This is a genomic window from Pseudomonas sp. HY7a-MNA-CIBAN-0227 (assembly GCF_040310325.1).
Classification (GTDB): Bacteria; Pseudomonadota; Gammaproteobacteria; order Pseudomonadales; family Pseudomonadaceae; genus Aquipseudomonas.
The window spans coordinates 57,672-115,342 of sequence record NZ_JBEOPT010000016.1 but is presented as its reverse complement, the minus strand read 5'-3'; the positions used below and the strand labels follow the sequence as shown (position 1 = coordinate 115,342).

At 58.2% G+C, this 57,671-nt stretch carries 49 protein-coding genes and 2 tRNA genes (1 of these 51 only partly in view); 19 read left to right on the top strand and 32 right to left on the bottom strand.

Features of this window, described 5'->3' with window-relative positions; all coding sequences use genetic code 11:
* Positions 1–33 precede the first annotated feature (33 nt).
* From ilvN to mrcB, 5 genes are all read right to left on the bottom strand, one after another.
* Positions 34–525 (bottom strand): acetolactate synthase small subunit, encoded by a 492-nt coding sequence (ilvN, locus tag AAEZ06_RS22550; RefSeq protein ID WP_003176102.1) that lies wholly within the window; start codon positions 523–525, stop codon positions 34–36.
* Positions 526–527: 2 nt separating this feature from the next.
* Positions 528–2,252, bottom strand: a complete 1,725-nt coding sequence (locus AAEZ06_RS22545) for an acetolactate synthase 3 large subunit (RefSeq protein ID WP_149413197.1) — start codon at positions 2,250–2,252, stop codon at positions 528–530.
* 431 nt (positions 2,253–2,683) lie between these two features.
* On the bottom strand, positions 2,684–3,013 hold the full coding sequence (locus AAEZ06_RS22540) for a YqcC family protein (RefSeq protein ID WP_149413198.1): 330 nt from the start codon (positions 3,011–3,013) through the stop codon (positions 2,684–2,686).
* Positions 3,013–3,744 (bottom strand): tetratricopeptide repeat protein, encoded by a 732-nt coding sequence (locus AAEZ06_RS22535; protein ID WP_149413199.1) that lies wholly within the window; start codon positions 3,742–3,744, stop codon positions 3,013–3,015. The genes AAEZ06_RS22540 and AAEZ06_RS22535 overlap by 1 nt, the downstream gene beginning before the upstream one ends.
* Before the next feature lie 16 nt (positions 3,745–3,760).
* Positions 3,761–6,085, bottom strand: coding sequence for a penicillin-binding protein 1B (gene mrcB, locus AAEZ06_RS22530; protein ID WP_149413200.1), 2,325 nt, complete (start codon positions 6,083–6,085; stop codon positions 3,761–3,763).
* A 118-nt stretch (positions 6,086–6,203) separates the two neighbouring features.
* Here mrcB and AAEZ06_RS22525 point away from each other — a divergent pair, with 118 nt between their 5' ends.
* The 3 genes from AAEZ06_RS22525 (at position 6,204) to AAEZ06_RS22515 (ending at position 8,672) form a co-directional block, all read left to right on the top strand.
* On the top strand, positions 6,204–7,760 hold the full coding sequence (locus tag AAEZ06_RS22525; protein WP_149413201.1) for a bifunctional aminoglycoside phosphotransferase/ATP-binding protein: 1,557 nt from the start codon (positions 6,204–6,206) through the stop codon (positions 7,758–7,760).
* 91 nt (positions 7,761–7,851) lie between these two features.
* Positions 7,852–8,196, top strand: a complete 345-nt coding sequence (locus tag AAEZ06_RS22520; protein WP_149413202.1) for a pentapeptide repeat-containing protein — start codon at positions 7,852–7,854, stop codon at positions 8,194–8,196.
* Between the two features lie 203 nt (positions 8,197–8,399).
* Complete coding sequence (locus AAEZ06_RS22515) at positions 8,400–8,672, top strand: TfoX/Sxy family protein (protein WP_149413203.1); 273 nt, start codon at positions 8,400–8,402, stop codon at positions 8,670–8,672.
* Positions 8,673–8,932: 260 nt separating this feature from the next.
* On the opposite strand, the gene AAEZ06_RS22510 is transcribed toward AAEZ06_RS22515, so the two are convergent.
* The 3 genes from AAEZ06_RS22510 to AAEZ06_RS22500 are packed head-to-tail and all read right to left on the bottom strand — an operon-like array spanning position 8,933 to position 11,618.
* Positions 8,933–9,700 (bottom strand): heme ABC transporter ATP-binding protein, encoded by a 768-nt coding sequence (locus tag AAEZ06_RS22510; protein WP_149413204.1) that lies wholly within the window; start codon positions 9,698–9,700, stop codon positions 8,933–8,935.
* Entirely contained in the window at positions 9,700–10,737 is a 1,038-nt protein-coding gene (locus AAEZ06_RS22505; RefSeq protein ID WP_133103531.1) for a FecCD family ABC transporter permease, read from the bottom strand. Before AAEZ06_RS22505 ends, AAEZ06_RS22510 begins: the two co-directional genes overlap by 1 nt.
* Complete coding sequence (locus tag AAEZ06_RS22500; RefSeq protein ID WP_149413205.1) at positions 10,734–11,618, bottom strand: heme/hemin ABC transporter substrate-binding protein; 885 nt, start codon at positions 11,616–11,618, stop codon at positions 10,734–10,736. Before AAEZ06_RS22500 ends, AAEZ06_RS22505 begins: the two co-directional genes overlap by 4 nt.
* Positions 11,619–11,825: 207 nt before the next feature.
* Between AAEZ06_RS22500 and AAEZ06_RS22495 the strand changes: the two genes are divergently transcribed.
* A complete protein-coding gene (locus AAEZ06_RS22495; protein ID WP_350616310.1) occupies positions 11,826–12,143 on the top strand; it encodes a Rieske (2Fe-2S) protein in 318 nt (105 codons plus the stop codon).
* On the opposite strand, the gene sfsA is transcribed toward AAEZ06_RS22495, so the two are convergent.
* Both sfsA and AAEZ06_RS22485 read right to left on the bottom strand, forming a co-directional pair.
* Entirely contained in the window at positions 12,140–12,853 is a 714-nt protein-coding gene (gene sfsA, locus AAEZ06_RS22490) for a DNA/RNA nuclease SfsA (protein ID WP_149413207.1), read from the bottom strand. The two genes, AAEZ06_RS22495 and sfsA, sit on opposite strands and share 4 nt — an antisense overlap.
* On the bottom strand, positions 12,853–14,025 hold the full coding sequence (locus tag AAEZ06_RS22485) for a pyridoxal phosphate-dependent aminotransferase (RefSeq protein ID WP_149413208.1): 1,173 nt from the start codon (positions 14,023–14,025) through the stop codon (positions 12,853–12,855). Before AAEZ06_RS22485 ends, sfsA begins: the two co-directional genes overlap by 1 nt.
* A gap of 320 nt (positions 14,026–14,345) precedes the next feature.
* Here AAEZ06_RS22485 and dksA point away from each other — a divergent pair, with 320 nt between their 5' ends.
* The 14 genes from dksA (at position 14,346) to AAEZ06_RS22415 (ending at position 33,945) form a co-directional block, all read left to right on the top strand.
* Positions 14,346–14,780: an RNA polymerase-binding protein DksA gene (dksA, locus tag AAEZ06_RS22480; RefSeq protein ID WP_149413209.1), complete on the top strand. Its 435-nt coding sequence runs from the start codon at positions 14,346–14,348 to the stop codon at positions 14,778–14,780.
* Positions 14,781–14,864: 84 nt separating this feature from the next.
* A complete protein-coding gene (gluQRS, locus tag AAEZ06_RS22475) occupies positions 14,865–15,752 on the top strand; it encodes a tRNA glutamyl-Q(34) synthetase GluQRS (protein ID WP_350616307.1) in 888 nt (295 codons plus the stop codon).
* A gap of 113 nt (positions 15,753–15,865) precedes the next feature.
* Positions 15,866–16,042: a hypothetical protein gene (locus AAEZ06_RS22470; protein WP_003176118.1), complete on the top strand. Its 177-nt coding sequence runs from the start codon at positions 15,866–15,868 to the stop codon at positions 16,040–16,042.
* On the top strand, positions 16,026–18,980 hold the full coding sequence (locus AAEZ06_RS22465) for a sensor histidine kinase (protein ID WP_178114489.1): 2,955 nt from the start codon (positions 16,026–16,028) through the stop codon (positions 18,978–18,980). The genes AAEZ06_RS22470 and AAEZ06_RS22465 overlap by 17 nt, the downstream gene beginning before the upstream one ends.
* A 22-nt stretch (positions 18,981–19,002) precedes the next feature.
* A complete protein-coding gene (locus tag AAEZ06_RS22460) occupies positions 19,003–20,436 on the top strand; it encodes a sigma-54-dependent transcriptional regulator (RefSeq protein WP_149413212.1) in 1,434 nt (477 codons plus the stop codon).
* 724 nt (positions 20,437–21,160) lie between these two features.
* Positions 21,161–22,567 (top strand): polynucleotide adenylyltransferase PcnB, encoded by a 1,407-nt coding sequence (locus AAEZ06_RS22455; RefSeq protein WP_149413213.1) that lies wholly within the window; start codon positions 21,161–21,163, stop codon positions 22,565–22,567.
* A gap of 5 nt (positions 22,568–22,572) precedes the next feature.
* Positions 22,573–23,070: a 2-amino-4-hydroxy-6-hydroxymethyldihydropteridine diphosphokinase gene (gene folK / locus AAEZ06_RS22450; RefSeq protein WP_149413214.1), complete on the top strand. Its 498-nt coding sequence runs from the start codon at positions 22,573–22,575 to the stop codon at positions 23,068–23,070.
* Positions 23,071–23,285: 215 nt separating this feature from the next.
* A complete protein-coding gene (panB, locus tag AAEZ06_RS22445) occupies positions 23,286–24,086 on the top strand; it encodes a 3-methyl-2-oxobutanoate hydroxymethyltransferase (RefSeq protein WP_350616304.1) in 801 nt (266 codons plus the stop codon).
* Entirely contained in the window at positions 24,083–24,934 is an 852-nt protein-coding gene (panC, locus tag AAEZ06_RS22440) for a pantoate--beta-alanine ligase (RefSeq protein WP_149413216.1), read from the top strand. The genes panB and panC overlap by 4 nt, the downstream gene beginning before the upstream one ends.
* Before the next feature lie 261 nt (positions 24,935–25,195).
* Positions 25,196–26,860, top strand: a complete 1,665-nt coding sequence (gene pgi / locus AAEZ06_RS22435) for a glucose-6-phosphate isomerase (protein ID WP_149413217.1) — start codon at positions 25,196–25,198, stop codon at positions 26,858–26,860.
* A 106-nt stretch (positions 26,861–26,966) separates the two neighbouring features.
* Positions 26,967–28,904: an acetate--CoA ligase gene (acs, locus tag AAEZ06_RS22430; protein WP_350616302.1), complete on the top strand. Its 1,938-nt coding sequence runs from the start codon at positions 26,967–26,969 to the stop codon at positions 28,902–28,904.
* Positions 28,905–28,920: 16 nt separating this feature from the next.
* Positions 28,921–29,790 carry an oxygenase MpaB family protein gene (locus AAEZ06_RS22425; RefSeq protein ID WP_149413219.1) on the top strand — a complete coding sequence of 290 codons (870 nt, stop codon included), beginning with the start codon at positions 28,921–28,923 and terminating at the stop codon, positions 29,788–29,790.
* Positions 29,791–29,886: 96 nt separating this feature from the next.
* Positions 29,887–30,903, top strand: coding sequence for a class I SAM-dependent rRNA methyltransferase (locus AAEZ06_RS22420; RefSeq protein ID WP_149413220.1), 1,017 nt, complete (start codon positions 29,887–29,889; stop codon positions 30,901–30,903).
* Between the two features lie 108 nt (positions 30,904–31,011).
* The gene (locus AAEZ06_RS22415; protein ID WP_350616299.1) at positions 31,012–33,945 is read left to right on the top strand and encodes a DUF748 domain-containing protein; all 2,934 of its coding nucleotides are present in this window, start codon (positions 31,012–31,014) and stop codon (positions 33,943–33,945) included.
* A gap of 295 nt (positions 33,946–34,240) precedes the next feature.
* On the opposite strand, the gene AAEZ06_RS22410 is transcribed toward AAEZ06_RS22415, so the two are convergent.
* The 16 genes from AAEZ06_RS22410 to rlmE all read right to left on the bottom strand — a co-directional run bounded on the left by AAEZ06_RS22410 (position 34,241) and on the right by rlmE (position 50,230).
* Positions 34,241–34,588, bottom strand: a complete 348-nt coding sequence (locus tag AAEZ06_RS22410) for a BON domain-containing protein (protein ID WP_025857115.1) — start codon at positions 34,586–34,588, stop codon at positions 34,241–34,243.
* Positions 34,589–34,881: 293 nt separating this feature from the next.
* Positions 34,882–36,987: a polyribonucleotide nucleotidyltransferase gene (gene pnp / locus AAEZ06_RS22405; RefSeq protein ID WP_133103513.1), complete on the bottom strand. Its 2,106-nt coding sequence runs from the start codon at positions 36,985–36,987 to the stop codon at positions 34,882–34,884.
* A gap of 194 nt (positions 36,988–37,181) precedes the next feature.
* On the bottom strand, positions 37,182–37,451 hold the full coding sequence (rpsO, locus tag AAEZ06_RS22400) for a 30S ribosomal protein S15 (protein ID WP_003176135.1): 270 nt from the start codon (positions 37,449–37,451) through the stop codon (positions 37,182–37,184).
* 159 nt (positions 37,452–37,610) lie between these two features.
* A complete protein-coding gene (gene truB / locus AAEZ06_RS22395; RefSeq protein WP_149413222.1) occupies positions 37,611–38,528 on the bottom strand; it encodes a tRNA pseudouridine(55) synthase TruB in 918 nt (305 codons plus the stop codon).
* A 3-nt stretch (positions 38,529–38,531) separates the two neighbouring features.
* Entirely contained in the window at positions 38,532–38,933 is a 402-nt protein-coding gene (rbfA, locus tag AAEZ06_RS22390; protein ID WP_133103511.1) for a 30S ribosome-binding factor RbfA, read from the bottom strand.
* 159 nt (positions 38,934–39,092) lie between these two features.
* A complete protein-coding gene (infB, locus tag AAEZ06_RS22385; RefSeq protein WP_149413223.1) occupies positions 39,093–41,600 on the bottom strand; it encodes a translation initiation factor IF-2 in 2,508 nt (835 codons plus the stop codon).
* 27 nt (positions 41,601–41,627) lie between these two features.
* A complete protein-coding gene (nusA, locus tag AAEZ06_RS22380) occupies positions 41,628–43,109 on the bottom strand; it encodes a transcription termination factor NusA (protein WP_149413224.1) in 1,482 nt (493 codons plus the stop codon).
* A 47-nt stretch (positions 43,110–43,156) separates the two neighbouring features.
* A complete protein-coding gene (gene rimP, locus AAEZ06_RS22375; protein ID WP_133103508.1) occupies positions 43,157–43,615 on the bottom strand; it encodes a ribosome maturation factor RimP in 459 nt (152 codons plus the stop codon).
* Between the two features lie 141 nt (positions 43,616–43,756).
* Positions 43,757–43,833: transfer RNA gene (locus tag AAEZ06_RS22370), tRNA-Met, on the bottom strand.
* Between the two features lie 96 nt (positions 43,834–43,929).
* A tRNA-Leu gene (locus AAEZ06_RS22365) sits at positions 43,930–44,015 on the bottom strand.
* Between the two features lie 29 nt (positions 44,016–44,044).
* The gene (gene secG / locus AAEZ06_RS22360; protein WP_133103507.1) at positions 44,045–44,428 is read right to left on the bottom strand and encodes a preprotein translocase subunit SecG; all 384 of its coding nucleotides are present in this window, start codon (positions 44,426–44,428) and stop codon (positions 44,045–44,047) included.
* Positions 44,429–44,432: 4 nt separating this feature from the next.
* Positions 44,433–45,188, bottom strand: coding sequence for a triose-phosphate isomerase (gene tpiA / locus AAEZ06_RS22355; RefSeq protein WP_063033212.1), 756 nt, complete (start codon positions 45,186–45,188; stop codon positions 44,433–44,435).
* 66 nt (positions 45,189–45,254) lie between these two features.
* The gene (gene glmM, locus AAEZ06_RS22350; RefSeq protein WP_149413225.1) at positions 45,255–46,592 is read right to left on the bottom strand and encodes a phosphoglucosamine mutase; all 1,338 of its coding nucleotides are present in this window, start codon (positions 46,590–46,592) and stop codon (positions 45,255–45,257) included.
* A 16-nt stretch (positions 46,593–46,608) separates the two neighbouring features.
* On the bottom strand, positions 46,609–47,460 hold the full coding sequence (gene folP / locus AAEZ06_RS22345) for a dihydropteroate synthase (RefSeq protein ID WP_149413226.1): 852 nt from the start codon (positions 47,458–47,460) through the stop codon (positions 46,609–46,611).
* An 8-nt stretch (positions 47,461–47,468) separates the two neighbouring features.
* Positions 47,469–49,379 carry an ATP-dependent zinc metalloprotease FtsH gene (ftsH, locus tag AAEZ06_RS22340; RefSeq protein WP_149413227.1) on the bottom strand — a complete coding sequence of 637 codons (1,911 nt, stop codon included), beginning with the start codon at positions 49,377–49,379 and terminating at the stop codon, positions 47,469–47,471.
* A 200-nt stretch (positions 49,380–49,579) separates the two neighbouring features.
* A complete protein-coding gene (gene rlmE, locus AAEZ06_RS22335) occupies positions 49,580–50,230 on the bottom strand; it encodes a 23S rRNA (uridine(2552)-2'-O)-methyltransferase RlmE (protein WP_133103503.1) in 651 nt (216 codons plus the stop codon).
* A 104-nt stretch (positions 50,231–50,334) separates the two neighbouring features.
* Here rlmE and AAEZ06_RS22330 point away from each other — a divergent pair, with 104 nt between their 5' ends.
* Positions 50,335–50,643, top strand: a complete 309-nt coding sequence (locus AAEZ06_RS22330; protein ID WP_133103502.1) for a YhbY family RNA-binding protein — start codon at positions 50,335–50,337, stop codon at positions 50,641–50,643.
* Between the two features lie 8 nt (positions 50,644–50,651).
* Here the strand turns inward: AAEZ06_RS22330 and AAEZ06_RS22325 are convergent, their stop codons facing one another.
* The 6 genes from AAEZ06_RS22325 to dnaJ all read right to left on the bottom strand — a co-directional run.
* Positions 50,652–51,056, bottom strand: coding sequence for an MFS transporter (locus tag AAEZ06_RS22325; protein WP_350616292.1), 405 nt, complete (start codon positions 51,054–51,056; stop codon positions 50,652–50,654).
* A 28-nt stretch (positions 51,057–51,084) separates the two neighbouring features.
* Entirely contained in the window at positions 51,085–51,561 is a 477-nt protein-coding gene (gene greA / locus AAEZ06_RS22320; protein WP_149413229.1) for a transcription elongation factor GreA, read from the bottom strand.
* Positions 51,558–54,779, bottom strand: coding sequence for a carbamoyl-phosphate synthase large subunit (carB, locus tag AAEZ06_RS22315; RefSeq protein WP_350616290.1), 3,222 nt, complete (start codon positions 54,777–54,779; stop codon positions 51,558–51,560). Before carB ends, greA begins: the two co-directional genes overlap by 4 nt.
* Before the next feature lie 105 nt (positions 54,780–54,884).
* Positions 54,885–56,021 (bottom strand): glutamine-hydrolyzing carbamoyl-phosphate synthase small subunit, encoded by a 1,137-nt coding sequence (gene carA, locus AAEZ06_RS22310; protein ID WP_133103498.1) that lies wholly within the window; start codon positions 56,019–56,021, stop codon positions 54,885–54,887.
* 259 nt (positions 56,022–56,280) lie between these two features.
* Complete coding sequence (gene dapB, locus AAEZ06_RS22305) at positions 56,281–57,087, bottom strand: 4-hydroxy-tetrahydrodipicolinate reductase (protein WP_149413232.1); 807 nt, start codon at positions 57,085–57,087, stop codon at positions 56,281–56,283.
* 10 nt (positions 57,088–57,097) lie between these two features.
* Positions 57,098–57,671 carry the 3' portion of a molecular chaperone DnaJ gene (gene dnaJ / locus AAEZ06_RS22300; protein WP_350616287.1) on the bottom strand. The gene runs 551 nt beyond the window's last position, so 574 of the gene's 1,125 nt are visible here — the last part of the coding sequence; the start codon falls outside the window, past its right edge; it ends in the stop codon at positions 57,098–57,100.

Here is a 57,671-nt window from a genome sequence, read left to right as displayed (position 1 = left end):
ATCCAGGCCGTTAAGGCCATTCGCTAATTTGGGTTAGATGCTGAGTACTTTGTCGCCACGGGCGATCCCGGTGACGCCACTGCGTACAGTTTCCAGAATCGAGGCCGTCCCGATCGACTGGATGAAGCTGTCCAGCTTGTCGCTTGTACCGGTCAATTGAACGGTATAAACGCTGGCGCTCACATCGACGATCTGCCCGCGATAGATGTCGGTAGTGCGCTTGATCTCGGCACGTTGAGCGCCCGTAGCCTTAACCTTAACCAGCATCAGCTCGCGCTCGATGTGGGCACTTTCCGACAAGTCGACCAGCTTGACCACTTCGATCAGTTTGTTGAGGTTCTTGGTGATCTGCTCGATCACCTCATCATGGCCAACAGTAGTCAATGTCAGGCGCGACAGGGTTGGGTCTTCGGTCGGCGCCACAGTCAGGCTTTCGATGTTGTAGTTGCGTTGCGAAAACAGGCCGACCACACGAGACAGAGCGCCCGGTTCGTTCTCCAGAAGCAGGGAGATAATATGCCGCATGATTAGGTACGCTCCGTTTTGTTCAGCCACATGTCGCGCATAGAGCCGTCTTTGATCTGCATCGGGTAGACGTGCTCACTGGTGTCGACCTGAATATCGATGAACACCAGGCGATCCTTCAGGGCGAACGCCTCTTCCATCTTCGGCTTCAAATCCTTCAAATCGGTGATGCGCATGCCAACATGGCCATAGGCTTCAACCAGTTTGACGAAGTCAGGCAGAGACTCCATGTAGGAGTGAGAGTGACGGCTGCCGTAGCTCATGTCCTGCCACTGGCGAACCATGCCCAGCACGCCGTTGTTCAGGCAAATGATCTTCACCGGCAGGCCATATTGCAGGCATGTCGACAGCTCCTGGATGTTCATCTGGATGCTGCCCTCGCCAGTGACGCAAGCGACGTCGGCATCAGGGAAGCTCAGCTTCACACCCATGGCGGCAGGGAAACCAAAGCCCATCGTGCCCAAGCCACCAGAGTTGATCCAGCGGTTAGGCTTGTCGAATTTGTAGTACTGCGCCGCGAACATCTGGTGCTGACCTACGTCGGAGGTGACATAGGCATCGCCCTTGGTCACTTCGCACAGGGTTTCGATCACGGTTTGAGGCTTGATGATGCTGCCGTCGCCCTTGTCGTAAGGGAACAGGCCGCGGTCACCGCGCCACTCGTCGATCTGTTTCCACCAACTGGCGACGGAGTCCTTGTTCGGCGTTTCGCCGATGTCCTTGAGCGCCGCGACCATTTCGGTCAGCACGCTTTCCACAGGACCAACGATAGGCACATCAGCCTTGATGGTCTTGGAGATAGACGCCGGGTCGATGTCGATGTGGATGATCTTGGCATTCGGGCAGAACTTGCTCGCACCATTGATTACCCGGTCATCGAACCGTGCACCAACCGCAAGGATCACGTCGGCATGGTGCATGGTCAGGTTGGCGGTGTAGCTGCCGTGCATGCCGAGCATGCCGACGAACTGCCGATCCGAACCAGGGTATGAGCCCAAGCCCATCAGCGTATTGGTCACCGGCAGGTTGAGCATCTTCGCCAGTTCAGTCAGCGGTGCGGAACCGCCTCCCAGGATCACCCCTCCACCCGCGTAAAGCACCGGACGCTTGGCCGCCAGGAGCATTTCTGCCGCCTTGCGAATTTGCCCCGAGTGCCCACGAACGGCTGGGCTGTAGGAACGCAGCTTGGCTTTTTTCGGGAAGATGTATTCGAATTTTTCCGCCGGGTTGGTCATGTCTTTCGGGATATCAACCACCACGGGGCCCGGGCGACCGGATTGAGCGAGGTAGAACGCCTTTTTCATGACTTCCGGGATTTCCGAAGCATGCTTGATCATGAAGCTGTGCTTCACGATCGGCCGGGAGATACCGATCATGTCGGTTTCCTGGAATGCATCGGTACCGACCATGGTGCTCGCCACCTGGCCGGAAATGATCACCATCGGAATGGAGTCCATATAAGCAGTCGCGATGCCGGTGATGGCATTGGTCGCGCCAGGGCCAGACGTCACCAGTACCACGCCGGCTTTACCGGTGGCACGGGCATAACCGTCAGCCATATGGGTTGCGGCCTGTTCGTGACGAACCAGGATGTGGGTGACAGCCGGTTCCTTGAACAGTGCGTCGTAGACATGCAGCAGAGCACCACCTGGGTACCCGTAGATATAGTCGACGCCTTCGTCACGCAAAAAGCGGACGAGCATCTCACCGCCAGATAAAAGCTCCACGTTGTTCACCTCTAAAACGCCAGAATACCGTCTGTTAAAAACCGACGGGTCTTAATAGGTTTACTTCTCAGCAGAGCATGAGCGACGGTGGTCGCCGACTACGTCAGCACTGACTGAGCAAGTATTGGGATCGTCCCAAGTGTTGCGGGACTTTCCCACCCAGCGCGAGGTAACGCGTTGCGGGTGTAACAGGTCGGCGCGGATATACGCCTCATGATCTGCTGAGTGGATCTGCTTTTGGCAGTCCCTCTACAGCGGACTTTGGATTCTTCTGTTTCAGCCCCTTCAAGTCAAGCAATAATTGCGCTTTTTTCCAACTAAGCGCATGAGAACGCAGAAGAAAGGGGCTTGAGAAGGGATAAAACTCGCCTGAATGTCGTCAAGCGGTAGAAATATGCGCAAGGCTGCCGGAAAACCCGGCAGTCAGGCAATTAACGAGCGTCGACGATCAATTGGTCGAACTTTTTCAGCGCAGCCCGCAGGCCAAGGCTTTCTCGCGGCCGAGCGGCATAGACCATCTCGGCCATCTCCATAATTCCCGAAGCATTGGGCAGCGGCAGGTCCTGTTCAAGGATTTGCTTCATCCTTACAAGGAAAATCCATTGCAGCCACTGATGGAAATCCAGGGTATCGACCGAAAAGGGCTCAACACTGCTCAAGGCCTGCGCACTCGGAGACACCTCGTCCCACCAGTCCTGCAATCGTAACTCACGCTCGATCATCAACAACTGTTCGGCAATCGCTGGAAAACGTGCATCCATCAGAGACTGACCTTGGCCTTTTGCCGAGCCTGAGCGGCACCGGCAGCGTCACCCTGCTTCTCACGAGCCTGGGCAATCAACCCCCATAGACTTGCCTGCAGGTCAGGTCGACCGTTGGCCAACGTCAGGCCGCGGCGTGCAAACTGCTCGGCTTGCGGCGCATCGCCCTGGGCCATGCGCACTTGTGCCAAGCGATACAGCACTTGCGGTTCGCGCGGTGCCACGCGCTGGGCGCGCTCAAGACTGGAGGATGCGCCGTTCAAGTCACCACCGGCCTGCTGTTGCTGCGCGGTGGTGAGCAAAGCCAGCACCGGGCCGTCCAATTGCTCGTCGGCCGACAGGCCACCGGCATTGGCGGACGGAATCCCGCTCGGTGTCGACGGCATGTTGTAGGTGCCCTGGTTGATCGGCGCGGATTGAATCGGTGCAGAATCAACCGGCCCAGGAGTGATCGGCCCTGGTGTAAACGGCTCGGCACTGATTGGTGCCGATGTAGTCGCGCCGCCACCTGGAACCATCACTACCACGCCAGAATCTTGAGGCACCGCTTGAGTTGTCGCCTGTGTAGGGCGCGTGGTGACGGTTTGACGGAAGCCGCCATTGGCCGAGATCCGATCATTGTTTGAAACAGCTGAACCGGAATCCACCACCGGAATAGAACCGCGCTGCACACTGGCGCAACCATTGAGCAAAGCCAGAGCTGTAATAGCTGGAATCCACCACTTGTTCACTTGAAATCCTCTTTGCTTAATTCATCCAGCCCTTGACCCAATCCATGACCGAATCAGCGTCCGCGGGAACACCGCCACCGCACGCTGCGCCGGCTGGCGGTTCGCTGCCGCGAATATACGGCATCTGTACCGCACCCGGACAGTTGGCATCGGAGCCTTGACCGGTATGGGGATCGATCCAGGCCTGGACGATATTGTCGGGCTGCGGCATGTTCAGTGGTAACGGGTCAGCCTTGCGCATGAAACTGGTCCAGACCTGCAATGCACCGGTGGCACCAGTGAACGGGGTCTTGCCATTGTCATCGCGGCCCAGCCAGACCACGGCGAGCAAGTCCTGGCTGAAACCGGCGAACCAGCTGTCCCGGGAATCGTTACTGGTACCTGTCTTGCCGGCCAGGGTCAGGTTGGCAGGCAGCGAGCTGTACACCGAACGCCCTGTACCTTCACGCATTACCCGCTGCATCGCGTTCTGGACCAGATAGATGGAAGCCGGATCAAAGCGCTGCTGAATCTGGAATGGATAGCGTTTGAGCGGTTCACCTTCAGCGGTCAAGACGCTACGAATCCCGCGCATTGGCGTATTGAAACCACCGTTGGCGAGGGTCTGGTACATGGTTGCCACTTCCATCGGACTCAGGCCACCGGCACCGAGCAACATGGAAGGGAATGCCGGGAACTCCCGGCTGACACCCAGACGTGCAAGCGTCTTGAGGACGTTCGGCACACCAAGCTCAAGGCCAAGACGCGCAGTCGACAAGTTGTAGGAGTGCGCCAGGCCCTGATACAGGAACACCGTACCGTGGGAACGCCGATCATAATTCTGCGGCTTCCAGACTTGACCATCGGCGCCCTTGACCGAAAAAGCCTCGTCGGACAGCCAACTGGTCAGCGTGTACTTGCTCGGTTTTTCCAACGCGGTCAGGTATACCGCCGGCTTGATTAAAGAGCCAATCGGTCGCACAGCATCCAGCGCGCGGTTGAACCCCGCGAAACTGGCCTGGCGACTGCCGATCATGGCCTGGACCTCACCGGTTTCCGGATTGGTCACCACCATGGCCGCTTCCACCTCATCGGAGCCTTTACGCCCAGCCAGGCGCTTGAAGGTGTCGGTGACGGACGCTTCGGCCTTCATCTGCAAGATGGGGTCGAAACTGGTAAAGATCCGCAGGCCCTCTTCGGTCAAGTCTTCGTCGCGATAGTCTTCACGCAACTGGCGCTTGACCAGATCGATGAAGCCTGGGAACGAGCTGTCCGCCAGCTTGCCGCGAGTGGTCACACCCAGTGGCATTTTCTTTGCGGCAGCGACCTGCTCGGCTGTGGCGACGCCTTGCTGCTCAAGCACGTCGAGTACCAGATTGCGCCGTTCCATTGCCCGCTCAGGATTGCGGCGCGGGTTGTAATAGGATGGTCCCTTGACCATGCCCACCAGCAAAGCAACTTGATGCAACTTCAGCTCGGACAACGGTTGACCAAAGAAGAACTGGCTGGCCAGACCGAAGCCATGCACGGCACGCTGCCCATCCTGTCCGACAAACACTTCATTGAGGTACGCCTCCAGAATCTCGCGCTTGTCGTAATGCAACTCAAGCAGCATCGCCATCATGGCTTCAGTGAGCTTACGGCTCAGGCTGCGCTCGCTGGTCAGGTAGAAGTTCTTGACCAATTGTTGCGTCAGGGTGCTGCCGCCCTGGGTCATCTTGCCGCCCGAGGTATTGACCCATATGGCACGGGCAATCGACTTGGGCGAAACACCCCAGTGACTGTAAAAGTCCCGGTCTTCCACGGCGACCAGGGTTTCCAGCAGATAAGGAGGCACCTGGTCAATCTTGATGAGGATGCGATCTTCAAGGTTTTTCGGGTAAATCCCACCAATCAGCAACGGCTCCAGGCGCACCACCGGCAGCTTTGCGCCACTGAGGGCCGAAAGCTGCGCGACGTAGTCGCCCGAGAAACGCACACGAACCGGCTGCGCCTTTTCAAGGCCTTCATAGAATTGGAAGCCACGGGTGTTCAAGTCCACGGTATTGCCGCTGACCGCCGCCGCACCAGGACCATTGGCCACGCTTTCGCGCCGATAGCCCAGGGCATCGAGTTCGGTGAGGAAATCGTCCTTGCTAAGCTTCTGGCCGGTGAACAATTCCAGCGGGCGCGCGTAGACCTTCGCGGGAATGGTCCAGCGCTTGCCAGAGAACTTCTCCTGAACCACTGCATCAAGGTAGACCGCGAAGCCTGCAATCACTACAAGACCGACCAGGCCGAGCTTGATGGCCCAGCCCAGCCAGGGGCGCAGGCCGCTGGAAGGAGGTTTTTTACGGGAACGGGGAGATCGGGTACGAGTCATGGCGGCGGATTATACGCACTTTATTGATGATCAACATGAGCCGGGCAGCGGTTTGCACGACCGGCTTGAGCAGCCATAATGCCCCCCATTAATTTTTCCAGACTCTGAAGGATCGCCCGTGAGCCAGTCCCTGATTGCTGCCCTGCAAAACCCGGCCCTGTTTCCACATCCGGTAGACGAGTTTCAAGTCATCGAAACCCATATTTCCTGGGTCCTGCTCACCGGCCCCTACGCCTATAAAATGAAAAAACCGGTGAATTTCGGCTTTCTCGACTTCACCCAGTTGGACGCTCGCGGCCACTTCTGCAACGAAGAACTGCGCCTCAACCAGCGCCTGACGAAAGATTTGTATCTTGAAGTTTTGCCAATCACCGGCAGCATTGAGGCACCACAACTCAACGGTGAAGGCCCGGTCATCGAATATGTTCTGAAGATGCGCCAGTTCCCGCAAAGCCAGTTGCTCAGCACCCTGCAAGCCAACGGCGAATTGACCACCGCGCACATCGACGAGATGGCCGAGCAAATCGCGCACTTCCATCTGAATGCACCCAAGGTTCCACAGGCTCATTCGGCCGGCACACCGCAAGACGTAATGGCGCCTGTGCGGCAGAACTTCGAACAAATCCGCCCGTTCCTGAGCGACAAGGCCGACCTGCTGCAACTCGAAGCCCTTCAAGCCTGGGCCGAAAGCAGCTTCGAGCGCCTCAAGCCGCTGTTCGAACAACGCAAGCTCGATGGCTTCATTCGTGAATGCCACGGTGATATTCACCTGGGCAACGTGACCATGATTGACGGTCATGTGGTGATCTTCGATTGCATCGAATTCAATGAGCCGTTTCGCTTCACAGACGTTTATGCCGACACTGGCTTCCTGGCCATGGATCTCGAAGACCGTGGTCTAAAATCCCTGGCCCGGCGATTTATCAGCCAATACCTGGAATTGACCGGCGACTATCAAGGCCTGGAACTGCTGAACTTCTATAAAGCCTACCGCGCCCTGGTCCGAGCCAAGATTGCCCTGTTCAGCATGCCGGCCGAAGCCGACCCGGTGCAGCGTGCGACCACACTGCGCCAGTACCGCAACTACGCGAACCTGGCAGAAAGCTACAGCACCATCCCATCGCGTTTCCTGGCGATTACCCACGGCGTATCGGCCACCGGCAAAAGCCATGTAGCGATGCGCCTGGTGGAAGCGCTGGGTGCCGTTCGCCTGCGCTCGGACGTAGAGCGCAAGCGCCTGTTTGGCGAGCAAAAGGTCGAAAACACACCACAAGCCGGAATTTACGCAGCAGACGCCAGCGCCGCCACCTACGCGCAACTCAACACCATCGCCGACACAGTGCTGCGCGCCGGTTTTCCGGTGGTGCTGGATGCCACCTACCTCAAGCGTGATCAGCGTGATGCTGCCGCCAAAGTCGCCGAGGCCACCGGTGCGCCGTTCCTGATCCTCGACTGCAACGCACCGCAAGCCGTTATCGCCAATTGGCTGGCAAAGCGCCAGGCAGACAAGAACGACCCGTCCGATGCCACGTTGACCATCATCGAAGAGCAGCAGGCCTCCCGTGACCCGCTCAGCGCCGAGGAAGTGCTGCTGAGCAAGCGGGTCGAGACCAATGAAAGCGGGACACTGGACGCGCTGGTGGCGCATATTCGTCAGCGTCTGCCGGGACTGTAAGAAAAATTTCTTGGTCGTGCAGCCTCATCGGCTAACGACCGAGCAACAGTGGCACTATAATGGCGTCATAAATCCAACAGGAGACGCCGTTGTGAGCCAGCCGAAGCTTCTTGATTCCCCGCTTTACGCACTGCTGCATAAAGATGATATCCATGGCTTCAACCAGGAACGCCCGAAGGACGGCACCGTCGACATGCGCGGCGGCGACTTTCGTGGGCTGGACCTACGCCACCTGAACGCCGAGGGTGTCGATTTTACCGACGCCTATTTCCGCTCCGCCGATTTGCGCGGCCTGGACTTGCGCGGTTGCTCACTGGAGGGCGCGAGCCTCGCCCATGCGCAGATCTCGGGCACTTACTTCCCACCGGAACTGACTGCTGACGAGATACTCATGTCAGTCAATTTCGGCACTCGCCTGCGCTACCGCATCAAGTAATGCAGTTACATCGCCGCTCAGTTACGCGCAACGCGGGCCGGGCTCTCTTCGTCTGCCTGCCGTCAAATTTCCAGCGTCAGCCTTAGAAGCTTTTGCGTCGTTTCCGAGCAAAGAACTACGTTTTTCCTACTGAGCGCTACACTCCTTTCAGGCTGCCTGGTCACGATACCCACCGCACCATTCGGCCATCGCAAGGAGGCTTGATGAATGATGAGCTGCAACACCTGAAAAACCTTGGCAAAACGTCGGCGCAGTGGCTGCATGCGGTGGGCATCCACAGTGCTTCGGACCTGCGTCGCCTGGGGGCGGTAGACGCTTACCGGGCGGTACGAACCCGAGGCTTCCGGGCGTCCAAAGTGCTGCTGTATGCCATCGAAGGGGCGCTGATGGATGTGCACTGGAACGATATTCCGGCAGAGCGCAAAGAAGCCTTGAATCGTCAACTGGAAGCTCTTTTGACACGGCACAAAAACTGAGACGACCAACTGACCTAATGTTTCCGGGGATTCCAAACAAGTATTTGAGAAAAATGGAAAGGACAGCAAAAACAAATATTGACTCTCAAATGAGAATCGTTATGATTATCGCAACTGGTCGCGAGATCAGCCGATAACTGAAAGACCATTGGTTCGGACTCTCAGATTATCTCCTCATCAGGCTAATCACGGTTATTTGACCCGGCTCTTGCCGGGTCTTTTTTTGCCTCGAAAAAATCATCCTGAACCGCACTGCCGCTTCAGCGGGCAATGATCAACGGATGCCCGCGCTCGGGATGCGGCTGCACCAATACATCAAGACCAAACACCGCTTTCAGAGGCTCTGGACGCAAGACCTGCGCCGGAGAATCGAGGGCATGCGGACGCCCCTCTTCCAGCAGCAATATGCGGTCACAGTAGCGGGCAGCCAGGTTCAGATCGTGCAGGATCACCAGCACCGCCGCGCCGCGGTCAGCGAAAGTGCGAATCGCTTGCAAGGTAGTGTGCTGGTGCAACGGATCGAGCATCGACGTCGGCTCATCCAGTAACAAGGTCTGCCCTGCCTCGCCAGGCCACAGTTGCGCGAGCACCCGCGCCAGGTGAACACGCTGACGCTCACCGCCGGACAGGGCCAGATAACTGCGACCACTCAAGTGGCCGATATCAGCAGCATGCAAGGCGGCGCTAATAATTTCATCGTCACGCACCCGACCGGTTTGATGAGGTAGACGGCCCATGCCGACGACTTCCTCGACACGAAAAGCAAAGTCCAAAGTAGACGTCTGGGGCAATACCGCCAGACGCTGAGCCCGCTGCGCCCCGCTCCACTCCTTCAATTCGAGCTGATCCAGCCATACCTGACCCTTATCGGGCTGCAACTCGCCACACAGCGCCCCAAGCAAGGTGCTTTTGCCCGCGCCATTGGGACCTAGCACGCCGAGTACTTCCCCCGGCCTCAGATCCAGGGTCACGTCGGCCAGCACGGTTTTCCTGCCGCGACGGATCTGCAGGTTGTCCACTCGCAGCATCAGGCGCGTCCTCGCAACAACAGATAAAGAAAAAACGGGGCGCCGATAAAGGCGGTAACAATACCGATGGGTAACTCCGCCGGCGCCAGGGCCAGGCGAGCCACCAGATCAGCGAACAACAGCAGGCTCGCGCCCGCCAGCACCGACGCAGGCAGCAACACGCGATGATCCGGACCCGCCAGCAGGCGCACCAGATGCGGCACCACCAGGCCGACAAAGCCGATCATCCCCGCCGCCGCCACCGCAGCACCTACCCCAAGCGCCGTGCAAAACACCAATTCACGCTTAAGGCCCTCGACATCAACTCCCAGGTGATTGGCTTCCGATTCGCCCAGCAACAGAGCATTCAGCGCCTTGGCCCGGCGGGGCAGCCACAGCGCCACACCCGCACTGACCAACAACAACGGCCACAACCGCGAATAGCTGGCACCGTTAAGGCTACCCAGGTTCCAGAAAGTGAGGGTGCGCAGCGTGGCGTCATCTGCCAGGTAGGTAAACAGGCCGACTGCCGAGCCGGCCAGCGCCGTCAGCGCGATACCGGCCAGCAACATCGTTGCAACGTTGGTCTGGCCATTGCGCCGTCCCAGGCGATAGACCAGTGCAGTCACCCCCAGGCCGCCGAGAAACGCGCACAGCGACAGCAAGTACGGCCCCAGGGCATCGGGCAAACCACCAAAGATCGAACCGCCGACAATTGCAACCGCGGCCCCCAGCGCCGCGCCACTGGAAACCCCCACCAAGCCAGGATCAGCCAACGGGTTGCGAAACAGCCCCTGCATGGCAACGCCCGACAGCGCCAGCACGCCGCCAACCGCCAGCCCCAGCAAGGTGCGCGGCAAGCGGATCTGGCCAAGAATCAACTCCGCCTGCTCCAGGCCCTGCGCCTCAATCGGCACGCCAAGCAAGCGCAATGCCGCCCGCAACGTATCGAGCAACGGCAAGCTGACAGGCCCCAGGGCTAATGACAGCCAGATCGCCAGGACACACAGCAGGCTCAAGCCAATGAACAGCGTCCGCGGTTTAACCAGAGTGGTCATGGGGCGGTTTTAACCTGAGACGGGTAGAAACCGGCGGACAGTTGCACCAAACTTTTTGGCAGACGTGGGCCCAGCCCCCCCACCAGTAAAGTAGGGTCCAGCTCAAAGACCCGACCAGCCTTGGCTGCCGGCGTGGCCGCGAGAATCGGGTTTTCCTTGAACAGCGCCGCGCGCGCTGCGTCACCACTCAGGGCACGATCCGAGAACACCAGCACCTCGGGACTCATGCCCGCCAAGGACTCGACGGAAAACGGTTTGTAGCCACTGTGGGTGGCCAGGTTACGACCACCCGCTTGTTGCAGCACCCAGTCGGCGGCCGTGTCTTTACCTGCAATCAACGGTTTGCCACCAGCATGCCCCAACACCAGCAGGACGCCTGGCGCTTTTTGCGTGGCCTGAGCGTGAGCCACCCAGCCTTTTTGCTGCTCAAGCTGCTTTTTATAGACGCCAAACAACTCTGACGCCTTGGCATCGCTACCCAGCAGCTTGCCCAAATGCTGCAAATTGCCCTCAAGCGTCGGCAGGTCGGGCTGAGCCGAAAACATCTCCACCTGCACGCCAGCACTGCGAATCTGCGCCAGCACCGGTGGCGGGCCCATTTCTTCAGTACCGACCAGGATTTGCGGACGCAGACTAAGAATGCCCTCGGCCGATAACTGACGCTGGTAACCGATGCTCGGCAGCGCCTTGAGGGATTCAGGATGCTGGCTGGTGGTATCGACCCCCACCAACTTCGATTCGCCGCCCAGAGCCGTCACCCACTCCGATAACGCACCGCCGGCACTGACCCAGCGTTGCGGCAGTTCAGAGGCTTGGGCTTGAGCCCCATGGTTGACCAGCAGTCCGACAACAATCGCAATAGCGCTGGCACTCAGACGCATAAAAGGGTTTCCTTCAAAGGGGTGGACCGACTGAACCACTCAGTCATGTGACAGATCAAGGCTGCCTGGCATCGTACTGAGCACGCAGCTAGCTAACGGGCGAAGCTGGCATTTGATAATTGTTTGCATTTAAACGTCAAGCGCCGGACACACGGGCAAAACCCGGATCGTCCTGCAGCCCTTTACCCGCACCACCTGAGAGTAAATATGAAGTTTCTTTGCCCTTCACACATCCTTACTGAAGCCAGCAGCCGCGGCTTCGATATCGATGGCCACAAGCTATTCGCCGTGCGCAGGGAAGGCATCGCCTACTTCTATGTCAATCGCTGCCCCCATCGCGGTGTGCCGCTAGAATGGCAGCCTGACCATTTTCTCGATCAAAGCGCCAGCCTGATTCAATGCGCGACCCACAGTGCGCTGTTTCTGATCGAGACCGGCGAATGCATCGCCGGCCCCTGCGCGGGTCAAAGCCTAACCGCCCTGCACGGCCGCGAAGACGAACAAGGGTTGTGGGTGCAACTCTAGTCGCTGAGCAGCACGTCCAATCGGCGGTCAATGCAGACTTCCTGCGAGCTAACCCGCACCCCGTACGCCAGGATTTCAACCCCAGCGGCCTTGGCCTCGCGCAACCCGGCAGCGTAACCCGCGTCAATTTCTTCGGCGGGCCGCACCCCGTCGATACCGGACAGGTTGACGCAATACAACTGCACCGCCCGTACGCCGTCACGGGCCAAATGCGCCAGCTCGCGCAGGTGCTTGGCCCCTCGCTGGGTCACCGCATCAGGAAACGCCGCGACTGACGTTCCGTCAAAGCCCAAAGTGACACTTTTGACTTCGACATACGCCGCACCCGTGGGGTAATCCAGGCGAAAGTCGATGCGACTGTTTTCCTGACCGTAGGCCACTTCGCGCTTCAAGCCGGTAAAGCCATTGAGCTCGGTAATGACCCCTGCCCGCAACGCCTCCTCCACCAGTTGATTGGCGCGAGCCGTGTTGACACAGGCCAGGCGCCCCTGTGGTGTTTTGCTGATTTCCCAAGTGCCTGGCAGCTTGCGCTTAGGGTCGTTGGACCGGCTGAACCAGACCTGACCGCCTTCAACCATGCAATTGAACATCGAGCCTGTGTTTGGGCAGTGAATGGTCAACAACTCGCCGGTAACGGTTTCGATATCGGCGAGAAAACGTTTGTATCGGCGAATCAGCCGACCCTCTTCGAGGGGAGGATTAAAGCGCATCAGCCTTGCCAGCTCCGTAAGCCACGGGCAATCCGTTCTACAGCTTCCTGTAGCCGATCGAGGTTTTGCGTGTAGGCAAACCGTACATGGTGACCGGCCTGGTAACGGCCAAAATCCAGGCCTGGAGTAAAGGCCACATATTCGGTTTCCAGGAAATGCCGGCAAAACGCGAAGGCATCGCCGCCAAATGCGCTGATATCGGCGTACAAGTAAAAGGCACCTTCGGGCTCGACAGCGATACCAAAACCCAGCTCCCGCAACGCCGGCAGAAGAAAGTCACGGCGACGGCCAAACTCAATACGGCGCTCTTCAAGAATACTCAGTGTTTCCTCGGTGAAGCAGGCCAAGGCCGCGTACTGGGACATGCTCGGCGCGCTGATGTAGAGGTTCTGCGCCAGCTTTTCCAGTTCACCGACCGCCGCGGGCGGCGCCACCAGCCAGCCCAGGCGCCAGCCGGTCATTCCGAAATACTTTGAAAAACTATTTAGAACAAAGGCTTCATCATCGACTTCCAGCACGCTGGCGGCATCAGTGCCATAGGTCAGCCCGTGATAAATCTCATCCACCACCAAGTGCCCGTTGCGCGCCTTGATCGCGTTCGACAGCCCGGCCAGTTCGTCGCGCGTCAGGATCGTCCCGGTGGGGTTAGCTGGCGAGGCAACCAGTGCGCCGACGCTGTCCTGATCCCAGTGGCGAGCCACCAGATCAGCGGTCAGTTGATAGCGCACCTCCGGCCCGACCGGGACCAGTTGCGCCGCGCCTTCCACCAGACGCAAAAAGTGCCGGTTGCACGGGTAGCCTGGGTCCGCCAGCAGCCAGTGTTTACCGGGGTCCACCAGCAGGCTGCTGGCCAATAACAGGGCTCCCGAGCCACCCGGGGTGATCAGAATTCGCTCGGGATCGACATTCAGGCCGTAACGCTGCTGATAAAAACCGCTGATGGCTTCGCGCAGCTCAGGCAAACCGCGAGCTGCGGTGTAGCGCGTCTTGCCATTGGCCAGGGCGGCCTGCCCTGCCTTGATGATGGGCTGCGCCGTGGTGAAGTCCGGCTCACCGATTTCCAGATGAATCACATCGTGACCGCCAGCCTGCAACTCATTGGCCCGCGCCAGTAACGCCATGACGTGGAAAGGTTCGATAGCGCGACTGCGGGCACTGTAGGGCTGAGCCATTAGCCTTCCTTAACTGTGAATGCAAACCCCGATTCTACCCAACCGGCGACGCAAAACCTGCTCTATTACCCTGATGTCCGCGCCAGACGGTACGGCAACCGCCTGCAAAACGACTAAAATCCATATTCAAGACGGTACAAGCCCGCCCTGCTGCGGCTTTCGGTGCTTTGTGGCCAGCATGGGACGTCGCCTCGACAACAGGGAGTGGCGCACCTCGAAGCTATCTGGTAAGTTCGCCCGCTTGCAGCCGCAGGGCCGGCAGGTGTCGGCGACGTTGCAATCCTGCGCAATGGATTAGAAGAGTGAGAGGCGGCCCATTCATGCCCACCCAAGAAAAGCAACAGAGCATCAGCGGCTTCGAACCCTACGTACCATCGAAGGGCGAGGAGTACATGGGCGAGCCCATGCGTAAGCACTTCACCAAGATTCTGCAAAAGTGGAAACAGGACTTGATGCAGGAGGTCGACCGCACGGTTGACCATATGAAAGACGAAGCGGCCAACTTCCCCGACCCGGCAGATCGTGCCAGCCAGGAAGAAGAGTTCAGCCTTGAACTGCGCGCCCGTGATCGCGAGCGCAAGCTGATCAAGAAAATTGACAAGACCTTGCAATTGATCGAAGACGAAGACTACGGCTGGTGCGAATCCTGCGGCGTAGAGATTGGTATCAAGCGTCTGGAAGCGCGTCCTACTGCCGACATGTGCGTGGACTGCAAGACCTTGGCAGAAATCAAGGAAAAACAGGTCGGCAAGTAAACACTGTCGGACTGAACGAATGGGGCGTGCAAACGCCCCATTTTTGTATCTGCCGTTTACGGCTTTTCCAGTAACATCCACCCCATGACAGCCTCCTCCTATATCGGGCGCTTCGCCCCCACCCCCAGCGGTCACCTGCACTTCGGTTCGCTGGTCGCAGCCCTTGCTTCCTACCTAGACGCCCGCGCAAACAAGGGCCTATGGCTGATGCGCATGGAAGACCTCGACCCGCCTAGGGAAGAGCCCGGCGCCCAAGCAGCCATCCTCACTGCCCTGGAACGCTATGGCTTCGAGTGGGACGGCGAGTTGGTCCAACAAAGCGCACGGCATGATGCCTACGCCGAAGTCGTCAATCGCCTGTTCAACCACGGCCTGGCGTACGCTTGCACCTGCTCGCGCAAACAACTGGAACCTTACAACGGCATTTATCCGGGGCTGTGTCGCAATGCCGGCCATGGCCAGCAAGACGCCGCTATCCGCCTGCGGGTACCGGAGCTGGAATACCACTTTACCGACCGCGTACAAGGCAAATTCCGACAGCACTTGGGCCGGGATGTAGGTGATTTCATCATCCGCCGCCGAGACGGCCTTTATGCTTACCAATTGGCCGTGGTCCTCGACGATGCCTGGCAGGGTGTCACCGATATCGTGCGGGGCGCCGACTTGCTCGACTCCACACCACGCCAGTTGTATCTGCAGGAGCTGCTCGGCTTGCCGCAACCGCGTTACCTGCATGTGCCGCTGATCACCCAGCCCGACGGCAACAAACTGGGCAAATCCTACCGCTCACCGCCCTTGACTAGCGACCAGGCCACGCCTTTGCTGCTCAGAGCGTTGCGCGCCCTTGGCCAACAACCGGGTAATGAACTGGATCACGCCAGCCCACGGGAACTGCTGGATTGGGGCATCCGTCACTGGGACGCCAACCAAATCCCGCGCACACTCACCTTGGCGCAAGCGCAATTACGTTAAGGGCGCTTGCAGCTTGGCGCCCATCCGTTACCATCGCCGCAGTTTTATTTGTATAGGCGCTCGCACCTACAAAAAAGCCGCTACTTCAACGAGTTTTTCAATCAGAGGCCAGTATGTATATCTATCGATTGGTCCTCCTGCTGGTCGTCGGGATCTATCTGTTTTCCCCCGCCATCATGGATTGGTGGATCGACGCCACGGGTGCCTGGTACCGGCCCTATCTGCTTTGGCTGATCCTGATCGTTGTGACTTTCATCCTGCAGAGCCAAAAAGATGCCGATGAGCTTTAGCCTGACCCAGATGCTGCTGATCAGCGCCGCCTACCTGGCCGCGCTGTTCGGGGTAGCCTGGATCAGTGAGCGCGGAATGATTCCGCGGGCGATCATTCGCCATCCGTTGACCTACACCTTGTCGCTGGGCGTGTATGCCAGTGCCTGGGCGTTTTATGGCACGGTGGGCCTGGCCTATCAGTATGGATATGGCTTTCTTTCCAGCTACCTCGGAGTGTCGGGCGCGTTTTTGCTGGCGCCGGTGCTGCTGTACCCGATTCTAAAAATTACCCGCACCTATCAGCTGTCGTCCCTGGCCGACCTGTTTGCCTTCCGCTTTCGCAGCACCTGGGCCGGGGCGCTGACCACGATTTTCATGCTGATCGGCGTATTGCCGTTGCTGGCGCTACAAATCCAGGCGGTGGCCGATTCGATTGGCATCCTCACCCGAGAACCCGTGCAACACCGGGTCGCCCTGAGTTTCTGCGCGCTGATCACCCTGTTCACAATTTTTTTCGGTTCACGGCATATTGCCACCCGCGAAAAACACGAAGGCCTGGTGTTTGCGATTGCCTTTGAGTCAGTGATCAAGCTGATCGCCATTGGCGGCGTCGGGCTCTATGCGCTGTACGGCGTATTCGACGGCCCACAACAGTTGGAAATGTGGCTACTGCAAAATCAGACCGCCCTCGCCGCCTTGCACACTCCGCTGCAAGAAGGCCCGTGGCGCACCTTGCTGCTGGTGTTCTTTGCCTCGGCCATCGTCATGCCCCACATGTACCACATGACGTTTACCGAAAACCTCAACCCGCGCTCATTGGTAAGTGCGAGTTGGGGCTTGCCGCTGTTCCTTTTGCTGATGAGCCTGGCGGTGCCGCTGATCCTGTGGGCCGGCCTGAAGCTGGGCGCCACCACCAACCCGGAATACTTCACTCTGGGCATTGGTATCGCGGCCAACAGCAAGTCCTTGGCGCTGCTGGCCTACGTCGGCGGCTTATCCGCCGCCAGCGGGCTGATCATCGTCACCACCCTGGCGCTATCGGGCATGGCGCTCAATCACCTGGTGCTGCCGCTGTACCAGCCACCCGCTGAAGGCAACATCTACCGCTGGCTGAAGTGGACCCGCCGGGCACTGATCGTCGCGATCATCATGGCCGGTTATGGTTTCTATCTGCTGCTGGGCGCCGAGCAGGACCTAGCCAACCTGGGCATCGTCGCCTTCGTTGCCACTTTGCAGTTTTTGCCAGGCGTGCTGTCGGTGCTGTACTGGCCGACCGCCAATCGTCGCGGTTTTATCGCCGGGCTCCTGGCGGGGATGCTGGTGTGGCTGGTGACCATGCTGCTGCCGCTGGTGGGCAATCTGCAAGGCTTCTACATTCCGTTGCTGAACATGATCTACGTGCTGGACGACACCAGTTGGCACATGGCAGCCATTGCCTCGCTGGCGGCCAACGTACTGATGTTCACTCTGATATCGCTATTCACCAACGCCAGCCCCGAAGAAACCAGCGCTGCCGAAGCCTGTGCGGTAGATAACGTGCGTCGCCCGCAACGCCGGGAACTGCATGCCGCCTCGCCCCAGGAATTCGCCACGCAACTGGCCAAGCCCCTGGGCGCCAAGGCCGCGCAAAAGGAAGTCGAACAGGCCCTGCGCGATCTCTACTTGCCCTTCGACGAGCGCCGGCCGTATGCGCTACGCCGCCTGCGTGACCGCATCGAAGCCAACCTCTCCGGCTTGATGGGCCCCAGCGTGTCCCAGGACATGGTCGAGACGTTCCTGCCCTACAAGGCAGGCGGCGAAAACTACGTCACCGAAGACATCCACTTCATCGAGAGCCGGCTGGAGGACTACCACTCGCGCCTCACCGGCCTTGCCGCCGAACTCGATGCCTTGCGTCGTTACCACCGCCAAACCTTGCAGGAACTGCCCATGGGCGTCTGCTCCCTGGCCAAGGATCAAGAAATCCTGATGTGGAACAAGGCCATGGAAGAACTCACCGGTATCGCTGCCCAGCGTGTGGTGGGCTCGCGCCTGAACACCATTGGCGATCCGTGGAAAGAATTACTTCAAGGCTTCATTAACCTGCCGGATGAGCACTTGCACAAACAGCACCTGGCCCTCGACGGCCAGACCCGCTGGCTCAACCTGCACAAAGCGGCAATCGACGAGCCCCTGGCGCCTGGCAACAGCGGTTTGGTGCTGCTGGTGGAAGACCTCACCGAAACCCAGATGCTGGAAGACAAACTGGTGCACTCCGAACGCCTGGCCAGCATCGGGCGCCTGGCGGCCGGCGTAGCCCATGAAATCGGCAATCCGATCACCGGTATCGCCTGCCTTGCGCAAAACCTGCGGGAAGAGCGCGAAGAAGACAGCGAAATCACCGAAATCAGCGGGCAAATCCTCGAGCAAACCAAACGTGTCTCGCGCATCGTGCAATCGCTGATGAGCTTTGCCCACGCGGGCGGTCATCAGAATCGCGATGAAGCCGTGTGCCTGGCCGAAGTCGCCCAAGATGCCATTGGGCTGCTGGCCTTGAACCGGCGCAATTTCGAAGTACAGTTCTTTAACCTGTGCGACCCGGAACATTGGGTCGATGGTGACCCGCAACGCTTGGCCCAGGTGCTAATCAACCTGCTGTCCAACGCCCGCGACGCATCGCCGGCCGGCAGCGCGGTACGGGTCAAGAGCGAGGTTTTCGAGCACACCGTCGACCTGATCGTCGAGGACGAAGGCAGCGGCATTCCACAGAACATCATGGACCGATTGTTCGAACCCTTCTTCACTACCAAGGATCCGGGTGAAGGTACCGGTCTGGGCCTTGCACTGGTCTATTCCATCGTTGAAGAGCATTATGGACAAATCACCATCGACAGCCCGGCTGACACCGAAAGCCAACGCGGCACCCGTATTCGGGTGACCTTGCCGCGTCATGTCGAAGCGACGTCCGCTGTGAACTGAGACCGTCGAGAGAACTGAATCAATGCCGCACATTTTGATCGTCGAAGACGAAACCATTATCCGCTCTGCCTTGCGTCGCTTGCTTGAACGTAATCAGTACCAGGTCAGCGAAGCCGGCTCGGTGCAGGAAGCCCAAGAGCGTTTCAGCATTCCCACGTTCGACCTGATCGTCAGTGACCTGCGCCTGCCTGGCGCGCCTGGCACCGAACTGATCAAGCTCGGCCAAGGTACCCCGGTACTGATCATGACCAGCTACGCCAGCCTGCGCTCAGCGGTGGACTCGATGAAGATGGGCGCGGTGGACTACATCGCCAAGCCTTTCGATCACGACGAAATGCTCCAGGCCGTGGCCCGTATTCTGCGTGACCGACAGTCAGTCAGCAGCACTCCAGCCGAGCGCCCAGCGGGCAAGGCCGTCAACGGCGCCGACAAGCCGGGGGTCGACAACAGTAATGGCGAGATCGGCATTATCGGTTCCTGCCCGCCAATGCAGGACCTGTACAGCAAGATCCGCAAAGTAGCGCCCACCGACTCCAATGTCCTGATCCAGGGCGAGTCCGGCACCGGTAAAGAGCTAGTGGCCCGCGCCCTGCACAACCTGTCCAAGCGCGCCAAGGCACCGATGATCTCTGTGAACTGTGCAGCGATTCCTGAATCCCTGATCGAGTCCGAACTGTTCGGCCACGAAAAAGGCGCCTTTACCGGTGCCAGTGCCGGTCGTGCCGGCCTGGTCGAAGCTGCGGATGGCGGCACGTTGTTCCTCGACGAGATCGGTGAACTGCCTCTGGAAGCCCAGGCACGTCTGCTGCGGGTGCTGCAGGAAGGCGAGATTCGTCGGGTCGGTTCGGTGCAGTCGCAGAAGGTCGATGTACGCCTGATCGCGGCCACTCACCGGGACCTGAAAGGCCTGGCGAAAATCGGACAGTTCCGTGAAGACCTTTACTATCGCCTGCATGTGATCGCGCTCAAGTTGCCAGCCCTGCGCGAGCGTGGTGCCGACGTCAATGAGATTGCAGATGCATTTCTGATACGCCAGAGCGCACGGGTTAACCGCACCGACCTGAAGTTCGCCGCCGATGCCGAGCAAGCGATCAGGCATTACTCCTGGCCCGGTAACGTGCGAGAACTGGAAAACGCGGTGGAACGTGCAGTGATCCTGTCGGAGAGCCCGGAAATTTCCGCCGAACTGCTGGGTATCGATATCGAGTTGAGCGATCTGCACGATGACGACTTCATCGGCCTGGCCCCGCAACAGGGCGGCAGTAACACTAGCCATGAGCCAACGGAAGATTTGTCACTGGAAGATTACTTCCAGCACTTTGTCCTTGAGCATCAGGACCATATGACCGAGACCGAGTTGGCCCGCAAGCTGGGTGTAAGCCGCAAATGCCTGTGGGAACGGCGCCAGCGCCTGGGTATTCCACGGCGCAAGACCGGGGTTGCCAGCGAAAGCTGATGCAGCGTCACACCAGGTAACACCCTAAAATGTGAAAAAACTGTTACCTCAGATATTTCACGTAACAAAAGCCGGGGCTTACGGTAACGAAGTCCCGGCTTTTTTTTGCCTGCCAAAAATCCGAAAGCGCCTTTAACCCCTATTTTGCTGGCCCGCGCAAAAGTTGGCACGCACCCTGCTATATGTTTAGTACAAGAACAATAACAAGCAATGCAAAAGACAATAAAAATAAGACGAATCGACTCACGCACAATAAAAACAACACGGCGGAGGCGCAGCTAACTGATTCTTTTGGAGAGGCGTTGCATTTGGGGCTTGCCCCGCAACCAGGCCGAGAACAACAAAAACTGCCCTAAGGCAGAGCCTGAACTGGTTGGATCATTGATCATCGCAACACAGCGACCAAAGCAATCCGTTTGCTCTTGACTCCCGATTGGGAGTGTCATGAAGGTAAAGCTTTATGGCGAGGGCGATCAATAAAAACAAGAAGCCCGAAATCAATAATAAAAATAGAGTACGCAACTACTTTCTCGGGGAGCTTCGGCTCCCCTTGTAGTTTCTACAATTTGGCTTGCGCGATTGACCGGTATCACCACTCTTTTAAGCTTCTGGCTCAAGGCTTGCAGCTTGTTCCTACACCATCCCCTGACTAAATGCTAGAATCCCCGCCCATCATGCGGTCATTCTTCGTTATGGCCGAACATTCCTTCAAACAGTGCATCCCATGCTGAAGAAGTTGTTCCAGTCATTCCGTTCTCCCTTGCGTCGTACGCAACATAAACGCAGCACGCCTGAAGTGCTCAACAGCAGCCAACATTCGCTGCAACGCGCCCAGTTCAGCCGTTATGCGGTGAACATCGTCGAACGCTTGCAGAACGCAGGCTACCAGGCTTACCTGGTGGGCGGTTGCGTGCGCGACATGTTGCTCAACATCACGCCCAAGGATTTCGACGTCGCCACCAGTGCCACGCCGGAGCAAGTGCGTGCCGAGTTTCGCAATGCGCGAATCATCGGTCGGCGCTTCAAGTTGGTGCATATCCACTTTGGTCGTGAAATCATTGAAGTGGCGACCTTCCGCGCCAATCACCCGCAAAATGATGAAGAGGAAGACAGCAACCAGTCTTCCCGCAACGAAAGCGGGCGCATCCTGCGAGACAATGTCTACGGCACCCTGGAAGAGGACGCGCAACGCCGCGACTTCACCATCAATGCCCTTTACTACGATCCGGTCAGCGAGCGCATCCTCGATTACGCCAATGGCGTACACGATATCCGCAACAACCTGCTGCGCCTGATCGGCGATCCGACGCAACGCTACCAGGAAGACCCGGTGCGGATGCTGCGGGCAGTGCGCTTTGCTGCCAAGCTGAACTTTGGCATCGAGAAGCACACGGCCACGCCGATTCGAGAACTGGCGCCAATGCTGCGGGAAATCCCTTCGGCACGCCTGTTCGAAGAGGTACTCAAGCTGTTCCTCTCCGGCTACGCCGCCGACACCTTCGAAATGCTCGTGGACCTGCAGTTGTTCGACCCGCTGTTCCCAGCCAGCGCCGAAGCACTGGAGCACAACCCGACCTACACCCACACGCTGATCAGCGAAGCATTGATCAACACCGACCTGCGTATCAAACAGAACAAACCGGTAACCCCGGCCTTCCTGTTTGCCGCCCTCCTGTGGCCAGCGCTGCCAGCGCGGGTGGTGCGCTTGCAGAACCGCGGCATGCCGCCGATTCCGGCCATACAGGAAGCGGCTCACGAACTGATCGCCGAACAGTGCCAACGCATCGCAATCCCCAAGCGCTTCACCATGCCGATCCGCGAGATCTGGGACATGCAAGAGCGCCTGCCACGGCGCAGCGGCAAACGCGCCGACCTGCTGCTCGACAATCCGCGCTTCCGTGCTGGTTACGACTTCCTGCTGCTGCGTGAAAGCGCTGGCGAGCAGACCGACGGCTTGGGGGAATGGTGGACCAACTATCAGGATGCCAACGACAGCGAACGTCGCGAGATGATTCGTGAGCTCAGCAGCAAGGGCGACGGCACCGGCGATGCACCGAAAAAGCGCCGTCGCAGCAGCGGTAGCAAGCGTAAACGCAGTGCTGCCGACACCCCGAGCGCGTCTGGCGAGTAAGTCCGATGAAGCGCGTCTACATCGCAATGGGCAGCAACCTGTCAGCCCCCGAAGAGCAATTGCACAATGCCGTCCAGGCATTGGCGCAATTGCCAAACACCACGCTGGCGGGCGTCTCCGCCTTTTATCAAAGTGATTCGTTACTCCCAGGCCAACCGCGTTATACCAACGCGGTCGCGGCCCTGGACAGCACCCTCGCGCCCATCGAACTGCTCGATGCGTTGCAAGCAATTGAAAACGACCAAGGCCGTGAGCGTCTTGAGCGCTGGGGCCCGCGGACCCTGGACCTGGACATATTGCTGTTCGGCGATTGGCTGATTGATGAGCCGCGCCTCAAGGTGCCGCACTATCAGATGCATTTGCGAGCGTTCGTGCTTTACCCGTTGGCCGAACTGGCGCCAGCCAGCCTGCAATTGGCCGATGGCCGCACCCTCAGCGACCTGCTCGCCGCCTGCCCGTTCGTTGGTCTGGAGCGCCTCACTCCTGCTGAATCGCATCAGTAACAGCGGTAACACCCCGATCGTAACAATGCGGTAACACATCCAATTGACTTCCAGAGTCCTCCTCACGACTATAGGCGTCCCGCTGCCGCCAACCCGGCGCTAAAGGGCGCAATCCAGGCCTTATAAGCACTGTTTTTTAAGAAAGTGCGCCTGTATAAACGAAGACTCACGCGCGTTACTCGCTGTTTCCAAGCGCCTGAACGAGGACCCTTTTCATGCCAGACATTACCCTGACCACCTTGCAGAGCCTCAAACTCAAGGGTGAAAAAATCACCATGCTGACCTGCTATGACGCCACCTTCGCCCAGGCTTGCTGCCAGGCCGGAGTCGAGGTGTTACTGGTGGGTGACTCCCTGGGCATGGTCCTACAAGGGAATGACAGCACGCTGCCCGTCACCACCGCCGAGATCGCGTACCACGTCGCCAGCGTCAAACGCGGCAACGACGGGGCCATGATCATCGCCGACCTGCCGTTCATGGCCTACGCCACGCTTGAGCAAACCTTCAGCAACAGTGCCCAACTGATGCAGGCCGGTGCGCACATGGTCAAAGTGGAAGGTGCCGCCTGGCTCGCCGAGTCGATCCGCCTGCTGGCAGAGCGTGGCGTGCCGGTGTGCGCACATATGGGCCTGACGCCGCAGTCGGTCAACATCCTTGGCGGTTACAAGGTCCAGGGCCGCAATGAAGCCCAGGCGCGCCAGATGCGGGCCGATGCCATCGCTTTGGAACAGGCTGGCGCCGCCATGATCGTGCTGGAATGCGTACCCAGTGAATTGGCCGCAGAAATCACCCAGGCGGTAAAAATCCCGGTAATCGGCATTGGTGCAGGCGCCGCCACCGACGGCCAAGTTCTGGTCCTGCATGACATGCTCGGGCTGGCCCTCACCGGTCGCGCGCCGAAGTTTGTGAAAAACTTCATGGCCGGCCAAGACAGCATCCAGGCCGCCTTGAGCGCCTACGTCACCGAAGTCAAAGCCGTCACCTTCCCAGGCACCGAACACGGGTTTTCTGCATGAACACCGTCAAGACCGTGCGCGAACTGCGTGCCGCCGTCGCCCACGCCCGCAACGCGGGCAAACGTATCGGCTTCGTGCCTACCATGGGTAACCTGCACAGCGGCCATGCAACGCTGGTCAGCAAGGCATCCCAGCAAGCGGACTTCGTGGTGGCGAGCATTTTCGTCAACCCACTGCAATTTGGCGCAGGCGAAGACCTGGACAAATACCCGCGCACCCTGGCGGCGGATCAGGAAAAACTCCTGCAGGCCGGTTGCAACCTGCTGTTTGCACCCACCGTTGAGGAAATGTATCCCGGCGGCACGACCGGCCAGACGCGCGTCAGTGTTGCGCACCTGTCCGAAGGCCTGTGTGGCGCCAGCCGTCCAGGGCACTTCGAAGGCGTGGCAACAGTGGTCAGCAAGCTGTTCAACATGGTCCAGCCTGACCTGGCGATATTTGGCCAGAAGGACTATCAGCAACTGGCGGTCATTCGCGCCATGGTGCATGACCTGAACATGCCGATCCAGATCATCGGCGAACCCACCGTCCGCGCGGACGACGGGCTCGCGCTGTCCTCGCGTAACGGTTATCTCACCGAAGAACAACGGGCAATCGCCCCGGTGCTCTACCGCAGCCTCGGCCAGATCGCCACGGCCATTAAAAGCGGTGAGCGTGACTTCGCCAAGTTGCGCGCCGAGCAGATGCAGCAGATTGAAGCCGCCGGCTTGCGCATGGACTACCTGGAGGTTCGCCAGGGCCAGCACCTGCGCCCGGCAACCGCCGAAGATCGGGATGTGGTGATTCTGGTGGCAGCCTATCTGGGTGCTACCCGGCTCATCGACAACCTGCATCTGAACCTGAACTGACCGACCCGCCGCTTTGCACCCAAAAGCAGCCCGCCTGTTGCACTGCCTGATGCGCCGGTATAAAAAAGTACCGGTCACAGCGCAGACAAAGCCAAGACAGAATGAGTCGCTAGGTTTACTGTAATCGCCCTGCGTTATTGGTTGGCGTTGACGCAGTAGACCGTAACCCATCGTTTTATACTTCCACGGCATAAAACTGGACGTTCCGGGCTTTCAAATGTCCTAAAGGCAGTCCCAGCAATAAAAAGGAAACCCGCAGCGATGGCGTACTACCGCACTCCCCATGACGTTACCGCTCTGCCCGCCTGGCAAGCGCTCAATCAACACCGCCAAGCCATGCAGGATTTCAGCATGCGCGAAGCCTTTAATGCCGATCCACAGCGCTTTACCCAATTTACCTTGAGTAACTGCGGACTTTTCCTCGATTACTCAAAAAACCTGATTACCAGCCAAACCCGCGACCTGCTGGTGGAGCTGGCCAAGGAAGTCGACCTTCAGGGCGCGATCAAGGCGCTGTTCAACGGCGAGCCGGTCAATTCCTCCGAAGATCGCCCAGCGCTGCACACTGCACTACGCCGCCCGGTTGGCGACAAGTTGTCGGTCAACGGCGTGAACATCATGCCCGACGTGCATAAAGTGCTGAACCAGATCACTGACTTGGTGGGCCGAATCCACGACGGCCTGTGGCGCGGTTACACCGAGAAGCCAATCACCGACGTGGTCAACATCGGCATCGGTGGCTCGTTCCTCGGCCCGGAGCTGGTATCCGAAGCGCTGTTGTCCTACGCCCATAAAGGTGTGCGCTGCCATTACCTGGCGAATATCGACGGCAGTGAGTTCCACGAGCTGACCATGAAGCTGCGCGCCGAGACCACGCTGTTTATCGTCTCGTCGAAGTCCTTCAACACTCTGGAAACCCTGAAAAACGCCCAGGCCGCTCGCGCCTGGTACCTGGCCCAGGGTGGTTCGGAAGCTGAGTTGTATCGCCACTTCATCGCCGTATCGAGCAACAACGCGGCGGCCGTGGCCTTCGGTATCCGCGAAGAAAACATCTTCCCGATGTGGGACTGGGTCGGCGGCCGTTACTCGCTGTGGTCGGCCATTGGTTTGCCTATCGCCCTGGCCATCGGCATGTCCAACTTCAAGGAACTGCTGTCCGGTGCCTACACCATGGACCAGCACTTCCAGACCGCACCATTCGAGCAGAACATGCCGGTGCTGCTGGGTCTGCTCGGCGTGTGGTATGGCAACTTCTGGGGCGCGCAAAGCCACGCGATCCTGCCGTACGACCACTACCTGCGTAACATCACCAAGCACTTGCAACAGCTGGACATGGAATCCAACGGCAAGAGCGTGCGCCAAGATGGCACGCCGGTTTCCACCGATACCGGCCCGGTCATCTGGGGTGGCGTAGGTTGCAACGGCCAGCACGCCTACCACCAGTTGCTGCACCAAGGCACCCAATTGATCCCGGCCGACTTTATCGTGCCGATTGTCAGCTTCAACCCGGTCTCCGATCACCACCAGTGGCTATACGCTAACTGCCTGTCCCAGAGCCAGGCACTGATGCTCGGCAAGACTCGCAGCGAAGCCGAAGCAGAGCTGCGTGACAAGGGCATGGCCGAAGACGAGGTGCAGAAACTGGCACCGCACAAGGTTATTCCCGGCAACCGTCCAAGTAACACCTTGGTGGTGGAACGCATCAGCCCTCGTCGCCTGGGCGCGCTGGTGGCCATGTATGAGCACAAAGTGTTCGTGCAGAGCGTCATCTGGGGTATCAACGCCTTCGACCAATGGGGCGTGGAGCTGGGCAAGGAACTGGGTAAGGGCGTCTACAACCGCCTGACCGGCAGCGAAGAAGAACCGGCCGATGATGCCTCGACCCAAGGGTTGATCAACTACTTCCGCGGTCGCCACCGCGGTTGATGTGAGCCTCAAGAGGCCAACGTCCGTTTGGATGTTGGCCTTGAACCCTCCCTCCACAGGGTGCATCTTTATCTCTTGTCGCAAATAACAAGAATAAGGATCCCTCATGTTCGATATCAGCACGTTCCCCAACGCCGATGCCGTCCGCCGAGCTGCGCAACTCAGTCAAGAGGACTATCAGCGCCTCTACCGCCAATCCATCGAGCAACCCGACACCTTCTGGGCTGAACAGGCCAAGCGCTTTCTCGACTGGATCACACCCTGGCAAAGCGTCCAGCAATCGGACATCAACACCGGCGCCGCCCGCTGGTTTGCCGGTGGTCAACTGAACGTCAGTTACAACTGCATCGACCGTCACCTTGCGCAACGCTCCAATCAGCCGGCCTTCATCTGGGAGGGCGATGATCCTACAAAATCCTCCAAAATCACCTACCGCCAACTTCATCAAAACGTTTGCCGCCTGGCCAACGTCCTGAAAAACCGCGGCGTGAAGAAAGGCGATCGTGTGTGTATCTACATGCCGATGATCCCCGAAGCGGCCTACGCCATGCTGGCCTGTACGCGCATCGGTGCCGTGCACTCGGTGGTGTTTGGTGGTTTTTCCCCGGACGCCCTGCGCGACCGTATTCTCGACGCAGACTGCCGCACCGTGATCACTGCCGATGAAGGCGTACGGAGCGGTAAACCCGTGCCGCTGAAACAGAATGTCGACAAGGCTCTGGCCAGTTGCCCCAACGTCAGCACGGTGCTGGTGATTGAGCGTACCGGCGCGGCAGTCAATTGGGTGGAGGGCCGCGACCTCAAGTATCAACAGGCATTGGACGCCGTGAGCGCCGACTGCCCACCCGAACCCATGGACGCCGAGGACCCGCTGTTTATCCTCTACACCTCCGGCAGCACCGGCAAACCCAAGGGCGTATTGCACACCACCGGCGGCTACTTGTTGCAAGCGGCGATGACCTTCAAATACGTGCTCGATTACCGCGACGGCGAGGTGTTCTGGTGTACCGCCGATGTCGGCTGGGTCACTGGCCACAGCTACATCGTCTATGGGCCGCTGGCCAATGGCGCGACCTCGTTAATGTTCGAGGGCGTGCCAAGTTATCCGGACAGCTCGCGCTTCTGGCAAGTGATCGACAAACACCAGGTCAATATCTTCTACACCGCTCCCACCGCATTGCGCGCCCTGATGCGCGAAGGCCACGGCCCACTGGAAAATACCTCCCGCGCCAGCCTTCGGTTGTTGGGCAGTGTCGGCGAGCCGATCAACCCGGAAGCCTGGGACTGGTACTTTAATGCGGTCGGCGAACAACGTTGCCCGATTGTCGATACCTGGTGGCAGACTGAAACCGGCGGCATCATGCTCAGCCCACTGGTCAGCGCCCAACGCATCAAGCCGGGGTGTGCGACCCAGCCGATGTTCGGCGTGCTACCGGTGCTACTCGACGAGCAAGGCAAGGAAATCAGCGGTGCTGGCAGCGGCATTCTCGCAATCAAGTCCAGTTGGCCAGGGCAGATCCGCAGCATCTATGGCGATCCGCAACGGATGATCGACACCTACTTCAAGCCCTATCCCGGTTACTACTTCACCGGCGACGGTGCGCGACGGGACGAGGACGGTGACTATTGGATCACCGGGCGCATTGATGACGTGATCAACGTATCGGGCCACCGCATCGGTACTGCTGAGGTCGAAAGCGCCCTGGTGCTGCATGACAAGGTGGCCGAGGCAGCGGTGGTAGGTTATCCCCATGACCTCAAGGGCCAGGGCATTTATGCGTTTGTCACGCCGATGAATGGCGTCGAGCCCAGCGACGAACTGAAAAAGTATTTGCTGGAACTGGTCAGTAAAGAGATCGGCAGCTTTGCCAAGCCCGAGTTGATCCAATGGGCGCCGGCCTTGCCGAAAACCCGCTCCGGCAAGATCATGCGGCGCATTCTGCGCAAGATCGCCTGCAACGAACTGGACAGCCTCGGGGATACCTCGACCCTGGCCGATCCCAGCGTGGTCGAGGGTCTGATCGACAAACGCCTGAACCGATAGGAAAACCCGAGTCGCCATGGAATTTCTGCGTAGCCGCATCGAAACCCAACTGATGAGTCTGACGGGGCTGTCCCTGGGCAATCTGGACCTAGAAAACCCCAAGGGCGATCCAGGCCTGTTCGGTCCGGGCTCGGTGAGCTGGCAGGTCCATGGTGACTTCAGCAGTATGTTGATCGGCGGCATCAGCGCCTTGATGCTGCAGGCGTTGCACCCCCTGGCGCTGGCCGGGGTTTGGGACCATTCGAATTTTCGCGAAGACATGCTCGGGCGTTTGCGGCGCACCTCGCAGTTCATTTCCGGCACCACGTTCGGTTCCCGTCGCGACGCCGAGTGGCTGATCGAAAAGGTGCGCACCATCCACCTGCAAGTGGTCGGGCATGCGCCTGATGGCCGACCCTATGCCGCCAGCGACCCGGAGTTACTGACCTGGGTGCATGTGGCTGAAGTCAGCAACTTCCTCGCCGCCCATCTGCGTTATCGCAACCCGGATTTATCGCCAAGGGATCAGGACCGGTACTACACCGAAATCGCCCTGGTCGCCGAGCAACTGGGGGCTCGTCATGTGCCGCGCTCACGTCAGGAAGTGGCCGACTACCTCGAACGAATTCGACCACAACTGCTGTGTGACGATCGCAGTCGAGAAGTGATGCGACTGCTGCTCAAGGCGCCCGCCCCCAGCACCCTGGCCAAGCCCTTTGGCTCGCTGATGATGCGGGCCGGTATTGATCTGCTGCCGAACTGGGCCAGCGACATGCTTGGGCAACAACAAAGCCCATTGCAACGCCAACTGATCCGCGCAGGTGTCAGGCGTAGTGCGCCGTTGTTGCGCTGGGCAATGCGTAACGGCTCAGTACAAAGAGCCCACAGGCGTATGGGCCTGCATTAAAAACATCGCGGGCTTGCCCGCGATAACTGCGTCAGCGGCACCACAGAGCTGAGAACTGTTAAACTCCTGCGCCCCCAATCACCCAAGGCGCGCTCCATGTCTTCCCTGAATCAGGCGCTGCGCGCCGCCCTCGATCATCGCCAAGACCTGCTTGTTGAGCTTCACGCGCAAGGCACCGATAGCTATCGCCTGTTTCACGGCAGCCAGGAAGGCGCCAGCGGCCTGACCATCGACCGCTATGGCCCGCAGCTGCTGGTACAAAGCTTTCACCAGTCCTTGGAAAGAGGCGATCTGTTGGAGCTGCACCAAGCCATCAATCAGCACCTGGGCCTGGAATTGCTGCTGGTCTACAACGACCGCTCCCGAGGCAACTCGCGCATCGACCGCGAAGACACCGTCTACTGCGCCGAACCTGCCGCCCTGGAAAACCTGGTCGGCCACGAATGGGGACTCAATTACCGCGTGCGCGGCCGCCATGTTGGGCAAGACCCCCTGCTGTTTCTCGACCTGCGCAACACCCGCGGTTGGGTCAAGGACCACAGTGCCGGCAAAAGCGTACTGAACCTGTTCGCCTACACCTGCGGCGTGGGCCTGAGCGCAGCGGCCGGTGGCGCCCGTGAAGTGTGCAACCTGGATTTCGCCGAGAGCAACCTCGCGGTCGGTCGCGAAAACGGTCAGCTTAACCCGCAGCTGCCGGCCATGGAGTTTGTGCAATCGGACTACTTCCCGGCAATCCGCCAGTTGGCTGGTCTGCCGATCACTCAGCGGCGCGGCCAGAAACTGCCGAGTTATCCACGCCTGGAGCAACGCCAATACGACCTGGTGTTACTCGACCCGCCAGCCTGGGCCAAAAGCGCCTTCGGCACCGTCGACCTGCTGCGTGACTATCAAAGCCTGCTCAAGCCGGCACTGCTGGCGACGGCCGATAGTGGCGTGCTGATCTGCTGCAACAACCTGGCAAAAGTCAGCATGGATGACTGGCGTGAGCAGGTACTGCGTTGCGCTGAAAAAGCCGGGCGTCCGGTCCGCGACTGGAAAATCATGACCCCGGGCGCCGACTTTCCCTCACAAGACCAGCAGCCACCGCTAAAGACCCTGATCCTGCAACTGTAAGACTTGCCCCAAAAGTATCCGCCTACAGCAATAAAGGCGCTGCTCTTCGGAACCGTAAACCCGTGCCATACTCCAAGGCACTTCTAATCGACGTAGATGGCGCCTCACATGCCCAAAGGATTGATACGCGCCGCTGGCGCCTTGCTGACCGCCCTTGCACTCTACAGCTTGCTGGGCTTCCTGATTCTGCCCGGTATTGCCCTTCGCGTGGCCAATCAACAGTTGGCCAATTACGCCACCGTGCCAGCGCGCATCGAGCGGATAGAGCTCAACCCGTTCAGCCTTGAGCTGACCCTCTGGGGCCTGAAAATCGGCGAACCGGGCAAAGAGCAGGTGGGTTTTGAACGCCTGTATGCCAATCTGCAGATAGACAGCCTCTGGACCCGCGCCCTGCACCTGACAGACGTACAACTGGACAAGCCTAAGACGCAATTGCTGTTCAACAAGTCCGGCACACTCAACCTCGCGCAGTTGTTCAAACTGCCTGCCAGTGAGCCCACCCCTGTCGACCCTGACAGCAAGCCGTTCCCGCTGCGCATCGAGCGCATCAAGCTGGCCGACGGCTACGTACACTTCCAGGATTTGCGCCCCAGCGAACCCATTGAATTTCTCTACGACAAACTCGACTTCGAGCTAAAAAACCTCAGCACGCTGCCCGACGACAATGCCGATATGACCTTGGTCGCAGCCGGCCCTGAGGGCGGTCAGATCGACTGGAGCGGTAACTTCAGCCTGGTGCCGATTGCGTCCGAGGGCAAGCTCAAGGTCACCGATGGCAAGATGAAGGTCTGGTGGCCGTATGTGCGTGACGCGCTGCCGCTGGTCCTCGAAGACGGCTTGCTCAACCTCAGCACCGACTACAAGCTGAACCTGGCCAAGGAAACCGAGCTGAACCTGACCAATACGTCCGTAAGCATCGCGCCCTTTGCCATCAAGGCGCCAGATGGCCGGCCACTGGTACGCCTGGAGCGCCTGGACGTCAGCGAAACGACGGTGGACCTGGCCAAGCAGCAAGTGATCGTCGGCAAGATCCGCAGCAATAAACTCGAAACCTGGGCAGCCCTTGAAGCCGACGGCCAATTGGACTGGCAGAAGCTGTTCGCCAGCCAGCCGAGCAAGCCTCAAGCAGCACCTGAGCCCGCGACTGCACCCGCCACCGCCGACTCGCCAAAGCCTGCACCCGCCGCACCCAGCAAACCCTGGCAAGTGCTGCTCAAGGACGTCCAACTGCGCAACTATCAGGTGCATTTGGCTGACCGCCAGGCTAAACCGGCGGTAGCGCTGGAGCTGGGCCCACTGAATGTCGATTTGCAAAATTTCGACAGCCTCAACCAGAGCCCTTTTACCCTCAAGCTCGACACTGGCGTGGGTAAACAAGGCAAGATCCAGGCAACCGGCCAGGTCAACCTGAACCCGGTCAGCGCCAAATTGAAAGTGGACACCAAGGACATCGACCTGCGGGTCGCCCAGTCCTATATCAGCCCGTTCATTCGCCTGGAGCTGCGCAGCGGCATGCTCGGCAGCAATCTCGACGTGAACCTCAAGAGCACCGAGCCCCTTGCATTCCAGATCACCGGTCGCGCGCAGGTTGATCAGTTGCACACCTTGGACACTCTCAAGACTCGCGACTTCCTCAAGTGGCAGCGCCTGGTGGTGGAGGGTCTCAACTACCAGCACGGGGACAGCCTCTCGATCGACAAGGTCAACCTGCTGCAGCCCTATGCCCGCTTCATGATCAATGACGACCGCACCACTAACGTCGATGACCTGCTCATTCCTCAGCCGGCCGACAGTGGCGCGAAGCCGGCGGCCAAATCAGCAACGAGCAATCAAAAGCCCCTGGGTATTCACATTGGCCAAATTGCGATCAATGACGGTTCAGCCAACTTTGCCGACTTCAGCCTGACCCCAAACTTCGCCACCGCCATTCAGCAGCTCAACGGTCAGATCGGCACCATCGACAGTCGTCAGGCCAAACCCGCCAGCGTCGACATCAAGGGCAAGGTCGACCGCTATGCGCCTGTCACCATCAAGGGTAGCGTCAACCCGTTTGACCCGATGGCGGCGCTGGATATCGCCACCAGCTTCAAACGCGTCGAACTGACCACCCTTACGCCGTACTCGGGAAAATTCGCCGGGTTTCGTATCCGTAAAGGTCGACTCAACCTGGACCTGCACTACATCATCACCAATGGCCAGCTGAAAGCGCAGAACAAGGTAGTGGTCGAGCAATTGCAGTTAGGCGAAAAAGTCGACAGTGCAGACGCCGTAGACCTGCCGATTCGCCTGGCAATTGCCCTGCTCAAGGACACTGACGGCAAAATCTCCATTGAGTTGCCGGTTACCGGAGACCTGAACAACCCGCAATTCAGCGTGATGCCGATTGTCTGGCAGACCCTGCGCAACTTGGTGCTGCGTGCAGCCCAGGCGCCATTCAAGTTTATTGGGGGGCTGATTACCGGTGGCGGTTCAGAGGACCTAGGCACGGTGTCGTTCGCAGCCGGCTCCAGCGACCTGAGCAAGGATTCCGAATCGGCGCTGAACACCTTGGCCAAGGCGCTCAAGGAGCGACCAGCCCTGCGCCTGGAGATTGAAGGCACGGCCGCTGCCAGCAGTGACGGGCCTTTGTTGGCCGCACAACGGCTGGAACGGGAATACCAGTACAACTACTACAAGATACTCCAGCGCCGAGGCGATAAAGTCCCGGCCCAGGCGTCGCTGATTGAAGTACCCGAAAGCGAAAAAGCGCCGCTCCTGGAAGGCATCTATCGCACTCGTCTGAAACAGCAGCCGCCAGTTGAGTGGAAAGACCTGAGCCGTGATGAACGTACCGCGAAGTTGCGGGACGGTGTAATCAAGTTCTGGAGCGCAAGCGACGTGCTGCTACGCCAACTGGGCCAGGACCGCGCCAGCAGCATCAAGGACTTCCTGGTGGACAAAGGGCAACTGGAAGACGACCGGGTTTACTTTATCGATGCCAACCTGGGGCAAGCGGAGAAGGATGGTCGGGTGATTACCCAAATGCATCTGGATGCCGAGTAACCCCAACGACGACCCGGCACCCCATAGCCGTCGAGCATTAGCGAGGCTGCGTGTCACTTGAGGGTCGACCTGATAGAGGTGGTGCGGCCGTCGTAGCCTCGCTAGGGCTCGACAACTACGGCTTATTCCCTCTCCCACATAGAACAGGCCCCGGCACAAGTGCCGGGGCCTGTAATGACCACATCCGTGTGGTCGGTCGCATGAACCTGTGAGGTGCATTGAGCAGATATCTAACTGAGCAGATATCTAACTCGCTCGCCGCCGCCTTCGCCTAGTCCAGGCGATTTGTTGAGCGTTACTCTGCTTTCAGGCCGTCGGCCGAAACAGCTTTAACGCCTTTGATCTTCTTGGTGATGTTCACCGCAGTAGTTTTCTGCGCTTCAGTCACAGCGACGGTCGAAGACAGGGAAACTACACCTTTGTTGGTTTCGACTTTGATGTCGGTACCAGGAATGCCTTTCTCGGTGACCAGATCACTTTTCACTTTGGTGGTGATCCAGGTGTCGGAGGTCGCTTCCTTGGCCTTGGTCACTTCACCGGCAGCTACAACCATAGGCGCCTGGGAAGTTTGAGCGAAAGCCACGTTGGCCATGGTCAGGGTCAGAGCGGTGGCAGTTGCAGCAGCGATAGCGAACTTCTTCATACGAGTAACTCCTGTTTTATAAAAAGTCTGCAGCGTGTAAACGCTGATGCTGCAGGGTTACCAGTACTATTGCAGACGCTGTGCCAAGTTTCGAGAGCAACAAAAAACCTTAAAAATCAGCATGTTATAAAAATAATAATTTTCGAAATCGTGCAATTTGCATGAAGCCAATCGTAGCTGCATGCAAGTTGCGGTTTTTGAGTTTGGCTAAACAGCTGATTTCATGGCACTTTCCTGCAGACATGAAAAAGGGACTCCGAAGAGTCCCTTTTCAGCGTACAGCTACGGGGTGATTAAACGCCCGACGCCTTGGCTGCTGCAACGTCCTTGATGGACAGCTTGATACGACCGCGGTTGTCCACGTCCAGTACCAATACTTCCACTTCCTGGCCTTCTTTCAGAATGTCGGTCACTTTCTCAACGCGAGCATCGCTCAGCATGGAGATGTGAACCAGACCGTCCTTGCCCGGCAGGATGTTGACGAATGCGCCGAAGTCGACGATGCGCTCAACCTTACCAACGTAGATCTTGCCGATCTCGGCTTCAGCAGTGATGCCCAGAACGCGCTGACGCGCAGCTTCTGCGGCTTCCTTGGTTTCGCCGAAGATCTTGATCGAGCCGTCGTCTTCGATGTCGATCGAAGCCTTGGTCTCTTCACAGATCGCACGAATAGTCGCACCGCCTTTACCGATGACATCACGGATTTTGTCGGTGTCGATTTTCATCGCGATCATGGTCGGAGCATTTTCCGACAGCTCGGTACGGGACTGAGCAATGATCTGGTTCATCTGGCCGAGGATGTTCAGGCGCGCTTCCAGGGCTTGGCCCAGAGCGATTTCCATGATTTCTTCGGTGATGCCTTTGATCTTGATGTCCATCTGCAGCGCGGTAACACCTTTGGCGGTACCGGCTACCTTGAAGTCCATGTCGCCCAAGTGGTCTTCGTCACCCAGGATGTCGGTCAGGACGGCGAATTTCTCACCTTCTTTAACCAGACCCATGGCGATACCGGCAACTGGGGCCTTCATTGGCACACCAGCGTCCATCAGAGCCAGGGAAGCACCGCAGACCGAAGCCATGGAGCTGGAACCGTTGGACTCGGTGATTTCCGATACGACGCGGATGGTGTACGGGAACACGTCAGCAGCAGGCAACATGGCCTGAACCGAGCGACGAGCCAGACGGCCGTGACCGATTTCGCGACGACCAGCACCGCCCATACGACCACACTCGCCCACCGAGAACGGAGGGAAGTTGTAGTGCAGCATGAAGGGGTCTTTTTTCTCGCCTTCCAGGGTGTCCAGCAGCTGTGCGTCACGGGCAGTACCCAGAGTCGCGACTACCAGAGCCTGAGTTTCGCCACGGGTGAACAGAGCCGAGCCGTGGGTTTTAGGCAGAACACCGACTTCGATGTTCAGCGGACGTACAGTCTTGGTGTCGCGGCCGTCGATACGTGGCTTGCCGTTAACGATGTTTTCGCGAACGGTGCGGTATTCGATTTCACCGAAAGCGGCTTTGACTTCGCTGGAGGTCGGCTGACCTTCTTCACCGGACAGCTTGGCAACAACCTGGTCTTTCAGTTCGCCCAAGCGAGCGTAACGGTCGGCCTTGATGGTGATGGTGTAAGCCTGGGAGATCGCGTCGCCGAACTCGGAACGGATAGCGCCCAGCAGAGCAGTGGCTTCTGGCTTTGGAGCCCAGGTCCAGGTTGGCTTGGCTGCTTCGGCGGCCAGTTCTTTGATGGCGTTGATCACCACCTGGAACTCGTCGTGAGCAAACAGTACCGCGCCCAGCATCTGGTCTTCGGTCAGCTCTTTGGCCTCCGATTCAACCATCAGAACGGCTTCCGACGTACCGGCAACGACCATGTCCAGGCTCGAAGCTTTCAGTTGTTCGTAAGTCGGGTTCAGCAGGTAGCCAGTGCTTTCGTGGAATGCAACGCGGGCACAGCCGATAGGACCATCAAAAGGAATACCGGAGATTGCCAGTGCAGCCGAGGTACCGATCATCGCAGCGATGTCCGGATCGATTTTTTTGCTGGTAGACACGACGGTGCAGACAACCTGCACTTCGTTCATGAAGCCTTCTGGGAACAGCGGACGGATCGGACGGTCGATCAGTCGGGAAGTCAGGGTTTCTTTCTCGGAAGGACGGCCTTCACGCTTGAAGAAACCGCCAGGGATCTTACCGGCAGCGTAAGTCTTTTCCTGGTAGTGGACAGACAGAGGGAAGAAGCCCTTGCCTGGATCGGCTTGCTTGGCACCAACAACGGTCACCAATACGCTGACGTCGTCGTCAACGGTGACCAGCACTGCGCCGGAGGCCTGACGGGCGATACGGCCTGTCTCGAGGGTAACGGTCGACTGACCGAACTGGAATTTTTTGATTACCGGGTTCACGGTGTCCTACCTTCTTTGTGGCTCTTGGGGAACTTGTCTTCTTGCGAAATTCTTGGGCAATGTCGGGAGTCGGCCCAACGCCTGTCCAGGGTAAAACGTGTATCCAGATAAAACTTGAGGCTGGGAGCCTGCCATGGGCCAGCGGGAATCCCACGGACACACGGCAGACAGCCAACCTCTAGCGCAATCGCTGATTAGCGACGCAGACCCAGGCGACCGATCAGAGCCTGGTAACGGCCCAGATCTTTACCTTTCAGGTAATCCAGCAGCTTACGACGCTGGTTTACCATGCGGATCAGACCACGACGGGAGTGGTGATCTTTACCGTTGGCCTTGAAGTGACCTTGCAGCTTGTTGATGTTGTGGGTCAGCAGTGCAACTTGCACTTCTGGCGAACCAGTGTCACCAACAGCTTGCTGGTAGTCAGCTACGATTTGAGCTTTTTCTTGAACGTCGAGAGCCATGAGGCAATCCTTTTATCAGGAAACCATCCAAGGGACGGTTTCAACAGGCCAGGGACAAATCCCTGTATCTAAAAATGAGTAGTGACCGTGCCTGCTAACAGCCACCCTCGTTCCAGTTTGTATAAAAGCAGCTGCGCTTTTACCTCAAACTGGTTCCGGTCATTCTGACCGAATCAGTCGACGCGGCGCGATTCGCCCGTCTTCGCTCACTTCACCAATACCGATAAAGCGACCGTTATGATCCTGTACCCGCACCATGCCGAACTTCGGGGCATCCGGAGCGCGTACCGGCTGGCCGTTAAGCCAATAGAACGCGCTGTGCTCCGAGAAGTGCAGCAATGGCCAATCCAGCAAACCGCTGTCCGATGGCATCAGGAAGCGATCAACCGCCTCGTTGCCGCCTTCGGCATGTACGGCTTCCAGTTCTTCCAGCGTGACCGTCTGGGCCAAGGTGAAAGGGCCTGCCTGGGTCCGTCGCAGTTCTGCAACGTATGCGCCACAGCCTAGTTGCTCACCAATATCTTCCACCAGGGTACGGATATAGGTGCCTTTGCTGCAGTCCACCGCCAACCGAGCAGTGTCGCCTTCGCAGGCGAGCAATTCCAAGCGCGCAATAGTAACAGAACGCGGTTCGCGCTCCACCACTTCCCCAGCACGCGCCAGCTTGTAAAGGGGTTGGCCATCACGCTTGAGCGCCGAGTACATCGGCGGTATCTGACTGATTTTCCCACGAAAAGCGGGCAAAGCAGCTTCAATATCAGCACGACCAACGGTCACGTCACGAACCCGCAAAACATCACCTTCGGCGTCTGCCGTGGTGGTGGTCTTGCCCAGTTGCGCCAGGGTTTCGTAACCCTTATCGGACTCAAGCAGGTATTGCGAAAACTTGGTGGCCTCGCCAAAGCACAATGGCAGCACGCCAGTGGCCAGGGGATCAAGACTACCGGTGTGCCCTGCCTTCTCGGCATTGAGCAGCCAGCGCACTTTCTGCAAGGCAGCATTGGAGGTAAAGCCAATGGGCTTATCGAGCAGAATGATGCCGCTGACGTTACGACGGATACGTTTGACCTGAGCCACCGATTACTCCTTGGCGTCTTCAGGTGTGGCCGATTCCGGGCGCTGGCTGTCTTCAGCCACGGCCCGCTCTATCAGTGCCGACAAGTGCGCGCCACGCACGACGCTTTCGTCGTAGTGGAAGTGCAACTGAGGGACGCTGCGCAGCTTCATCTCACGCGCCAACTGCATGCGCAGGAAGCCTGCGGCAGAGTTCAGCACCTTGATGCTTTGCGCAATATCTTCGGCGTTGTCCTGACCCATCACAGTGATGAAAATCTTGGCGTGACCCACATCGCGGCTGACTTCAACGGCGGTGATGGTGACCAGGCCTACACGTGGGTCCTTGACTTCACGACGGATCAGCTGTGCCAGCTCACGCTGCATCTGATCGCCGATACGTTGGGTACGGCTGTATTCTTTTGCCATGTCTTGTTACCTGTTACTGCCACACGGTGAAACCCATGGGGTCTGAAAGCGGCAAACGCCCGGCCTGACAAAAGCCAGACCGGGCGTTGCGTTTAGAGTCCGGACGCTGCGCCGGGCACTTGCGTGCCGCGGCCCATCGTGGCCCTTGAAGTGCGCGAGTTAGAGGCTGCGAGCAACCTGAACCTTCTCGAAGACTTCGATCTTGTCACCGGCCTTGACGTCGTTGTAGCTCTTGACGCCGATACCGCATTCCATGCCAGCACGTACTTCAGAAGCGTCATCCTTGAAGCGGCGCAGGGATTCCAGCTCGCCTTCGAAGATAACGATGTCTTCACGCAGTACACGGATTGGACGGTTACGGTGCACAACACCTTCGAGCACCATGCAACCGGCGATCGCGCCAAACTTCGGCGAACGGAACACGTCGCGGACTTCAGCAATACCCAGGATGTTCTCCCGGACGTCACTGCCAAGCATGCCGGTAAGGGCCTTCTTGACGTCTTCGATGATGTCGTAGATGACGTTGTAGTAACGCATATCCAAGCCTTCCTGCTCGACGATCTTCCGTGCGCCAGCATCGGCACGCACGTTGAAGCCAAACAGTACAGCGTTGGAGGCCAGTGCCAGGTTGGCGTCGGATTCGGTGATACCACCGACACCGCCACCGACAACACGCACTTGCACTTCGTCGTTACCCAGGCCATTCAAGGCGCCGTTCAACGCTTCGAGGGAACCACGGACGTCAGATTTGAGGACGATGTTAAGCGTCTTCTTCTCTTCCTGGCCCATGTTCTCGAAGATGTTTTCCAGCTTGCCAGCGTGAGCACGGGCCAGCTTGACTTCGCGGAACTTGCCTTGACGGAACAGAGCCACTTCACGGGCTTTCTTCTCGTCTGACAGTACGCTCATCTCGTCGCCAGCGTCCGGGGTACCGTCCAGGCCGAGGATCTCGACAGGGATGGAAGGACCGGCTTCCTTGATAGACTTGCCGTTCTCGTCGAGCATGGCACGTACACGGCCATAGTTCGAACCGACCAGGACCATGTCGCCTTGGCGCAGGGTACCGTCTTGAACCAGAACGGTTGCAACCGGGCCACGACCTTTGTCGAGACGCGATTCAACCACAACACCACGACCTGGGGCCGAAGGGGTTGCTTTCAATTCGAGAACTTCAGCTTGCAGCAGGACCGCTTCCAGCAGTTCGTCTACACCGGTACCGACTTTCGCCGAGACCGAAACGAACGGCGTATCACCGCCCCACTCTTCAGAAGTCACGCCGTGAACCGACAGTTCGCTACGGATGCGATCAAGATCGGCGCCCGGCTTGTCGATTTTGTTCACTGCGACAACCAATGGAACACCAGCGGCCTTGGCGTGCTGGACAGCTTCAATGGTCTGCGGCATTACGCCATCGTCCGCTGCAACTACCAGGATCACGATGTCAGTCGCCTTGGCACCACGGGCACGCATGGCGGTAAACGCGGCGTGACCTGGGGTATCGAGGAAGGTGACCATGCCGCGGTCGGTTTCAACGTGGTACGCACCGATGTGCTGGGTGATACCGCCGGCTTCGCCTGCAGCTACCTTGGCACGACGGATATAGTCGAGCAGCGAGGTCTTACCGTGGTCAACGTGGCCCATTACGGTCACGACTGGCGCGCGGGAGAAGGTCTCGCCTTCAAACTTCAGGGACTCAGCCAGGGAATCTTCCAGGGCGGTGTCGCTGACAAGGGTCACTTTGTGGCCCAACTCTTCAGCAACCAGTTGGGCAGTTTCCTGATCCAGTACCTGGTTGATGGTCGCTGGAGTACCCAGTTTGAACATGAACTTGATGATTTCAGCTGCCTTGACCGACATCTGTTGAGCGAGGTCGCCCACAGTGATGGTCTCGCCGATCTTCACTTCACGCACGACAGGGCCGGTTGGGCTCTGGAAACCGTGGGCGTTGCGTTTCTTCAGCTTGGCCTTGCCGCGACCACCACGACGGAAGCTGTCGCTTTCTTCGTCGGTAGTACGTGGAGCAACCCGCGGCGTTGGCGCCTTCTCTTTGACCGAAGCACGATGTGGAGCGTTTTTGCGCTCACCATCACCACTGCCACGACGACTGTTATCGTCGGCACGTGGTTTGTCCGGACGACGAGGTTCGTCGCGCTTACGAGCGTCAGCTGCAGGGGCTGGTGCTGCGGCAACCGGAGCGGCCTCACGCACAGCCTCTACAGGTGCAGCAGGTGCCGCAACTGCTTCAGTACCAGCAGGCTGGCGACGCGCTTCTTCTTCGGCGCGACGCTTGGTTTCTTCTTCAGCCTTCTGACGAGCAGTATTTTCTACTGCGCGACGTTCTTCCAGTTCACGTTTGCGCTCGGCTTCGATTTCTTCCGGGCTGCGCTGTACGAAGACTTTCTTCTTGCGTACTTCAACGCTGATGCTCTTGCTACCAGCAACACGCAAGGTGCTGGTGGTTTTGCGCTGCAATGTAATCTTGCGCGGTTCTTCCACTTTCGCCTTGTGGCTGCTCTTCAAGTGAGTCAGCAAAGACTGCTTCTCACTATCGCTCACACCTTCATCGGCGGCGGTGTGCGGCAGACCTGCCTCACGCATCTGCTGCAACAGGCGCTCTACCGGTGTTTTGACCTCATCGGCCAGTTGTTTCACCGTGACTTGCGTCATGCACTTCTCTCCTCAGGCCGCGCCTAATTACTCGAACCAATGGGCTCGGGCGGCCATGATCAACTTGCCGGCACGATCATCGTCAATGCCGTCGATGTCGAGCAGGTCGTCAATAGACTGCTCGGCCAGGTCTTCGCGGGTAATTACGCCGCGCACCGCCAGTTCCATCGCCAAATCCTTGTCCATACCCTCAAGCGAGAGCAGGTCTTCGGCCGGATGGGCGTCTGCCAGCTTTTCCTCAGTAGCGATGGCTTTAGTCAACAAACGATCCTTGGCCCGAGCGCGAAGCTCGTTGACAGTATCTTCGTCAAAGCCGTCGATGTTGAGCATTTCTTCCAACGGTACGTAGGCAATCTCTTCCAGGCTGGTGAAGCCTTCATCTACCAGCACCTGCGCCAGGTCTTCGTCGACTTCCAGCTCGTCAATGAAGTTGCGCAGGATGTCACCGGTTTCTGCTTGCTGCTTAGCCTGGATGTCCGATTCGGTCATCACGTTCAGGGTCCAGCCGGTCAACTGGCTGGCCAAACGTACGTTCTGACCACCGCGACCGATGGCCTGAGCCAGATTGTCTGCGCCAACGGCGATGTCCATTGCATGGGCATCTTCGTCAACGATAATTGCCGCGACTTCGGCCGGTGACATGGCGTTGATCACGAACTGCGCCGGGTTATCGTCCCACAGCACGATGTCCACACGCTCACCGCCCAACTCGCCCGACACTGCCTGGACGCGCGAACCGCGCATACCAATGCACGCGCCTTGCGGGTCGATGCGTTTGTCCTTGGAGCGGACCGCGATCTTGGCGCGCGAACCCGGATCGCGGGACGCAGCCATGACTTCGATCAGGCCTTCGGCAATTTCCGGCACTTCAATGCGGAACAACTCAATCAGCATTTCCGGCGCGGTACGCGACAGGATCAACTGAGGGCCGCGGTTTTCAGTGCGGATTTCCTTGAGCAGCGCGCGCAAACGCACGCCAACCCGGAAAGTTTCGCGAGAAATGATGTCTTCACGGGCCAGCAACGCTTCGGCGTTGTTACCCAGATCGACAATCACGTTGTCGCGGGTCACTTTTTTCACGGTGCCGGAGATGATTTCCCCCAGGCGCTCGCGATAGGCGTCAACGACTTGAGCGCGCTCGGCTTCGCGAACCTTTTGCACAATGACCTGCTTGGCGGTCTGTGCAGCGATGCGGCCGAACTCGATGGAGTCGATCTTTTCTTCAACGACATCGCCAACGCTGGCACCAGGATGCGTTTCAGCAACCTTGCTTGGCCAGGTTTCGATAGCCGGATCATCAAGATCAGCTTCTTCGACGACCGTCCAGCGACGGAAAGTCTCATAGGCACCGGTGTGGCGATTGATTTCCACACGCAGATCAACTTCGTCTTCAAAACGCTTTTTGGTAGCAGTGGCCAGGGCCAGCTCCAGCGCTTCAAAAATCACGTTTGCCGGTACGCCCTTTTCATTGGATACCGACTCAACAACCAGCAGTACTTCTTTGCTCATCGTACGCCTCGCCTTTCGCAAGCCATTGGATCCGCGGGATCCGCGTCTCAGTCAAAACTGGGAATAATGTTGGCCTTGTCGATCATATCGATCGGCAACAGGAACTCATGGTCTTCTACCTGCACCACGATGTCCTGCTCTTCTACACCGCGCAGAAGGCCCTGAAAGTTGCGGCGCCCTTCAAAAGGGGAACGCAGCTTGATCTTCACTTGTTCACCGGCAAATTTTGCAAACTGCTCAATAGTGAACAGTGGGCGTTCCATGCCAGGCGAGGAAACTTCAAGGGTGTATTCAACGGCGATTGGATCTTCAACATCCAGGACACCACTGATCTGACGGCTGACAATGGCACAATCGTCCACCAGCACGCCGCCCTCTTTATCGATATAAACGCGCAACATTGAGTGACGACCTTGAGCCGAAAACTCAATACCCCAGCATTCATAGCCTAGGGCCACGATCACCGGGGCCAACAAGGCCTGCAACTCTTCTAGCTTGCTCGACACCTGAACCCCCTAGTGCATGTATGTGCATGCTGTGCAAAATAAAAAAAATGGGCGAAACGCCCATCCTTGAAACGCCGTCGAACAGCGGCGTTGAAAGTGTCCAGCTAACAAAAAGCCCCTTAAAAGGGGCTCCGCTAAAACTGGTTGCGGGGGCCGGATTTGAACCGACGACCTTCGGGTTATGAGCCCGACGAGCTACCAGACTGCTCCACCCCGCGACAAAGCTGGGGCGGAAGTATACGACCGATCCCTTACAGGGTCAATGTAACCTTCCACCTACAAGAAAGCCCGCAACAGCGGGCTCTCCTGACAATTGGTACCGAGAAGGGGACTCGAACCCCTACACCCTATGGGCACAACCACCTCAAGGTTGCGTGTCTACCAATTCCACCACCTCGGCAATACAACATTTACAGCGTGTAACCCTTCTTACTTTTGCTCTTGAGCTGGAGGCACGTCAGTCGCTGGAGTAGCCGACTTTTGCTCTTGAAGCACCGGGACATCATCAGAAGCCGGCTTTGCTTTTGGAACTTCCAACACTGCTGGGTTTGGCAAGCCTACTTGAGTCAGCACATGAGCTTTCTCTTTAGCAAAGTAACCTAACCCCAAGCTGGTTATGAAGAAACCGGCGGCAAGTATAGCAGTAAACTTACTAAGAAAGGTAGAGGAACCTTGGCTTCCGAACACAGTATTTGAAGCACCTGCCCCGAAAGACGCACCAGCGTCCGCACCCTTACCCTGCTGCAGCAATACCAAAGCAACAACGCCCAGTGCACCCAACAGATGAAAAACGACTACGACTGTTTCCAGCATTTTCTCAGTTTCCCGCGGCGCGACAAATCGCACCGAACTCATCTGCATTCAGGGAGGCTCCACCAATGAGCCCCCCATCGATATCCGGCATGCCGAACAGTTCGACCGCATTGGCCGCCTTCACGCTGCCGCCGTATAGAAGCCGCACACCTCGTGCGACCTCAGAATTCTCTGCCGCCAACTGCGCGCGGATGGCTGCGTGCACATCCTGCGCCTGTTGCGGCGAAGCAGTCAGCCCGGTACCAATGGCCCAGACCGGCTCGTAAGCAATTACTGCATTTGCAAAGGCACCGACTCCCAGCTCCTCAATGATACTGCCCAGCTGACGCCCGACAACCTCAAGAGTTTTCCCGGACTCACGCTGCTCAAGGGTCTCCCCTATGCACAGCACCGGAATCAAGCCACAAGCCTGTGCCGCTGCGAACTTGCGATTAAGTGTCCCATCACGCTCGCCCATGATCTGACGACGTTCGGAGTGCCCAACAAGCACCAGGGAACAACCCGCATCAACCAGTTGGCTAGGTGCAATCTCACCAGTCAACGCACCTTGCATGGATTCCACCGCAGAGTTCTGCGCGCCGACCTGAATCGACTTGCCTTTCAAGCCATCAATCACTTGATTGATATACAAGCAAGGCGGGAATACCGCGACATCAACACCGCTAGGCAAGGCCAAATGACGAAGGCCGTTGATCAGCTCAGCGACACTGGCGCGGGTACCGTGCATTTTCCAGTTACCAGCTACCATAGTGCGACGCATGCTGTACCCCGTCGGTCAAAGTGGGCGCAGATGTTACCCAACCACACCATCACTGGCAAGCCGAATTCAGGCGCAAACTTCAGTTACCAGTTTTGCCAGCTCTTCGGCATAGCCACGAACCTGGCTTTCATCCTCACCTTCGACCATCACCCGGACCAAAGGCTCGGTGCCAGACTTGCGCAACAAGACCCGACCACGACCTGCCATGGCCGCAGTAACGCGCTCGCTGGCCTCCTTGACGGCCGGATGCTCGACAGGATTATCACCACCCGCAAAACGGACGTTAAGTAGCACTTGCGGGCACTTGCGCAGCGCCTGGCGCGCCTGAGCGAGGCTTTCTTCGCGACGACGCAATGCCAGTAGCACTTGCAGCGCCGCAATGATCGCATCGCCGGTAGTGGTGTGCTGGAAACACACGATATGCCCGGAGTTCTCCCCACCCACCTGCCAGTTACGCTCCAGCAGGTCAGCGATCACGTAACGGTCACCAACATTGGCGCGCACAAACGGAATCCCCAGATCTGCCAGCGCCAACTCCAGCCCCAGATTACTCATCAAGGTACCGACAACGCCGCCCTGGAGCTTATTACGCTCATGCAAGTCGCGAGCGATGATAAACAAAAGGTCATCACCGTCGACAATGGCGCCGGTGTGATCGACCATCAATACTCGATCACCATCACCATCGAAGGCGATACCCAGGTCGGCGTGCTCGGCCAATACTGCCGCCTGCAACTGCCCCATATGGGTCGAGCCACAGTTGTCGTTGATGTTCAAGCCGTTAGGCTGAGCCGACAGCACCGTCACTTGTGCGCCAAGCTCCTTGAACACACTGGGAGCCACCTTGTAGGTCGCACCATGAGCGCAGTCGATGACGATTTTCAGGCCAGCAAAATTAGTACTGCTCGGCACGCTGCTTTTGCAAAACTCGATGTAACGGCCAGAGGCGTCGTTAATCCGCGAGACCTTGCCCAATTTGCTCGACTCGACGACGGTCATCGGCGCATCCAGCAGCTCTTCGATCATATGCTCGATCTCGTCCGGCAGCTTGGTGCCCTGGCCCGAGAAGAACTTGATGCCATTGTCGTCATGGGGATTGTGCGAGGCACTGATCACGATACCGGCTTCAGCGTGAAAGGTACGCGTCAGGTAAGCGATCGCCGGCGTAGGCATGGGCCCCAGTAGCATCACATCGGCCCCGGCGGCGGACAGGCCAGCCTCCAGCGCGGACTCAAACATGTAACCCGAGATCCGCGTATCCTTGCCCACCAGAATGCGGCACGCGCCCATGCTGCGGAACGCCATCCCGGCGGCCCAGCCGAGCTTGAGCATGAAATCCGGAGTAATCGGAAACTCACCAACCCGACCGCGAATGCCATCGGTGCCAAAATATTTTTTAGTCATACGTGCTCCATCATTCTTATTCGGCTGATTCAACCGCTGCAATCATCCGCACCACATCTACCGTCTCGGCTACGTCATGCACACGTAAGATACGCGCACCCTTGACTACGGCAAGCGCCGCGAGAGCCAGGCCGCCATGCAGCCGCTCTCCCACCGGACGATTCAACGCCAGACCTATCATGCTCTTGCGCGAAACCCCAACCAACAGGGGGCGACCAAGGGCATGCAGGGATTCCATATGCTTGAACAGACTTAAGTTGTGTTGCAGGGTTTTGGCAAAGCCAAACCCCGGATCGAGAATAATCCGCTCAGGAGCGATCCCGGCTGCGGCGCATTGGGCAATACGCTCGGCAAGAAACTCAGTCACTTCCCCGACAAGGTTGTCGTAATGCGGGTCGTCTTGCATGGTCCCCGGCTCATCGAGCATGTGCATGAGGCACACCGGTAACCCAGTCGCAGCCGCCGCATCAAGGGCGCCATCACGCTGCAAGGACCTTACGTCATTGATCAAGCCTGCCCCCAACCTCGCTGTTTCGCGCATGACGGCCGGCGTCGACGTATCCACCGAAATGATCACGTCCAACTCGCGATGAATGCGCTCAACAATCGGCGCGACGCGCTCCAATTCCTCCAAGGGAGAAACTGCACGGGCGCCGGGACGAGTTGACTCACCACCAACATCAATCAGAGTGGCACCCGAAGCAACCATCGCCTCGGCATGACGCAATGCCGCATCAAGCTGACTAAAGCGGCCACCGTCGGAGAACGAGTCGGGAGTTACATTGAGAATGCCCATGACATGCGTATGGGACAAATCAAGAACCCGGCTGCCGCAAGGCAACCGGGTCGAGGACAACACAGAAGTCATTTCAAACCTTAATGATCAGCAGCCGGGCCGCCGATAGGGGTTTCAGGGCGTTCGTCCTGTACAACCGGCGGCGTACCCGAAGTACCCGAACCACCCTCCCAATCGCGAGGCTCGCGAGGAGTGCGCCCAGCCATGATGTCGTCGATCTGCTCGGCATCGATGGTCTCGTACTTCATCAAGGCGTCAGCCATGGCATCGAGCTTGTCCCGGTTATCCGTAAGGATCTGCTTGGCCGTACCATAGCATTGGTCAATGATACTGCGCACTTCGGAGTCGATCAGCTTGGCGGTCTCACCGGAGAAACTGGCACCTTGACCGCCACCACCACGACCCATGAACACTTCGCCTTCATCCTCGGCATACATCAAGGGGCCAAGCTTTTCCGAAAGACCCCATTTGGTCACCATGTTCCGCGCAATCTGGCTGGCGCGCATGATGTCGTTGGAGGCACCCGTGGTGACACCGTCGAAGCCCAAGGTCATCTCTTCAGCAATCCGGCCGCCATACAGCGAACAGATCTGGCTGATCAAGGCACGCTTGGAGAGGCTGTAGCGATCCTCTTCCGGCAGGAACATGGTGACACCCAGCGCCCGACCGCGAGGAATGATCGATACCTTGTAAACCGGGTCATGCTCAGGCACAACGCGACCAACAATGGCGTGACCGGCTTCGTGATAAGCGGTGTTGCGCTTCTCTTTCTCAGACATGACCATGGATTTGCGCTCAGCGCCCATCATGATCTTGTCTTTCGCCAGCTCGAACTCTTTCATTTCAACAACGCGCTTGCCGGTACGTGCGGCAAACAACGACGCCTCGTTCACCAAGTTGGCCAAGTCAGCGCCGGAGAAGCCTGGGGTACCACGGGCAATTACGGCCGGAGCCACGTCGTCGCCCATCGGCACTTTGCGCATGTGCACTTTCAGAATTTGTTCGCGACCACGGATATCCGGCAGACCAACTACGACTTGACGGTCGAAACGACCTGGACGCAGCAACGCCGGGTCAAGTACGTCAGGACGGTTGGTAGCGGCGATAACGATGATGCCGTCATTCATTTCAAAGCCGTCCATCTCAACCAGCAACTGGTTAAGGGTCTGCTCACGCTCATCATGACCGCCACCCATGCCGGCGCCACGATGGCGACCAACGGCGTCGATTTCATCGATGAAGATGATGCACGGAGCGTGCTTCTTGGCCTGTTCGAACATGTCACGGACACGGCTGGCGCCAACACCGACAAACATCTCGACGAAGTCAGAACCGGAAATGGTGAAGAAAGGTACTTTGGCTTCACCAGCAATGGCCTTGGCCAACAGGGTTTTACCCGTACCAGGAGGACCCACCATCAGCACGCCGCGAGGAATACGGCCACCCAGGCGCTGGAACTTGCCCGGATCACGCAGGAACTCAACCAGCTCGCCAACTTCTTCCTTGGCTTCGTCGCAACCAGCAACGTCACCCAAGGTGGTCTTCACCTGATCTTCGGAGAGCAGGCGCGCCTTGCTCTTGCCAAAGCTCATCGGCCCGCCCTTGCCTCCCGCACCACCTTGCATCTGGCGCATGAAGAACATGAACACGGCGATAATCACCAGGATCGGGAAGCTGGCCACCAGGAGCTGGGTCCAGATGCTTTGCTGTTCAGGCTGTTTGCCTTCAACGACTACGTGGTTATCCACCAGGTCGCCGATCAGGCCATTGTCCTGGATTGCCGGACGAATGGTCTTGAAGCTGTCGCCATCGTTGCGCTTGCCGGTAATCACGTAGCCATCAACCGCTACGCGCTCGACCTTGCCATCCTTAACTTGCTGGATGAAGTCGGAATAGTTGAGGGTCTGCGGCTCGTTAGGGCTGGAGAAGTTGTTCATCACCGTCACCAGGACAGCCGCGATGATCAACCACAGGATCAGATTCTTTGCCATATCGTTCAATTAACTACCCTCTGAAGCAAGCTCCGCTACTGGCGCGTGCTTCGCATGATATTCACCGGCCTAACTTACTACATTACCTACAACTCTGGCAGGCGCCGTCTGTAACCCTTTGTGAAACTTTGACTACACAATATTCGTAAAGCTTCGTGACGAAAGCGATATAAAAAAACCTATCGACTCCCTTGAATCTCTCAAAAACGCTCATCGCTGGCAGCGCCTTCAATGCCACGGAAACCGCGGCCCAGCAAATACTGCTCGCGGGACCTGCCCCGGGAAGAGTCAGGCTTGCGCGTCTGCACCTTGTCGAACAGCTTGCGGATGTTTTTGTGGTACTCGTCGAAGCCTTCACCCTGGAAGACCTTGACCAGAAAATCACCACCGGGACGCAAAACCCGACCAGCCAAGTCCAATGCCAATTCGCAAAGGAACATCGCTCGTGGCATATCCACGGCTGGCAATCCACTCATATTGGGGGCCATATCGGAAATCACAAGGTCTACCTGCGATTTTCCAACGGCTTCGAGAATCTGCGCCAACACGGCGTCCTGGGTAAAGTCACCATGGACAAAGGTCACATCCGGGATGCTGTCCATTTCCAGAATATCGGAAGCGATCAAACGACCCTGCCCACCAATCAGACGACTGGTCACCTGGGACCAGCCACCGGGGGCTGCGCCAAGATCGATAACGCTCATGCCAGGGCGGATCAACTTGTCCTTTTCTTGGATCTCCAGCAGCTTGTAACTGGCCCGGGAACGGTAGCCATCCTTTTGCGCCATTTTGACGTAAGGGTCGTTGAAATGCTCTTGCAGCCACTTAAGGCTAGTTTTGGAACGGGCCACGGGCCACCTCAAAAATAAACGGGTCGTGATTAACTGGGCGGTCCCGGACTCGCTCGGGTAAACTGGCCGCCGCTTTTTACAAGATCAGACACAGGGGTCAGATTATGCCGCTCACTCAAGAGCAGAAGAAACAGTACAAATCCATTGGCCACCATCTGAAACCAGTTTTGACTGTGGCTGACAACGGTTTGACTGAAGGTGTGTTAACCGAACTTGAACGCGCATTGGGCGATCACGAACTAATCAAGATCAAGGTCAGCATCCTTGATCGCGAGGCGCGCCTGGCGGCCATTGCAGAACTCTGCAAGGCCGGCAAAGCGGACCTGGTTCAGGTCATCGGCAAGATGGCACTGTTGTATCGCAGGAACTTCAGCGCCAACAAGCAACTGTCGAACGTCCATCGTTTCAAATGATACAAGGGTCAAGGGCGCGCTTCGCGCGCCCTGCCGCTCCACCCCGGCGCCGGTTGCACAACCAGCACCAAGCCGGAGAACCCTAGCACAAGATAGCTGAACAGCTGCCAGCGCAACGCTTCCGGCAGAAACATGCGCACCAAGCAATACATTGCGCACGCATACAACGCCATCAACAGCAGTTGCCCGCGAATATCCCGCCACAAACTCCCCAAGCCTTCGGCCTCGATCAGCACCAGCGCCTGAAGCATCACGCACGCCGCTGCAAAACCCACCAGCAGCGCACTCAATAATCCGCCGACCTCATCGATCAGCAACGGCGCCAGGCCAATCAGGCCCAACACCGGCAAGACACCAATATGCAACAGCCACAGGCCGCCGACCCAGAGCATCTGGGCCAACTGCCAGAGCATGGCGCCCGCACGTAGCGGGCGCCGCCTCTCAGATGTGACGAACTTCGACAATCTCGTACTCGATCACGCCACCAGGCGTCTTGACGGCCACCACATCACCCTCTTCCTTGGCAATCAAGGCGCGGGCCAGTGGCGAACCGACGGAGATCTTACCGAGTTTGAAGTCAGCCTCGTCCTCACCCACGATGTGGTAGGTCACGCGCTCATCAGTCTCGACGTTGGCAATTTCCACGGTCGTACCAAAAATCACCTTGCCGGTGCGCGGGATGGTCGTGACATCAATGATCACCGCGTTCTGCATACGACCTTCGATGTCACGGATCCGCGCTTCGACCATACCTTGCTGCTCACGAGCGGCGTGGTATTCGGCGTTTTCCTTCAGGTCACCCAATTCGCGGGCGGTCCCGATGTCCTGACTCAGCTTCGGACGGACAACCTTGGTCAGATGAGCGTGTTCTTCTTCCAGGGCCTTGGCGCCCTGGACTGTCATTGGGTACTTGATCATGCCTTCAATCCTGCGTGTAGATCCTGCAAGCGGCGCACAGTCTTTTCTGGACCAAACTTGAGCGCTTCACAGATAGCTTCGCCAGCAGCAATGGTGGTGGTGCAATAGATTTTGTGCTGCAAGGCGTTACGACGAATGGAGTAGGAGTCCGCAATCGACTGGCGACCTTCGGTGGTGTTGATGATCAGAGTGACTTCGTCATTCTTGATCATGTCGACCACGTGTGGACGGCCTTCCGTCACCTTGTTCACGCGACGCACCTTCAGGCCTGCCGCCTCGATCAGCTTGGCAGTCCCGACAGTAGCCACGATTTCAAAGCCCAAGTTGATCAGATCACGGGCCACGCCTGCAACCAGCGGCTTGTCATCATCACGCACGCTGATGAAGGCAGTACCGCCGGTCGGCAGCACTTCGCTCGCGCCCATCTGGGCCTTGGCGAACGCTTCACCGAAGGTGTCGCCCACACCCATCACTTCACCGGTAGACTTCATCTCTGGGCCCAGGATCGGGTCCACTCCAGGGAATTTGGCGAATGGGAACACCGCCTCTTTCACACTGTAGAAGTTCGGAATGATTTCCTTGGTGAAGCCGATTTCCTTCAAGGTCTTACCGGCCATCACACGTGCGGCAATCATTGCCAGGGAAACACCGATGCACTTGGAAACAAACGGCACGGTACGGGAAGCACGCGGGTTGACTTCGATGACGTAGATGTCTTCGCCTTGCAGCGCCAACTGTACGTTCATCAGACCTACCACACCCAACTCCAGGGCCATTTTCTTGACCTGTTCGCGCATCTCGTCCTGGATGTGCGATGGCAGCGAATACGGCGGCAGCGAGCAAGCGGAGTCACCCGAGTGAACACCCGCTTGTTCGATGTGCTGCATGATCGCGCCGATCACTACGTCGGTACCGTCGCAGATCGCATCCACGTCCATTTCGATGGCGCAGTTGAGGAAGTGGTCCAGCAGCACCGGGCTGTCGTTGGAGACTTTCACCGCATCGCGCAGGTAACGCTTGAGCTCTTCTTCCTCGTAGACGATTTCCATCGCCCGGCCGCCCAGTACGTAGGACGGACGCACCACCAGCGGGTAACCGATCTTGCTGGCTGCACGGATGGCTTCGTCTTCGCTGCGCACGGTGGAGTTTGGCGGTTGACGCAAGTTCAGGCGCTCGACCATCTGCTGGAAGCGCTCACGGTCTTCGGCACGGTCAATGGCGTCAGGGCTGGTGCCGATGATCGGTACGCCGGCCTCTTCCAGGGCACGAGCCAATTTCAGCGGGGTTTGGCCGCCGTACTGGACGATCACGCCTTTTGGCTTCTCTACCCGAACGATTTCCAGCACGTCTTCCAGGGTCACTGGTTCAAAGTACAGGCGATCCGAGGTGTCGTAGTCAGTGGAAACGGTTTCAGGGTTGCAGTTGACCATGATGGTCTCGTAACCGTCTGCGCGCAGGGCCAGTGCCGCGTGTACGCAGCAGTAATCGAACTCGATGCCCTGACCGATACGGTTGGGACCACCGCCAAGGATCATGATCTTGTCGCGGCCCGACGGTGCGGCTTCGCACTCTTCCTCGTACGTCGAGTAGAGATAAGCGGTGTCGGTGGCAAACTCGGCGGCGCAGGTGTCAACGCGCTTATAGACCGGGTACACCTCAAGCTTGTGACGGTGGCGACGCAGGCTTTTCTCGGTGACGCCCAGCAGCTTGGCCAGGCGCATATCGGAGAAGCCCTTGCGCTTGAGCTTGTACATCATGTCGCGGTCGATGCTGGCCAGACCCAGGGTCTTGACCTTCTCTTCGTCCTTGATCAGGTCTTCGATCTGTACCAGGAACCACGGGTCGATCATGTTCATGCCGAAGATCTCTTCGACGGTCATGCCGGCGCGGAAGGCATCAGCCACGTACCAGATACGCTCGGCGCCCGGCACGGTCAGCTCACGCTTGAGCACGCTCATACTTTCCGGATTGCTCAGGTCGAGCTTCTCGTCCAGGCCGCAAACGCCCACTTCCAGGCCGCGCAGGGCTTTCTGCAGGGACTCCTGGAAGGTCCGACCGATGGCCATGACTTCACCCACCGACTTCATCTGAGTGGTCAGGCGGGCGTCGGCTTTCGGGAATTTTTCGAAGGCAAAACGCGGTAGCTTGGTCACAACATAGTCGATGGACGGCTCGAAGGACGCCGGGGTCTTGCCGCCGGTGATGTCGTTCGACAGCTCGTCCAGGGTATAACCCACAGCCAGCTTGGCCGCGATCTTGGCAATCGGGAAGCCAGTGGCTTTCGACGCCAGGGCCGAAGAGCGCGAAACACGCGGATTCATCTCGATCACGACCATACGGCCGGTGTTCGGGCAGATACCGAACTGAACGTTGGAGCCACCAGTTTCCACGCCGATCTCACGCAGTACCGCCAGGGAGGCATTACGCAGGATCTGGTATTCCTTGTCGGTCAGGGTTTGTGCAGGAGCCACGGTGATCGAATCACCAGTGTGCACACCCATCGGGTCAAAGTTTTCAATGGAGCAAACGATGATGCAGTTGTCCTTTTTGTCGCGGACAACCTCCATCTCGTATTCTTTCCAGCCGATCAAGGATTCGTCGATCAGCAGCTCTTTGGTCGGCGACAGGTCCAGACCACGAGCGCAGATTTCTTCGAACTCTTCACGGTTGTAAGCGATACCGCCACCGGTACCGCCCATGGTGAAGGACGGACGGATGATGCACGGGAAGCCAAGCTTCTCGAGGACCACGTTGGCCTCTTCCATGTTGTGGGCGATACCCGAGCGCGGGCAATCAAGGCCGATGGACTTCATCGCCTTGTCGAAACGCGACCGGTCTTCAGCCTTGTCGATGGTGTCGGCATTGGCGCCGATCATCTCTACGCCGAACTTTTCCAGAACGCCTTCGCGCTCCAGGTCCAGGGCGCAGTTCAGTGCAGTCTGGCCGCCCATGGTTGGCAGCAGTGCGTCCGGACGCTCTTTTTCGATAATCTTGGCAACGGTCTGCCACTTGATCGGCTCGATATAGGTGGCGTCGGCCATGTCCGGATCGGTCATGATGGTGGCTGGGTTGGAGTTCACCAGGATGACGCGGTAACCCTCCTCGCGCAGGGCTTTACAGGCCTGGGCGCCGGAGTAGTCGAATTCGCAGGCCTGGCCGATCACGATCGGGCCAGCGCCGAGAATCAGGATGCTTTTTATGTCTGTACGTTTTGGCATGGGTTTGTCACTCAAATCCGCAGGTCAGTCGGCAAGCCGTCTTGAACAATCCTTGAAGAGCCTGAGGGGGCCGCCGGTTTCCCGTGCCGCCCTCAGGCCACTCATTTAGCGTCGCTTGGCCATCTCATTGATGAAACGGTCGAACAGCGGCGCTACGTCGTTCGGGCCTGGGCTTGCTTCAGGGTGGCCCTGGAAGCTGAACGCGCTCTTGTCTGTGCGCTCGATACCTTGCAGGGAGCCGTCGAACAGCGACTTGTGAATCGCTCGGACGTTGCCCGGCAAGGTCGCTTCATCCACCGCAAAACCGTGGTTCTGGCTGGTGATCATGACGACGCCGGTATCCAGGTCCTGCACCGGGTGGTTGGCACCGTGATGGCCGTGGCCCATTTTCAGGGTCTTGGCACCGGAGGCCAGAGCCAACAGCTGGTGACCCAGGCAAATGCCGAATACCGGAATCTCGGTCTCCAACACGTCCTTGATGGCCTGAATCGCATAGTCGCAAGGCTCCGGGTCACCCGGGCCGTTGGACAGGAACACACCGTCCGGCTGCAAGGCCAGTACGTCGCTGGCCGGGGTTTGCGCCGGCACCACGGTCACGCGGCAACCGCGCTCGACCAGCATGCGCAAGATGTTGTGCTTGATACCGTAGTCGTAAGCCACTACGTGATACGGCAGCTCGGAGGCTTCGATGGTGGCATGGCTGTCGGTCTTCAAGTCCCAGACAGTGGAGCGCCACTCGTACTTTTCCTTAGTACTGACAACTTTCGCCAGGTCCATGCCTTTCAGGCCAGGGAAACCTTGCGCCGCGGCAATCGCTGCTGCTTCGGAAATATTGTCACCGGCCATGATGCAGCCGCTCTGCGAGCCTTTTTCACGCAGGATGCGTGTCAGGCGACGCGTATCAATACCTGCGATGGCCACTACGTTGTTGGCTTTCAGGTAATCGGACAGGGACATCGTGCTACGCCAGTTGCTCGCAACCAGTGGCAGGTCACGAATAACCAGACCGGCCGACCAGACACGATCAGACTCGGCATCTTGCGGCGTAGTGCCGGTATTACCGATGTGCGGATAGGTCAGGGTAACGATCTGTTGGGCGTAGGAAGGATCGGTAAGGATTTCCTGATAGCCGGTCATGGCGGTGTTGAACACCACCTCTCCAACGGTCTGACCGTCGGCTCCAATGGCTTCGCCGCGAAAAATGCTGCCATCAGCAAGGGCGAGTATGGCTGGCTTAGTCAAGAAGACCTCCCGTAAATAAAGCCTGAAAGGGCGATCGCAGGTTGCAAAAAAGCGGAGTGACGTATGGACACGTCACCCCGCTTCTTCACTGAATTATTCTGCGCGCTTTTAGTGGACACACTAAAGCTGTAGCTTACAGAAAAAGGCTTTTTTGGTCCACCGCTAATGAGCCTTAAAGGCAGGGGAATGCGACAGGACATCGCTTAGCGGGTAAAAACAGGGCCCAAGGTTAATGCCTGAGCCCTGTTTTAGCTACTGCTTAACGCAGTTCAAGCACATCTTGCATGTCGTACAGGCCAGGCTCACGACCGTCCAACCACAACGCCGCACGCACCGCACCCTTGGCGAAAGTCATACGACTGGAAGCCTTGTGCGTGATCTCAAGGCGCTCACCCTCTGCCGCGAACAACACCGTGTGATCACCCACCACATCACCGCCGCGAACGGTAGCAAAGCCGATGGTTTCACGATCGCGCACGCCGGTATGGCCTTCGCGGCCATACACCGCCACTTTCGAAAGATCACGGCCCAGCGCATCGGCGATCACTTCACCCATGCGCATCGCCGTACCCGACGGCGCATCGACCTTGTGCCGGTGATGAGCTTCGATAATTTCGATGTCCGCATCATCACCCAACACACGAGCTGCCATGTCGAGCAACTTCAGCGACAGATTGACACCAACACTGAAGTTGGCAGCAAACACAATCGGGATATCCTTACCCGCTGCAACCAACAGCTGCTTTTGCTCGGCATTCAAGCCGGTGGTGCCAATGACCATGGCCTTGCCCGCCTTGCGGCAGAACGCCAGGTTTTTCAGCATCACCTCTGGAAGCGTGAAATCGATCAACACATCGAACTCATCAATAACCTTTTCCAGGCTACCGGACAACGACACACCGATCCTGCCCAGCGATGCCAACTCACCGGCATCGGCGCCGATCAGTGTGCTGTCCGGCCGAACGATCGCCGCCGTCAGACCCGACAGAGGCGAGCGCTGCTGCACCGCCTCAACCAGGTTCTTGCCCATGCGTCCGGCCGCGCCCATCACAGCTATACGTCGCATACTCACGTCCTTACAGGTCGCCGAAGAAGCGCTTCACGCCTTCAAACCAGCCAGCAGTCTTGGGCGAATGAGTGTCATCGCCCGCCAGGGAACTGCGCAACTCTTCCAGCAGCTCGCGCTGACGACGACCGAGGTTGACCGGCGTCTCTACCGCCACACGACACATCAAGTCGCCAGCACCACCACCGCGCACCGGCGCAACGCCTTTGCCACGGATACGGAACTGCTTGCCGGTCTGCGTACCCTCGGGAATTTTGAGTTTGACCCGACCATCCAGTGTCGGAATCTCCAACTCACCACCCAGAGCCGCATCGACGAAGCTGATCGGCACTTCACAAAACAGATGTTTACCGTCGCGCTGGAAGATAGCGTGCTCACGCACATTGATCACCACGTACAGGTCGCCCGCGGGACCACCTTGCGCGCCCGCCTCACCCTCACCCGACAGGCGAATGCGGTCACCGGTATCAACACCCGATGGCACTTTCACCGAAAGGGTCTTGTACTCTTCGACACGGCCTTCACCGTGGCAGGAGTCGCACGGATCGGAAATGATCTTGCCCTGGCCATGGCAGCGCGGGCAG

What these genes read in the sequence shown, in the direction of transcription:
- greA (WP_149413229.1), bottom strand. Translation starts at nt 51,561, where the DNA reads ATGATCAAGTACCCAATGACAGTCCAGGGCGCCAAGGCCCTGGAAGAA.
- glmM (WP_149413225.1), bottom strand. Translation starts at nt 46,592, where the DNA reads ATGACTAAAAAATATTTTGGCACCGATGGCATTCGCGGTCGGGTTGGT.
- AAEZ06_RS22510 (WP_149413204.1), bottom strand. Translation starts at nt 9,700, where the DNA reads ATGCTGCGAGTGGACAACCTGCAGATCCGTCGCGGCAGGAAAACCGTG.
- tpiA (WP_063033212.1), bottom strand. Translation starts at nt 45,188, where the DNA reads ATGCGTCGCACTATGGTAGCTGGTAACTGGAAAATGCACGGTACCCGC.
- panC (WP_149413216.1), top strand. Translation starts at nt 24,083, where the DNA reads ATGAACACCGTCAAGACCGTGCGCGAACTGCGTGCCGCCGTCGCCCAC.
- nusA (WP_149413224.1), bottom strand. Translation starts at nt 43,109, where the DNA reads ATGAGCAAAGAAGTACTGCTGGTTGTTGAGTCGGTATCCAATGAAAAG.
- AAEZ06_RS22415 (WP_350616299.1), top strand. Translation starts at nt 31,012, where the DNA reads ATGCCCAAAGGATTGATACGCGCCGCTGGCGCCTTGCTGACCGCCCTT.
- AAEZ06_RS22505 (WP_133103531.1), bottom strand. Translation starts at nt 10,737, where the DNA reads ATGACCACTCTGGTTAAACCGCGGACGCTGTTCATTGGCTTGAGCCTG.
- rbfA (WP_133103511.1), bottom strand. Translation starts at nt 38,933, where the DNA reads ATGGCAAAAGAATACAGCCGTACCCAACGTATCGGCGATCAGATGCAG.
- dksA (WP_149413209.1), top strand. Translation starts at nt 14,346, where the DNA reads ATGCCCACCCAAGAAAAGCAACAGAGCATCAGCGGCTTCGAACCCTAC.
- AAEZ06_RS22425 (WP_149413219.1), top strand. Translation starts at nt 28,921, where the DNA reads ATGGAATTTCTGCGTAGCCGCATCGAAACCCAACTGATGAGTCTGACG.
- AAEZ06_RS22500 (WP_149413205.1), bottom strand. Translation starts at nt 11,618, where the DNA reads ATGCGTCTGAGTGCCAGCGCTATTGCGATTGTTGTCGGACTGCTGGTC.
- AAEZ06_RS22470 (WP_003176118.1), top strand. Translation starts at nt 15,866, where the DNA reads ATGTATATCTATCGATTGGTCCTCCTGCTGGTCGTCGGGATCTATCTG.
- AAEZ06_RS22485 (WP_149413208.1), bottom strand. Translation starts at nt 14,025, where the DNA reads ATGGCTCAGCCCTACAGTGCCCGCAGTCGCGCTATCGAACCTTTCCAC.
- sfsA (WP_149413207.1), bottom strand. Translation starts at nt 12,853, where the DNA reads ATGCGCTTTAATCCTCCCCTCGAAGAGGGTCGGCTGATTCGCCGATAC.
- carB (WP_350616290.1), bottom strand. Translation starts at nt 54,779, where the DNA reads ATGCCAAAACGTACAGACATAAAAAGCATCCTGATTCTCGGCGCTGGC.
- infB (WP_149413223.1), bottom strand. Translation starts at nt 41,600, where the DNA reads ATGACGCAAGTCACGGTGAAACAACTGGCCGATGAGGTCAAAACACCG.
- ftsH (WP_149413227.1), bottom strand. Translation starts at nt 49,379, where the DNA reads ATGGCAAAGAATCTGATCCTGTGGTTGATCATCGCGGCTGTCCTGGTG.
- pgi (WP_149413217.1), top strand. Translation starts at nt 25,196, where the DNA reads ATGGCGTACTACCGCACTCCCCATGACGTTACCGCTCTGCCCGCCTGG.
- secG (WP_133103507.1), bottom strand. Translation starts at nt 44,428, where the DNA reads ATGCTGGAAACAGTCGTAGTCGTTTTTCATCTGTTGGGTGCACTGGGC.
- AAEZ06_RS22455 (WP_149413213.1), top strand. Translation starts at nt 21,161, where the DNA reads ATGCTGAAGAAGTTGTTCCAGTCATTCCGTTCTCCCTTGCGTCGTACG.
- panB (WP_350616304.1), top strand. Translation starts at nt 23,286, where the DNA reads ATGCCAGACATTACCCTGACCACCTTGCAGAGCCTCAAACTCAAGGGT.
- gluQRS (WP_350616307.1), top strand. Translation starts at nt 14,865, where the DNA reads ATGACAGCCTCCTCCTATATCGGGCGCTTCGCCCCCACCCCCAGCGGT.
- acs (WP_350616302.1), top strand. Translation starts at nt 26,967, where the DNA reads ATGTTCGATATCAGCACGTTCCCCAACGCCGATGCCGTCCGCCGAGCT.
- AAEZ06_RS22515 (WP_149413203.1), top strand. Translation starts at nt 8,400, where the DNA reads ATGAATGATGAGCTGCAACACCTGAAAAACCTTGGCAAAACGTCGGCG.
- AAEZ06_RS22330 (WP_133103502.1), top strand. Translation starts at nt 50,335, where the DNA reads ATGCCGCTCACTCAAGAGCAGAAGAAACAGTACAAATCCATTGGCCAC.
- AAEZ06_RS22325 (WP_350616292.1), bottom strand. Translation starts at nt 51,056, where the DNA reads ATGCTCTGGCAGTTGGCCCAGATGCTCTGGGTCGGCGGCCTGTGGCTG.
- AAEZ06_RS22420 (WP_149413220.1), top strand. Translation starts at nt 29,887, where the DNA reads ATGTCTTCCCTGAATCAGGCGCTGCGCGCCGCCCTCGATCATCGCCAA.
- rpsO (WP_003176135.1), bottom strand. Translation starts at nt 37,451, where the DNA reads ATGGCTCTCGACGTTCAAGAAAAAGCTCAAATCGTAGCTGACTACCAG.
- AAEZ06_RS22465 (WP_178114489.1), top strand. Translation starts at nt 16,026, where the DNA reads ATGCCGATGAGCTTTAGCCTGACCCAGATGCTGCTGATCAGCGCCGCC.
- AAEZ06_RS22495 (WP_350616310.1), top strand. Translation starts at nt 11,826, where the DNA reads ATGAAGTTTCTTTGCCCTTCACACATCCTTACTGAAGCCAGCAGCCGC.
- dapB (WP_149413232.1), bottom strand. Translation starts at nt 57,087, where the DNA reads ATGCGACGTATAGCTGTGATGGGCGCGGCCGGACGCATGGGCAAGAAC.
- AAEZ06_RS22410 (WP_025857115.1), bottom strand. Translation starts at nt 34,588, where the DNA reads ATGAAGAAGTTCGCTATCGCTGCTGCAACTGCCACCGCTCTGACCCTG.
- folK (WP_149413214.1), top strand. Translation starts at nt 22,573, where the DNA reads ATGAAGCGCGTCTACATCGCAATGGGCAGCAACCTGTCAGCCCCCGAA.
- AAEZ06_RS22460 (WP_149413212.1), top strand. Translation starts at nt 19,003, where the DNA reads ATGCCGCACATTTTGATCGTCGAAGACGAAACCATTATCCGCTCTGCC.
- AAEZ06_RS22540 (WP_149413198.1), bottom strand. Translation starts at nt 3,013, where the DNA reads ATGGATGCACGTTTTCCAGCGATTGCCGAACAGTTGTTGATGATCGAG.
- folP (WP_149413226.1), bottom strand. Translation starts at nt 47,460, where the DNA reads ATGACTTCTGTGTTGTCCTCGACCCGGTTGCCTTGCGGCAGCCGGGTT.
- mrcB (WP_149413200.1), bottom strand. Translation starts at nt 6,085, where the DNA reads ATGACTCGTACCCGATCTCCCCGTTCCCGTAAAAAACCTCCTTCCAGC.
- ilvN (WP_003176102.1), bottom strand. Translation starts at nt 525, where the DNA reads ATGCGGCATATTATCTCCCTGCTTCTGGAGAACGAACCGGGCGCTCTG.